The following is a 57,671-nucleotide window of genomic DNA, read 5'->3' on the forward strand; positions in this document are numbered from 1 at the left end:
CCAACTGAGCTAAGGGGGAAGCGTCTTGCCTTTCAACGGGGCGAAATATTAATGACCGCGCTGCAAAGTGTCAACATATAAAAGTCATAAATTAAAAAAAGAGGTTTATTCGTTGTTTTTATGTGCAATCTGCGTGTTTTATAGCTTTATTTGAAACCATTTATTGGCCTTTCAATAAAACCATCAGTGGTAAACTAGCGCTAAGTGATCGTTTGCTATAGCCAATTGAGTAAATAAAATACGACTTTGAAATGATTTGGTCTGTGTAAAACACAAAATTTAAAAGTACTGACTCTTCGTTTTAGCTATTTATACTCAAAAACCTGACGTTAGGGTATTTTTAATCCTAAGTAATAAAATCTAAAGCGTATGCTTTTTAAACATTTGTAATTTTAGCACCTAACCATATATGCAAGTAAAAGCAAAGGTGCTCATAAATAATACAATCAATAACTTGCAATTATAAATGCTGAAAACAGGTTAGCTTAATAATCACATTGCAAATAAAATTTACTAACCTGATGAAATAGGTTTGCAAAGGTTATAAAACACTAAAAAAGCAAATCTCATCACTTTTTAAGTTAGTAGTAAAAATGTATCTCTCTTAAACCCTTTATAAATGCGGGGTCCAATGAGTTATCCACGGTTTCTGTGGATAACTCTGTTTATGAAACTTTAAGAACATCAGCAGCACCAGTAATTTAGAGTGCTACAACGATTTCAAGCTTTTAAATCATTATTTTTATTTCTTTTAAAAACAATGGTTTAAAGTTTTTGTTTTATTGTGTGTGATACGATGAGTGGAATTTTTCGTTACGATAAATCAAAAAGGAGATTTGTGCAAAAAAGCATCAGGTAACGCGTGTGTTTTGTAATAAAAGTAACAATTATGTGTCTTAATTGTTTTTTGACGCGTTAAGCCGCTGTTTTAACAAAACCGTTTAAAAAGCAATGTTTACTTCCAAGGCGCACTTTAAGCAGTTTTATTGCATTAAATCTATTGATAAATCCGTGGCTTGAATTGCCCTGATGCTTTAAAATAATCAACTCAGTAAAAGAGGCTATTTATTTCATGCGCGTAACACAAAATACCAAGACTCGCCCAGATTTACTCAATGATCCCATCTTGCCCACGTTGAAAACCATGACTGTTCCAATGATTTTTGGCATGATCATGTTAATGATGTTTAATATTGTTGATACCTTTTTTATTAGTTTGTTAGGTACTGAGCCCCTTGCGGCAGTGAGCTTTACATTCCCTGTTACATTTACTGTAATTAGTTTGGCTATAGGGTTAGGAATAGGTACTTCAGCTGTCATTGCAAAAGCATTAGGCAGTAACAAAATAGATGAAGCCCGATTTGATGCCAGCATCTCTATAATGGTGGCTGTTGTATTGGTGCTTGCGTTATCGCTTATTGGTTATCTACTTATTGACCCTGTATTTACATTATTGGGGGCAGGACAGCAGGTGCTTCCGTTAATTCATGACTACATGAATATTTGGTTTATTGGCAGTGTATTTTTGATCACACCAATGATTGGTAACTCCGTATTACGTGCCAGTGGCGATACTAAAACGCCAAGTATTGTAATGGGAGGGGCTGGGCTAATAAATGCATTACTTGACCCAATGCTGATATTTGGTTTTGGCCCTATACCTGCTATGGGTATTCAAGGAGCTGCGATTGCAAGTGTAATAGCTTGGGCTGTAGCAGTTGTGATTATTTTATATATATTAACTGTAAAAAAGCGACTACTTAGCTTAAAAGCAGGCTCACAAACGGTTGTGGGGGCAATCCGAAAAATCTTAAAAATAGGTGTGCCGGCTGCAGGTGCTAATATGCTCACGCCTATTGCAATGGCAGTTATGACTGCACTTGTTGCTAATCATGGCCCTGAGGCTGTTGCCGCGTTTGGTGTTGGTAGCAGAATAGAGTCTATTGCAAGTATTTTAGTGCTTGCCTTATCAATGACACTCCCTCCATTTGTTAGTCAAAATTTTGGGGCTGGAAAGTTATGTAGAGTGAAAGATGCATACATAGGTACCTTGAAGTTCGTCATGGTTTGGCAGTTCATGATTTATATTTTACTGATTATTTTTTCTGGCGTTATAAGTCAGTTATTTGGTAAAGAGCAAGCGGTAATAGATGTAATTAAACTTTTTATTTATATCATTCCACTTAGTTATGGCCTGCAAGGTGTGATCATATTATCGAACTCATCGTTTAATGCTTTGCATAAACCAATGAACGCGCTGTTTTTAAGTATTATTCGGTTGTTTGTTTTCTATGTTCCGTTTGCTTATTTAGGTAGTCATTTTGCAGGGTTAACGGGATTATTTATAGGTGCTGCTGTCGGTAATTTATTTACCGCATTGGTGGCGTATAAATGGTTTATAAAAGAGCTTGAGTCTTTGAGCAGTCAGTCGTTACAGGAGTGCAATAGTTGAGTGATCATTTTCAGTTAAAATCACAGTTTAAACCAGCAGGGGATCAACCCACCGCAATAAAGCAGTTGTGCGAAGGTTTAGAGGCCGGGCTTGCTCATCAAACATTGTTAGGGGCTACAGGTACGGGTAAAACCTTCACCATGGCTAATATTATTAGCGACTTAAATCGCCCAACAATTATTATGGCCCACAATAAAACGTTGGCTGCGCAGCTTTATGGTGAAATGAAAGAGTTTTTTCCTAAAAATGCCGTTGAATATTTTGTTTCTTATTACGACTATTACCAACCAGAGGCCTATGTTGTATCGAGCGATACGTTTATCGAAAAAGATGCCTCAATAAATGAGCACATAGAACAAATGCGTTTAAGTGCTACTAAAGCACTTCTTGAACGCCGCGATACCATTATTGTTGCATCGGTTTCGGCTATCTATGGTTTGGGTGACCCCCAGTCATACATGAAAATGATGTTGCTTTTAAAAGTAGGCGAAAAAGTTGACCAGCGTGACATGCTTCGCCGCTTAGCCGAAATACAATATACCCGTAACGACATAGAGTTTAGCCGTGGTACTTACCGAGTTCGCGGCGAAGTGGTCGACATATTCCCGGCAGAGTCAGAAACATATGCAGTGCGGGTAGAAATGTTTGACGACGAAATAGAGCGCTTGAGTATTTTTGATCCGCTGACAGGTGCTGTTGAAAAACATATTGTGCGTGCCACTATTTATCCTAAAACGCACTATGTAACTCCGCGAGAAAAAATTCTTGGCGCAATCGAAAATATTAAAATAGAACTAAAAGATAGAAGAGCTCAATTACTCAGTGCCAATAAATTGGTAGAAGAGCAGCGTATTGCGCAGCGCACTCAGTACGATATAGAAATGATGACCGAGTTGGGTTATTGCTCGGGAATAGAAAACTACAGTCGATATTTATCAGGGCGAACCCCTGGCGATCCGCCACCAACATTGCTTGATTACCTGCCTGATGACGCATTAATGATTATTGATGAATCTCATGTAACGGTATCGCAAATTGGTGCCATGTACAAAGGTGACAGAAGCCGTAAAGAAAACCTTGTAGAGTATGGTTTTAGAATGCCCTCAGCCATGGATAATCGCCCACTTAGGTTTGAAGAGTTTGAAGCCATTGCTCCGCAAACCATTTATGTATCGGCAACGCCTGGTGACTTTGAAATGGAGCGCAGTGGCGGGGAAGTTGCAGAGCAAATTATTCGTCCAACAGGACTTTTAGACCCGCTTATAGAAGTAAGGCCTGTTGGCGACCAAGTAGATGATTTATTATCAGAAATATACCAATGTGTTGAAAAAGGTGAGCGCGTATTAGTGACTACGCTTACTAAACGTATGTCTGAAGATTTAACCGATTACCTAAGTGAACACGGCGTAAAAGTTCGTTATTTGCATTCAGACATAGATACTGTTGAGCGCGTAGAGATAATTCGTGATTTACGCGCAGGGGTGTTTGACGTGCTAGTAGGCATTAACTTACTAAGAGAAGGTTTAGATATGCCTGAAGTGGCACTGGTTGCCATACTGGATGCTGACAAAGAAGGCTTTTTACGTTCAACTCGCTCGCTTATTCAAACTATTGGTCGTGCCGCGCGTCACTTAGATGGCCGTGCTATTTTATATGGCGATAAAGTGACTAAATCTATGGCAAAAGCGATAGATGAAACAAGCCGCAGGCGCGAAATTCAACATCAATACAATATAGATAACGGCATAGAGCCACGTGCTTTAGCCAAAAAGATTCTTGATGTGATGGATGTAGGCGAAGAAGCTGGCCCTAAAGATAACCTACAACTTATTCGTAAAGAGTCTAAAAAGGTGCTGAGTGCGAAAGAAATTGCAACGCAAATCAAGCAGCTTGAAACTAAAATGCACGCGTATGCGAGTAATTTAGAATTTGAAAAGGCGGGCTCTGTGCGCGACGAAATACACGAACTACAACAACAGTTGATTAATTAAAAAATGACTATAAATTTTACGCCTCTTATCACGGCACTTGAGAGTGCCCCTATTTTAAATAACGAACTGTGTCGTGTTTTTCACGGGCGAGGCCATAGTATTGAGGCATTAAGCCACTTAAATTTAGATTTTTATCCGCCAAGCTTATTTTTAGTCTCTTACGATGAAATAGACGACAACACGCTTAATCAGCTAACCGAAACACTTTGGCAATGGGCGCAAGCGCATTACCCAGAGTTAATTACCTCGCTTGTTTATCAGCAGCGCGCAGGTGTACAAAGCCAAAATACCGTTATGTTTGGAGCGCTTCCTAATCCGCATACAGTAACCGAAAACGGAATTCGCTTTTTAGTTGATTTGCAAAGCCGCCAAAACACGGGGATTTTTCCAGATATGCGAAGCGGCCGTGAGTTTGTAATGGCCAATAGTAAGCATGGCAAAGTACTTAATTTATTTTCGTACACGTGCGGCTTTTCGTTAGCAGCAATGCAGGGCGGCGCTGATCACGTAATGAATATGGATATGAGCAAAGGAGTACTCAAAGTAGGTAAGCAAAACCATCAGTTAAATGGCTTTGACAAAGGCGTGAGTTACTTACCTCACGATATTTTAAAGTCGTTTGGTAAATTAAAAAAAGCGGCCCCGTTTGATCTGATTATTGTTGATCCACCAAGTTTTCAAAAAGGTAGCTTTATTTTAACTAAAGATTACCAAAAAGTGCTTCGTAGGCTCCCTGAGTTACTTAATCAAACAACTAAATTACTCTTATGCGCCAATAGCCCCGAGCTAACTGAGGATGCATTTAAAGCACTTATTGCTGAGCACACACAAGGTGCGATTGAATTTGTAGAGCGCCTTGCACCTACCGCACGCTTTATTGAAATAGACAGTGATAAAAGTTTAAAAGCGCTTGTCTATAAAATGTCACATTCGCCTGATTAAATGAAGCTCAGTAAACGACTGGCTGCGATTGAAGCGCTGATCACTCGCCAGCAAAACACTATTTGGGATTGCTGCTGCGATCATGGCTATTTGGGAATGGCTTTGTTAAAGCGCTCAGCTGCGGATAAGGTCATGTTTGTTGATATTTTATCCAATGTCATGGCCGACCTTGAGGCAACGCTTACACGTAACAAAAAATTAAGGACGCCTGGTGATAAAAAGCCTGAATGGCAGGTCTTGTGTCAGGACGTTGGAAGTATAAAGCTTGATGATGTAACAAATCAGGTAGTGGTTATAGCGGGTATAGGTGGTGAATTAGCGCTGCGTTTAGTGCAGCAAATAATAGCTAACAACTCGCCAGAGTCTGTAAAGCATGTGCGATTTATTTTATGCCCAATTCACCACACCTATTTACTGCGCAGTGGTTTACACACGCTTAATTTGGGTTTGCATAGTGAGCACATTATAAGCGATAAAAACCGTATATACGAACTCATAGAGGTTAGCTTTAAAAGCAACCAAACGGTAAGTAAAACAGGTGATGCCATGTGGGACTTAAATAATAAGCAGCATACGGCTTACATTCAACGACTGTTAAATCATTATAATAAAATGCTCAATAAAGATGAGCTTTATTATCAAAAAGTTATAAGCGACTATCAAAGTCTATACGATAGTTAAAAAAGCCCAATTTTGTCGGGCGGCTGTGATCTAATTACATAACAAAACACGTAATGTAAGCACAGTTAATATCTTGCCCAGTGCGAGTTTATTTGGTTTATTTATGTCAGATAAAAATAGTCACCTAAATACGTTACTCAGTAACGACAAAAAATGGCAACATAGCTACGAGCAGCCAATTCCCTATGCGCCGCTTGTGCAATTAGCTAATAATAATTGGGTCGTTCCACAGCATTTTTTACGTTACAAGCATACACTTGAAAGTGTAAATGAAGTGCTCGAAAGCATAGAGTTTTCGGCGCACTTTAGAGTTCTTGCTGCACAAAAAGGCGATGAAATATACCTACAAGTTGCAGTACTAAGCCCTGACAACTACAAAAAAAGTGGCCATCAAAATGCCGATAAAGCAAAAAAATTGCTATTTGGTAGGCGCTGGATAGTAGAAGAAAACTTGCCCACTTCAGAACTTATTCAAACTGCTTTTTTAGCTTTAAAAGTAGCGCGTGAGCACGAAGTAAGAGAGTTGTTTCAGTTAAAACAAAATGGTGCAATTAGCACACCATTTAATAATCACCACGACTTACCTGTCATGGCGCAAAACCCTGAACTAGTCATACAAGCTCAGCACAATAATGACATTAATGATTTAATCAGCCGTATTGTTTTTGCTGACTCGACTGTTGAGCTTACTAGCCATCAAGTTATAAACGAGCAGCAACACTTGTATACAGTAAAGCTTCATTGCGACAACGCTCAGCTTAATGAATTTAATAACAAAACAATTGCGTTTTTAACTACGGGTTCGTCTACTAACCACTTTTTACATGGTTTTATTACAGCCTTAGTTAATACTAGCAACGACTACGTAAATGAGCAGTTTAAGTATCAAGGTTTTGCCCGCTTTAGTAAAAATGTGGCGGTAGAAAGTATTGGTAAGTTAAGCATTGCAATGCGCTCACCAAATACAGTTGATTTGTGCTCAATGGGTAAGCAAGAAGCTAATCAATTAAACTTCGAAATAGACAGCGGGCGAGCACCTCAGGGGTGTGGACAAGCTATAGGTGGGTTTTTAGCAGCCCATGGAATAGAGCAACCAGAAAATGCCCATTTATACCCAAACTACCTTTAATGGCCTTAGCGAATAAGTAAGCGTTTAACAACGCTTACAGTTTGTTGATTTCTTGCTTAACGTTAAAGTTTGAGTCGGTCACAATGGCTTCGAGTGTTTGTACACGTTCTCTTAGTGCAACCACTTCTGCTTTTGTTTCAGCAAGTTGTTTATGAGCATCGCTATTGTTGTTTTGCATTTTATGTTTAAACTCTAAATGCTTTTTATACATATCGTAAACCACACCCGAACCCACAGATATAAGCACAATTAGCACAATCATCGTAGTACCAGACATAACTATATTCCTTTTATATTTTATTTTTAAAGTATACGCTTTCTTCAATTTAGATAAAGCTGACAATTGTAACTTTATTTGTAAAGAGTGACGATTTGAAATCAATCAATTAACACTGTGGCTATAAACATGTGCATCAGTGCTTTTTGTCTGGTGTTCATACTTTATACAGTAACAGGGTTGTTTAATGTAAAATCAATCGCCATATAGTTACTAACACACTATTTTATAAACTAATTTTATCAGAGAGTTATTATGCTAAATAATAAAATACCTCCCGTTATAGTTGTTCTATTTTTTGCAGGCATTATGGCGCTTATAGCGCATTACAGTGTTATTGACTTTACTGTATTTGTTGCCTACTTGGCGGCAAGTTTAGTTATTATTGGTTGTGCAAGCTGTGTTGCGGGTGTTGTGAGCTTTAAGCTAGCCAAAACCACAGTAAACCCCAATAAACCAGAACAGGCATCAAAATTAGTTACCAGCGGTATTTACCGAATTTCACGTAATCCCATGTATTTAGGATTTGCATTTATTTTAGCTGGGTGGGGTGTGTGGTTAAGCTCTGTTTGGGCAATGTTAGGTGTTATTGGGTTTATTGGCTATTTAACGTTGTTTCAAATAATGCCAGAAGAACGTGCGCTTACTAAATTATTTGGTGATGAATTTACTATCTATAAAGCTCGCGTAAGGCGCTGGCTATAGAGTGTAAAAGTGCTATTTATTTAATTTGTTGTGCAATAAAAAAGGCTATGTAACATAGCCTTTTTCTAGTACCTAAATGGGTAACTATGTGTTGCTTATTCGTATTCTAATGGGTCTGTAATATTGTTCAGTGCAAATGCTTCTAAACGTTCTTGGCACGCACCACACTTACCACAGGCCTTTTCACGGCCGTTATAACAAGTCCATGTTTGGCTGTAATCTAAACCCATTTTTATACCGTCAGTTAAAATATCAATTTTGGTGTTATTAAGATATGGGCTAAAAATTTCAACGGCATCATAATTAGCTATACGACACACATCATCCATTTTCTTCACAAACTCAGGGCGGCAGTCGGGGTAAATAGCATGATCCCCAGAATGAGCACCGTAATAAACTTGGCTTGCTTTAAGTGATACTGCGTAACCAACTGCAAGCGAGAGCAAAATCATATTACGATTTGGCACAATCGTGCTCTTCATGCTCTCTTCTTCGTAATGGCCTTCTGGTACATCAATGTTATCGGTTAATGATGAGCCACCAATAAGCTGATTAATAGCTGAAATATCAACTATTTTGTGTGGAACATTAAGCTTTTCACATACTTGCGCAGCAACTTTAAGCTCTTTTACATGACGCTGACCATAGTCAAATGAGAGGGCATATACATCATGGCCTTGTTGCAGGGCTTTATTTAATACGGTAAATGAGTCCATACCGCCGGAATAAATAACAACTACTTTTTGCGTCATATCTGTTTTGCTCTTAGTTTTAATAGAGGTTTATATCAGGGCGCGATATACTACACGGCCGCAGCTTAAATAACAATTTTTGCACAGCGCTTTTTCGTCTTTAATAGTAGCAATTTGGCTACTAGGTAGTAAGTGAGATCTCTTTTGTACAAAATTAATGAAGTGTTTGAAACCATTCAAGGTGAAGCAAGCTTTACTGGCACACCCTCAATATTTTTACGCCTGCAAGGTTGCCCTGTAGGGTGTTCGTGGTGCGACACAAAACAAACATGGGATGTAGACAACGTATACAAAGTGTCTCTTGACGAAACCGTAGAGAAAAAAGCCGACTCAGATCATTGGGCCGATGCCAGCGCCGAGCAAGTACTTGAGCTGTTTAAATCACGTGGCTACACAGCCAAGCATGTTGTAATTACCGGCGGCGAGCCATGTATGTACGATTTAAACCCAGTATGTAAGCTATTGCACGATAATGGCTTTACCACACAAATAGAGACCAGCGGCACGTTTGAAATACTCGCCCCTGAACAAACATGGGTCACGGTATCGCCTAAAATAAACATGCGCGGCGGTTATGAAGTACTTACCAGCGCCATGAAACGCGCCAACGAAATTAAACATCCCGTTGCAATGCAAAAGCACGTAGAAGAGTTAGAAGAGCTATTTGCTAAAACAGGTGTTAACCCAAAGCTTGTTTACTTACAGCCAATTAGCCAAAAAGTATCAGCAACCAAATTAGCAATCGACACCTGTATTGCCAAAAACTGGCGCCTATCAATACAAGTACACAAGTATTTAGGAATTAGTTAAAGCGCAAAGGCGGCTTTAAGTGGTTAGCTGTAAGCGATAAGCTGCTCTGCGTTAAGTTATATTCTGTAGATAAAAGGTTGGGTTGAGTGAAACGAAACCCAACACAGCAACTTCAATGCTCACTCTTTCCAAGCACTCTTTATATCAAACTCTAACAAGCTTATTTAAACACGTAGGTCGGATAAGCAAAGCGCCATCCGACAATGTTAGTTAATTTCTTCCCTGCAGTGATAGCAATTATTTGTTGGCAGGCGATAGCTAGTAGCTGATTGCATTACCTGGTTTTTCTTACACTTTGGGCAGAAGTAATTAATAACATTCACAATTAGTACGATTGCAAAAATAATACCGCCAATATAAAACGGGTTTGCATAAAACTGATTACTTGCCGGCGAAAACTGAAACCCAATAATACATGTGATTAAAGCCACTAAATACGCTTTAAACCTAACTGCCTTTTTCAAATTTAAATCCTTATATTTAGTTTTTTATGCTCAATATATCAATAGACTATACCGTGAAAGATGGTGAGTACTAGATTAAAGTGCACTTTAAGGGGAGTTTTTGACTAAGTATTTTTTATCCAGCCAATACTTAGTATATATCGGTTACCTTTTTCTACCTTTGATACTTGGTGCCTGCTGATATCAGGGCGAAATAACTTGATCCTTTCTGTTTCAAATATGAGGCTAGAGCAAATAAACTCTCCGCCTATATCCGCTTTTTTTAACACAATATTTAGTCTGTAATGCTGACCATCCTTAACAAGATCAGTGTGCGGTGGTATTTCACTTCCTTTTGGGAACTTTAATAAATACACATCAAACTTTATGGGCCAAAATGCACCACAAAGCAGCATTTTATCATAGCCCGATTTTTGCCTGCCTCGTGACCACCGAAATAGCTTTTTTACAAAAGACATACACACTCCTTGATTTAGAGACTTTAAATCGCGCTTTTAACTGTTGCTTAAAGCATTATGCACATTGAATATGAACACTTTAGGGCTTATAAATTACTCAGCATCATCTGTTTTATTTTATTAGCTTTAACGAAGTGATCTAACTGATGAGTTTGAATCCACCAAGTAGCAGCTTCCATTAAAAGTTCAGGATTGTTGTTTTTATTAGCAAAAAAAGCGTAGAAAGACAGACCTACATTATCACCTTTACTGGCAATTTTTTTATCACATACTTCAATGATTTTAGTTCTTAATTCTTGTCTCATATATGAGTAACCTAATAAAGCGTATTGGTGAAAACAAAAAGGAACAAACTGTAACTTTAAATTCAAAACGTGCAGTTGTTTATTTATTTTTCGAAGATGCTTTATTTAACCACGTTATTTAGTAAATAACATAAAAAAGCGCTGCTCTAGGGCAACGCTTTATGTATTTTTTTGGTCGTAGTTAGCTAGCTTATTCTGCTGCCAAATAATCAAGCACCACTTGGTGATGATCTTTGGTCTTAAATTTATCAAATAAGTGTTTAATTTTACCGTCTTGGCCTACTAAAAACGTTAAGCGGTGAATACCGTCGTACTCTTTACCCATAAACTTTTTGTAGCCCCATACACCAAATGCTTCTGCAATGGCGTGATCTTCATCGGCGAGTAAATCAAAGTTAAGCTCTTTTTTAGTTTCAAAGTTTTTAAGGCGCTTAATTGGATCTGGGCTGATGCCTACAACACGGGTGTTAAATTTAGCAAGCTCAGCTTGTTGGTCGCGCAGGTTTTCTGCTTGCACGGTACAACCTGGTGTAGACGCTTTAGGGTAAAAGTACACAAGTACTTGTTGTTCTTTTAACAATTCACTTAATGTGATTGTTTCGTCGTTTTGGTTTTGTAAGCTAAAAGCGGGTGCTGTATCACCAGCTTGTAATGGACTAATTGTGTTCATGCTATTTCCTTAACGAATGCGTTTAAAAATATAATCTACGTTTAGGGTATGAGAAAGGCTCTCAAAACTAATTTTAAATTTATCTATGTCTACATCTATGGGGATATTAAATTCTACTTCACAGCGCATTTTAGTGTCAGTTTCTTCATTAAACGTATCTGACTTTAAAGAACAAATGCTGATGTGGTTATCGGCAAAAAAGCGTGTCACTTTGCTTAGCGTACCAGGGGTATCTATACCCGTGTATTCTAATGTGTAACCGGCACAAAACTCGCTAGGAGTATGGCTGGTTGTGCGTTTCATCATGGTTAACAAGCCAAGTTCCATTGCTTTGGTTGGTAACACATGTTCAATTCGGCTAATGGCCGACATATCACCCTGCAATAACATTATAAAGGTAAACTCGCAGCCTAAAATGGCAATGCGGCTGTCAATAATATTGCAGTGACAGTCGCTAACTAATTGCGTAAGTTCACTGACAATACCAGGCCTGTCTTCGCCGATAGCAGTTAACACAATTTGATGATTTGAAAATGCAGTCATGGGTTAAAATACCTAAGTTACAAGGGTTATAACAACGCAATGGATAACACTACTAAATACACTCGAGGACTTGCTCGGCGGCGAAGTTTAACACAAAACAGTGTGTAAACTACAATGCGGGCTAATTAAGCGCGTTTAAAGTACGGTGTTTCTTGTTTTTACTAGCACAGGAAAGTACCATAGTTAAAATTTGCTTATTTGCCCTTAGTTTTTTCTAAGTTGAGGTGCTGAACTTTATTGCAATTAAGCAGCCAAATAAAAATGTAAAGTTAATATTGATTTTACACTGAACCAAATCGGCATAACCCACTCATATATTTGTTAAAACAATTAAAGGGTATGCTAAGGAGAATTATCTGTGCAGTATTGGATCCCAAAAGCACTTGCAGTAAGTGTATTGGTAAGTTTATCAGGGTGTAGTGTATTTGTTAACGATGCGCATAATGAACGTAATTACCGCGCGCACGAGCCAGTAAAAGCGCCAGCGTCTTTATCTCAGCCGGCTCAAGATCCAGTTTATAAAATGGAAGTAGGTCAATATAACAATAATCCAGACGCAACCAATTATCGTCCACCAGCTCAAGTACTCACTGTAGCAAAAGGCAGCTGGGTCGAAGAGGCTGATAATTTAGCACGCGTATATTTTGATAAAAACGATGGTATTGTTGATTTAGATGACTTTATTTGGGATTCAATTAAAGCTGTTTTAGCTGAAAACAACACCGCTACTACCAAAGAAGATAAGCTACTTGGCATTATTGAAACCGATTGGTACGCAATTATTAAAACCGAAGAAAGCTGGTTGTGGGGCGATGAAAAGAACGATGACCTGCAACGTTTTAGATTTTCTATTGAAAAAAAATCGCATGAACGTACAGCTTCTTTACGTGCTGAGCTAATCGATTTTAAAGGTGATACAACACTTACAGACTTGCTTAAACAGCAATTAGAAGTGCGTGCACTTAACCAAGTTATTACTGAATTTGATTACCGCTATCGCCAGCTTGAAGTAGATATGCGCAAGCGCCAAGGTATTATTTCTTTAGAAATGGGCTTTGACAATAAAGGTAATGCAGCACTGGTTACTGAGCAGTCTTACGATGCGGTATTTGATCGTTTTTCAGGCTTTTTAGAGCGTTTGTCGTTTACTATTGTTGAAATAAACCAAGATACAGGTTTAATTACAGCTGACTATAAAGCACCGGAAAGCAGTATGTGGGATTCGATTTGGGGCGACGATGTTGCGCAATTACCAATAGATGAAGGCCAATACCAAATTTTAGTGAGTAAAACCAAGCAAGGTGGCACAAGCTTAACCTGGATGGACGATAAAGGCGAAACGCTAGAGCCAGGTACCATGAATGGTTTACAGCAAGCACTAGAAGCAGCACTTATTAAGCGCGGCATTAAAATATAAATAATAATACGTTTTACCACAAAAAGAGCGCTTAGCTCTTTTTGTGGTTTTTATAGGTTAAAAATATGTCTCAATTATCAACTTCACCTCAGTACAATTGGCGTACTTGGTTTGCGTTCCTTGTGCCTTCGCTAATTGGTGTTTTTTTGTTTATGACGCCGGTGTCGAGCGGTGAAGCAATGACCATTCCTATTGCAATGATGGCCAAAGCCATGCAAGTATTTTTTGCAGATACAGCACAAGCCATTATTACTGCCATAATTTGTATAACGGGTGCGTTTTCACTCATTGTAAGTGTTTTTAAGCCTCAAGTGATTTGTAAAGTACCACTTTTAAACCACTTATTTAATGTTAGTTGGGTTTGGTTGCTTACGCGTTTATTTGGTACTGCATTTGTATTAATGACCTTTTCAGGCGTGGGGCCGCATGCGATAACGTCTGAAAATACAGGGGCACTCGTGTTAAACGACTTACTTCCTGTGTTGTTTTCGGTATTTATACTGGCAGGACTTTTACTTCCTTTGTTACTTAACTTTGGGTTGCTTGAGTTGGTAGGTACATTATTAACTAAAGTAATGCGCCCGTTATTTGGCGTTCCAGGGCGAAGTGCCGTTAACTGTGTGGCATCGTGGTTAGGTGATGGCAGTGTGGGAATATTAATGACTGCGCGCCAATACGAAGATAAATACTACACACAACGCGAAGCCGCTGTTATTGGTACTACATTTTCTGCTGTTTCAATTACGTTTTGTTTAGTGGTTATTGGCCAAGTAAAGCTTGAGTATTTATTTGCTCCGTTTTATTTAACGGTGTGCTTGGCAGGTATTACTGCCGCTATTATTGTGCCGCGCTTGCCACCGCTTAGGTTTAAAAAAGATTTACTTATTGATGGCTCAGAGCCTGACGCAAACGCAGAGCTGGTGCCTGAAGGTAAATCATTAGTGGGTCATTCTTTAGATATAGCGCTGGCCAAGGCAGATAAATCGCCGGGTGTAGTGGGGACATTAAAAGAAGGCGTACACAACGCACTTGATATGGTATTTGCTGTATTACCTGTTGTTATGGCAGTGGGTACATTTGCATTAATCATTGCAGAATATACGCCGCTATTTCAATATTTAGGTATGCCGTTTATTCCATTTTTAGAATTGTTGCAAGTGCCTGAAGCTGAGGCTGCAGCACAAACAATCATGGTTGGTTTTGCCGATATGTTTATCCCTTCAATCCTTGCAGCTGGGACTATTGAGAGTGATGTAACACGCTTTATCATTGCCGCGATGAGTGTGACTCAGCTTATTTATATGTCTGAAGTGGGGGCGCTGCTATTAGGAAGTAAAATCCCAGTAAACATTGTTGAGCTGTTCGTCATATTTATTCTCAGAACACTTATAACATTGCCAATTATTTCGTTAATGGCACATTGGCTTGTAGGTTAAGCTTATTTTTTAAATTAAAAGCCCTGATTTATCAGGGCTTTTTTGTGTCTTGTTTGTTTTTTAAGTGCGAGTCTGACTTTTTAAATTCCATATTAGCACTGTGTTTTATTAAGGCAATATTTCCTATTACAACACCAAATACCATCACCACAATGAGGATTACTTGCCATGTTTGCATTTTAATTTCTCAGTTTTTGTTTGCTGATTATTTTACGTTTTTAAATAGTAATTACCAGCAAACAAATCAGAGAGTATTAAAATCGCTTGGCAACCGATAAGGTCATAAAATCAAGGCCTGGATTGGGCTTTTGAAACCCCGCATTAGAATAATGAATAATTCGCAAAGCAATGTTTGTATCGCCTAAGTCGGCAACGAGTCCAATACGATCTTCAAATTGATAATGGCTACTTAAATTTTTACCACCAAACTGTGTATCGTCAATAAGTGAAACACCAATGCCTGCTTCAACATAAAACGGGGTGTTATTAAAACTAAATGCTGGAAACTGCAATACAGGCGATACCGCTAATACCAAGTTAGATTGTGAGTGGTGGTTATGCGCAAATTCCCACAGGTTTACACTGGTTTCGATATAAAAGCGGGTATCTCCAACTAAGTTTTGCATTTTTGGCATATGGTATTGATAAGCTAATTTTATTCCATTTATATTACCCGTGCCTTTAAGTAAGTCGACTGCGTAGCCATGGTTTGATTGCGCTAATGCGGTGTTATTAATAAAAAGTGAGGCGATTATTAAAATAAGTATTTTAAAAAAGGATTTCATAGCTGCTCGCTGATAGTTGGTTTATCGAAAAAACAAATGATGAGGGTGGGGAGGTTATAAATTCAAGGCGAGAGAAAATGGGGATGTATACGGTGTGTTAATAGGTTTTATTAACTTATTGAAAATTAATTACTTAATTCATTGGTGCTTTTTGGGCATTAATAAGTTGCTTATTTGTGCCTTTTTTATTGCGTATTAATGACGTAAATTAGCCTTAACTTAATCACACAAACAAAAAATATTATGAAACTTATTAAACTATTTTTAATTGCTACCGCATTTTTAAGCACATCGCTTTATGCACAAGCTCAGCAATCACCAGATATACTATTAGAGTCTGTTGCAGACACCCTTTTTGCTGATATAGGAAAAGTGAACAGTAAAGGTAATGCCAGTAAAAGTGAAATGTCGGGAATTGTTGAAAAACGTTTAATGCCACATATTGATATTAAGTTTGTGTCTTTTAAACTATTAGGTAAACACATTAAAGGCATTGAGCGCCAACAAGCTGTTGATTTTATTGACGCGGTTGAGCATTACTTAACTGGTACATACGCCGGTGCATTAATGAAATACACAGGCCAAAAAGTGGTTTTTGAGCATAATAATGCACAAAGCGATTCAGAATATGCCACGGTTAATACGCAAATTATAGAGCCTAACGCCCCCACAATTGATTTAAGCTTTAAGTTACGGCTAGGTAAAGATAACCAATGGAAGGTGTATGATATTGTAGCCGAGGGTATTTCGCTTTTAAGTGCTAAGCAAAAAGAGATAATTCAGCGCATTTCAGATGTAGGCATTGACCAAGTAATTAGCGAGTTAAAGAATAAATAATTAATCTTTTTGTGTGGAAGAGATTAAGCCCAACTCCAACCTAAAAAGCAGCCATGTAATTACTTACTTGGCTGCTTTTATATTTTTCATTATTCATCTACTTTGTTCTAGCGTGGCGATCTGGGTGTGCTAGAATATCGCCTCTTTGATTAAGCGTGGTGTCAGCTGAAAGCTGCTATAACCTGACCACTTACCCAAGCTACACTGGAGTTGTGTTGTTTAATGGAAAATGTACTGATTTGGCCAAAGGAATATCCGTTACTCATTAAAGGCCTTGTAGAGCAAAACGGTGCCTTTATTTTAGATGCTTTAGAAGCTTGGCCAGCTTGTCGTTCTACCAATGAAGACGATGGTGTGTGTACCACTGTTTTGCCCCCGATTTATTATTTGGCGTGGTTAACACCGCTTGAACCTTTTGAAGAATGCTATTTTCAACATATTTGTGAATACGACGAAGATGCACAGGCATACGTAGGCGCAATGAAAACCCACTTTTACGATAACGAATATACTCCAGAGAGCTTAGTGCTCTTGTTGTGTCAGCGTTTAGAAAAATACGCAAGTGTTGCCGCACAAAATGCAGTTGAAACACCGCTTTCATTATTTAATTTATTTTTTAGCAAACGCTATTTTACACTCATTGAACATGCTTTAAATAATGGCAGTAAGCTTAGTGCTGTTGATGCGTTATCGCTATGGAAAGAAGTTGATTTTAGAGATCGCTTAAGTCACTTCATACCTGAGTCAATTGCTGACTTAGAAGTGTTAAGTGGGCTTGCAAGTGACAAAGTAGCAATGGGTAAAGACTATTTTACTTTATTGAAACAAGTATCGCCTGATGTTGATTCTGTGGTTTTACTTGAGCAAGCGCTCCTAACACATTTACGTAAAAAAACGGCCAAGCAAACAATGGCTATGCGCTTTATTGAGCAAGGTGCAACCGGCACACTAGCTGATGATAACGGTAAAACAGCATTCATGTGGGCGGCAGAGCGTGGTTTTGTAAACGTTGTGCAAACCTTATTACCTCAGCAAGATAAAAAAGCCCTTGATAGCCTTGGTAATACTGCATTGCATTATGCTGTGCTCTCTAAAAATGAATCGTTAATGGTGATGCTAATAAAAGCAGGCTTTGATTTTAGAGCGCGTAATAACGAGGGCCTAAGTTGCTACCGATTGGCTGTGAGCATTAAAGCGCAAAACCTAGTTAAATGCCTAGAGCGTGATTTTGGAATTAAAGAGCTATCCCCAGAAGGGCAATTTGATCGCATTAAAAAAGTGCATGTTTTACATGCTATTGTGACTTTATTATTGCCATTACAGTTATTTTTCTTTTTTGATGAAGCGCTGACCATAAAAAGTGAACTGACGCTTGGTTTAACTATGGTTACGGTGATTTGTTTTTTCTTTGCTATGAGCTTAAAGCGCTGCGCTTTGTATCCACATATAAAACACCCTTGGGGTTTATTTGTATTGAGGGGCTTTTCGTTATTGAGCTTATTAGCTCAGCTAGGTTTAGCGGGTATAGTGACGTTGGCTGCACTAAGTGAATTGGTTTAAATAGTTAATACGTATTTAAAATGTATAAAAAGCGCGTTTATTCAATAGTAAACGCGCTTTTTTATTTTACTTGTTAAGTTCGTTAGCGGCTTTTTCGTCAGCTAAATCTTCTTTTAGTTTGCGAATTTTTAAGCCTAACTCTTGCCCGCGGTGCCTTGCATAATAAGTGCACCCAATAAACATGAAAGATGCAAATAACAACTCAAGTAAAACCCAAATCAGCTCATCAGGTGCAACCCAAAGCATAGTTAAGCCATGAATAAAATAAAGCATAACAACAAAGTTTGCCCAAGCATAGGTATAAGTACTGTCTTTTATAATACCTCTGAGTGGAAGTAATAGAGGAATTATAGGTACAAATAACGACATAACATCGAGCGGGCCTTCTTGAGGCGGCACAAAGTACATCCATAATGGCATTAAAATGAGCAGGCCAATATAGCCAATTAAAGCAATGCGTTGAAATTTTACGGTTATTGGCTTTTTAGCAGGGGGTTGCGCTGTGTTCATTGAAGTTTACTCGCAATTTTTGTCAGGCGTATACCAACGCTTTGGCATATTTTAATTTCGTCTTTACTTAACTGGGCACTATTGTTGCTACCGGCAACGTGCGTAGCGCCATAGGGGGTACCGCCAGTTTGAGTGCCTAATAATTCGGGCACATCGTAAGGTACACCAAGTAGCATCATTCCGTGGTGTAGTAAGGGCAATGATAAATTAAGCAGTGTGGCCTCATTACCACCATGCATACTGCTTGACGATGAAAACACACATGCGGGTTTATCAATTAGTTGGCCTTTGAGCCATAGCTCGCTGGTGGTTTCCCAAAATGCTTTGGCTTGAGAGGCCATCATACCAAATCGGGTAGGTGTACCAAAAGCCAAGCCATCACACTGTATAAGGTCATCTTTACTAATGACAATGTCGTGCGGGTTTTTAGCTACAAACGTTCTCAGTAGGGCTGTTGCGCCTTGTTGCTCTATTGACTCAGCTATTTCATGGGCCATTGCTTCAACGGAGCCATGGCTCGAGTGGTAAAGTACCACGATGGTTGTACTCATTATAAAACGCTTAAAACGTTTTCTGGTGGGCGACCAATTGCGGCTTTACCATTGTGTTCAACAATAGGGCGTTCAATTAATTTTGGATGCTGAACCATGGCGTTTATAAGCGTGGTTTCGTTTGTTTCGTCTTTTAAATTTAGCGTTTTGTACTCGGTTTCTTTTGTACGCATTAAATCACGAGCAGAGCTAAAACCAAGTTGTTCTATAAGTGTAGTAATTTGATCAGATGTTAAAGGCGTTTTTAAATACTCAACAACGGTGGGCTCAATTGATTTACTTTGTAAAAGGGCAAGTGTTTCACGCGATTTAGAACAACGCGGATTATGATAAATAGTAACAGACATAAAAGTTTCCATAGTGTTAATTGCCTCTATTTTAGGGCAACAGCTTGCAGACTTAAAGCCTTGCAAGCTCTTTTTGTAAACGGCGGTACTGAGTAAGTAATGCTTTTAATCGCTGCTGTTTTATTAACTCTGTTGATTCTACGAAGTTAAGCGCTTTTTGGATTTCATCAGCGGCTTTCATGTAAGCACCGTATTGAGATAGCACGTCAGCGTTTGCCTCGTGATAGGCCGCCAATTTGTCTTGTTTTTTGTACGCGTCAGCCAGTAGCTCTTTACCTAAACTATGCTCTGGTTTTTCTAATAAAAAACCTTTAAGCACGTTTTCAGCAAGTTCGTATTGCTTAGCTTCTAATGCTGCATTTGCATAATTGAGCGTAATTACTTGATTGTTAGGGCGGTAATTATGTAGTTCAGCTAAAAATGAAACGGCTTCGTCGGCTTTTTTTTGCGCTATGAGTAGATCAGTTTGCGTATCAATATAAAATAAATTCTTAGGGTCACTTTTTAATAGCTTGCTTAAAATAGTGTCTGCTTCATCCAGTTTTTCTTGATCAAGTAAACTTAACGCTAAACCGTAATTAAGTGCTGTATTGCTGTAGCTGTTTTCACGAAGGAGTTTTCTAAATAAGGCTTCAGCATTTTCTGGTTTGTTGTCGTAACGTGCAAGTACTCGGCTTTTAGCAAGGTTAAATTCGAGGCTTGCAGGTAAGCGACGCTTTGGGTACTGCTCAGCACGAAGACGTACATCAGACACTCGGCTTTCAGGCAGTGGGTGAGTAAGCAAAAATGCAGGTGGTTTATACTTATAACGAATTTGTGCAGCCAGTTTAGTTAAAAAGTCGCTAGATGCACGCGCATCAAACCCTGCATTATTAAGTGTTTGCATGCCTATTCGATCAGCTTCTTGTTCAGCAGAGCGACTGTGTGTTAATTGGCTAAAAGCAGATTGTGTTTGGCTTGCTGATATAATGGCAATACCAGCGTCTGGGGCAACAATAGTTGCTAAAATACCGGCAATCATCCCCGCTATAGTCATTGCGCTGTTATCTTGTTGTTGCTGGATTCTGCGTGCTAAATGGCGCTGAGTGACATGAGCGATTTCGTGACCGAGTACAGATGCAAACTGACTTTCGCTATCGGCTTGCGCAATAAGGCCTGTATGAACACCGACATGTCCGCCGTAAAAAGCAAAAGCGTTAATGTCAGAGTTATTGATCCAAAAAAATGAAAACGGAAAACGTACATCGTTTGCGTTTGCAACAAGCTTTCTACCAATGGTAGTTAGGTATTCATCTAATACGGGGTCGTTAATAATCGGTGAACCACCACGTATTTGCATCATCATTACTTCCCCAATCGCTTGTTCTTTTTCGAGGGGGAGTACTTGTAATGCAGAAGTTCCCAAATCAGGAAGATTAAAGTTAGTTTGCGCCTTTAATGGCTCACTTACTAGAAGGCTAAATGTAAGTACGGCACTGCATAAAGATATAAAGGCTGATTTTAGCTGCATTTTATTCCTTGTTTATTGGCTCGCCAATAGCAATTTTGGCTATGTCTATTTCGTCACTGCTTGCACGGATGTCTTTTTCGCACAATTGGTAGAGTTCTTTTATTGAGACTCCATCTATCTTTATTACGTTCAACTCTCGCTGCAAAAAAGTAATAATTTTATGAACCACTTTGTGTGAGTGCAAAATGAGGGCTTTATCGGCTTTATCACCGCGCTCAAAGTAAGAACCAATAAATTTATGTAGTTGATTTAGCCTTAAAAGCACTTTCATTGAATGCGGATCCCATACTCTAAACTCCATAAAGCGGTTATCTTTTATGTATTGGTCAACAATAATATCTTTTGCATAAGGCAGTGCCCACAATTCGAAGCCCCTGTCTGTAAATACCTGGTGTAATGCAATACGAGGTTTATGTTTAGTATGGATCTCACCTAAATCGTCCTCAAAGCCGTCGAGTATGTCTAGATTCCAGTTACGTCTGTCTATAAGTTGTTTTACGGCGTTATCAAATCCATGCTCTAAAACACCTTCAGACTCGCTAACTGAAGAGGCAACTAAATGATAAAAAGGAGGAAGCTCCCCCCAATTTATTTGCTTTTTATACCAATTAATCTCTTTGAGTGTTGGATTACTTGGTAAATGCGCTTTATTATGCGTGCGAGACATTAACCTGTCCTTACTACTAACTATGTATTACAGAATAAACCATTGCAGGCATTGTTTTAAGAAAAAGTTACATTTGTTGATATTTTACTGGCTACTGATGCACAGCAATGCGACTTATTATTCATTTTAATAAATCGGTAAAGCGAGTATGTTACACCAAGATTTACGAAGTTATAGATGTCCTCAACAGTTTATTCAGTTTAAATTAGGGCTACGTGAAGCATTATCTACACGGCAAGCCATCACTTTTAGTGTAAATAGTGATGAGAGCATGGATGATATTGAGCGATATTTAAAAAAATATGCTTACAGTTACAACTTAGATAAACAAAAAGGTTTATTATTAGTGGAGCCATTACGTGTTTGAATATATAAAAACATGGTACGAAAGAAAATTTTCTGATCCTCATTCGGTCACCTTATTATTTTTACTAGTCGTTTCTGTTGCCTTACTGTACTTTTTTGGCTCGTTAATTGTGCCGGTTTTAGTGGCATTAGTTATTGCTTATTTACTTGATTGGCCTGTTGTACATTTAGAGCGCCTTGGTTTACGCCGTTTTACAGCAACCGTGATCGTAATGCTTATATTCACAGGCGTTATGCTTACTTTAATTTTAGTGATTGGTCCTGTTCTTTGGAAACAAACCAGTAACTTAGTGCAAGAAACCCCTCATATGTTAGAGCAAGGTAAGTCGTATTTAGTTGCCTTACCCGAGCAATACCCAAGTTTAATAAATGCCGACCAAGTACAAGGCATTGTTGCTACTGTCGAGGCTAAAGTTATTGAGTTTGGCCAAGTGGTTTTATCGTTTTCATTAACGTCGTTAAAAGATTTAGTGGCGTGGTTAATTTACTTAGTGCTTGTACCGTTGCTCGTGTTTTTTATGCTTAAGGATAAGCTAGAGTTAACGGGTAGTGTGGCTAAATTAATTCCGCAACAGCGTCGTTTAATTTTGCAAGTATGGAATGAAATGAACCAACAAATTATGAATTACATTCGCGGGAAAGTGTTTGAAATTTTAATTGTAGGTGGCGTTTCGTTTATCGCGTTTACATTTTTAGATTTACGCTACGCAGCCTTATTAGGTGTGTTAGTTGGTTTTTCTGTGTTAATTCCGTTTGTGGGTGCTGCGCTGGTGACTATTCCGGTCGCTGCTGTGGCGTTATTTCAATTTGGATTAGAAACTCAATTTTGGACTATTTTGATTATTTACGGGATTATACAGGCCCTTGATGGCAACGTACTCGTGCCATTGTTATTTTCAGAAGCGGTTGACTTAAATCCTGTATTTATAATTGTCGCAGTTTTGTTTTTTGGTGGTCTTTGGGGCTTTTGGGGGGTATTTTTTGCCATTCCTTTGGCTTCGCTTGTTAAGGCATTGATTACCGCTTGGTCTTCAACGCAAGAAGAGCTAAATAATAAACTGACAGAGGGTTAGTTCAAAAAGGCATAGAAAACGCACCGTCAGTACTAATTGATTATTACTCAATACGTTTAAAGTTATGTAATATTGGTAATAAGATATATCTTTTAGTAATAAGGTGCGTTTTTAGATGTCTGACTCTTTATTAAGCCCTGAGCAAGTATACCTCGATGCAAATGCAACAACGCCGGTGTTGCCATGCATTGCTCAGGTGGTTTCTCATACAATGCAAATTTGCTTTGGTAATCCATCAAGCCCACACATTACAGGTATTCAAGCTAAGCATTTGTTAGAACAAACCCGTGAAAACGCACGAACAGTGATAGGCGCAAAAGAGGGAAATATTTTGTTTACCTCTGGCGCGACTGAAGGCATTCAAACCGCTGTCGTATCTACACTCATTAATGCTAAAACTCATAAAATAGATAATCCAGTATTATTGTATGGTGCAACTGAGCACAAAGCGGTACCTAATACCTTAAAACATTGGAATGATGTATTGGGTATTAATGCCAAAATTTTAGCAATTCCGGTAAATAGTAAGGGTATTCTAGACCTTACTTTTATTGCAGAACACATTCCTAATGCGCTTATGATATGCACAATGGCAGTAAACAATGAAACCGGCGTGTATCAAGATTTAGATGCTATTGAACAAACGATCCGTTTTTTAAACCCTGACGTGTCGTGGATGGTCGATTGTGTTCAAGCATTGGGCAAAAAGCAACTCAATCTAAGCGCGACTACAATAGATTATGCTCCCTTTTCGGGCCATAAACTTTATGCACCCAAAGGCATCGGTTTTTTATATATACGAGCTGGCAGTGCCTATACACCGTTTATAGCAGGGGGCGGGCAAGAGAGCGGTATGCGTTCGGGTACCGAGAACTTACCCGGTATTGCCGGGTTAAATAAACTATTTAGCTTACTGCTAGACAGGTCAGATACAACGTTTAAACCAATCGATGTGCTCAATAGCTACCGCGCGCAAATAAAATGCGCGATTGAAGATACTTTTGGTGATGTTACGTTTAATCATAGTTTTGAGCATTCGGTACCAACAACGCTCAACTTTGCGGTAAATGAACTAACAAGTAAAGAAGTGATTGATTTATTTGATGCTGCTGGTATTCGTGTCAGTGGAGGGTCTGCATGTAGCACGGGTTCTTCAACGAGCTTTGTGCTTGATGCTATGGGCGTTAAGCAATGGCAGAGTGAAAATGCAATTAGGCTATCGTTTGGTCCCGCAGCTACAGCCGAAGAAATAGCAAATGCGTGTGAATCTATACGTGCATTAAAAGCCATTTTGCAGGCTAACTGTTTAATAGTATCTGATAGCGCAACCCCTCACCAAGATGTGTGCGCGCTTGGTTTAACGCAGTTTAGGCACCAAGGAGCATGTTGCTGGTTATATGTAAGTGAGAATAAACAGGCAATTATTATAGATCCTATTGTAGAGCTCATACCGCGTTTAGAAAAAATAGCTAATACACAAAACCTCACTATTAAGGCAGTGCTTAATACACACACTCACCAAGAGCGCCATTGCGGCGTTACTTTATTACGCAGTGTATTAGGGAGTCGATGCGATGACATTGAAATAGATAAACTGGGGTGGCCAATACATGCAGCGTATATTGACCTTAATAACCAACGATTAGAAAAAATAGCCACACCAGGGCACAGTGAAGATAGCGTAAGTTATGTTCTAAAAAATGAAGATAATCATATCAATTATTGCTTTTGTGGTGACCTAATATTACCCGCAGGCTTGGGGAACACGTCTCTAGCTGGTGGCAATGCAAAGGCCATGGCTCATTCTATTCTAGCGCTTGCTGAGCAGCTAGATGAAACAAGTGTGATTTGTTCAGGACATGATTATTTACAATGTTTTGCGATGAACTGGGAGGCAGAGCAACAACAAACACCTTTATTAAACGGATTAATAAACGGCCAAATGAGTATTGATGAATTTGTTACTGAAAAACAGCTGGATGATCAGGCTAAAGAAAAATCAAGGTCACAATTGTGTGGTTATGTCACCGCGTTGCCCGAATCATATATTCAGCAATTAAATTTTGATAGTGCAAAGGCAATGCTTACTAAAAACGATGCGTATTTGATTGATACCAGAGAGCCATACGAGCATGGTGCCAATAATGTATCGCAATTGTTTCGCACCAAAGAAATAAAAACACTTAATATACCGCTTAGTAGAATGGCTAATGCGTTGATGGAAGGTCAGCTTAGTAAGAGCGGTAAATATATATTGTTGTGTCGTAGCGGTAACCGATCAAAGCTTGCGGCTGCTAACCTAACGCAACTAGGGTATCAAACAGTGTATAACTTAGAGGGTGGTTTGGCATTGAGCCTCTAATTATACGACACTAATAGGATTCAAATTAAATCGGCTCTGGTAGCCGATTTTTTATTTATTCACATAAATGTCATAACTATTAAAAATGTACTGAACGTTTAGTAAAATTCACGAACATAGCAACTTAATCGATTAAGCTTTGTGGGTGCCTTTGAAATTGCGGGTAAAATAATTTGCAAAATATTTATGATACCGGTGTCAAAAGACAAAAATTGCGTTATCATCTGCGTATAAAATAGTAAAAGCAGCGCTTTTTTTACGTTTTTAACTATACTATCAGCGTTTTATTTTAGTGTGTTTAGTGTGTATTAAAGACTTTTACATCATAAAAAGAAACTATAAATCAACCGGTTAAAATTTTTAGAGGATATTTAAATGTCGAACCGAACGCAATTAGCAAGTTGGCAAGCCCTTGAACAAAGTGCTGCTAAGATGAAACAAACACATCTTAAAACGTTATTTGCACAAGACGGTACCCGCTTTTCTAAGTTTTCAACTCAGATCCCAGGTGTATTATTCGACTACTCTAAACAATTAATTGATAACGATGTTTTTGCTAATTTAGTGTCGCTTGCTAAAGAGTGCGATATTGCCTCTTGGCGAGATAAAATGTTTAGTGGTGAAAAAATCAACATCACCGAAGAACGCTCTGTACTGCATACTGCATTACGTAATCGTGCACATACTCCATTAATTGTTGATGGAGAAAATGTAACACAAGCGGTTGATAATGAACTTGCCAAAATTAAAGTATTTGTTGAAAAAGTGCGAAGCGGCCAATGGCTTGGTTATACGGGCAAAGCGGTGAAAGACGTTGTCAGCATTGGAGTAGGCGGGTCGAACCTAGGTCCTCAAATGGCAACTGAGGCGTTAAAAGCACTCGCAGACAACACGTTAAATGTGCATTACGTGTCAAATGCTGATGGTGTACAAATTGCTTCTGTACTTAAAAATATTGATCCCGAAACAACACTATTTGTTATCTCGTCAAAAACATTTACTACATCAGAAACCATGACGAACGCTAAAACAGCGGTAGATTGGTTTTTAGAAACAACAAAAGATGAAAGCACAATTGCTAAACATTTTGTTGCAGTAAGTACAAATTTAGAAAAAACAGCTGCCTTTGGTATTGCTGATGAAAACGTATTCACTATGTGGGATTGGGTAGGTGGTCGCTTTTCATTATGGAGTGCGATAGGCTTACCGATTGCGCTGTATTTAGGTTATGACGCATTTGAAGAAATACTAACAGGTGCTTTTGAAGTTGATGAACACTTTAAAAATGCGCCGCTTGAGCAGAATATTCCTTTAATAATGGCTTTGTTAAGTGTTTGGAATACCAGCTTTTTAGGGTATACGTCGCAAGCAATTTTACCTTACGACCAATCTCTTCACATGTTACCTGCGTATTTACAACAAGGTGAGATGGAAAGTAACGGTAAGCATGTTAACTTTGCAGGTAAAGTAGTAGCGTACACCACGGTACCAATCATTTGGGGTATGACTGGTATTAACGGTCAGCACGCGTTTTATCAATGCCTGCACCAAGGCAACGTGATTGTGCCAGCAGATTTTATTGCATCTGTTAAACCACAAATAAATGTTGATAAGCATCATGACATTTTATTATCAAACTTTTTTGCTCAAACAGAAGCAATGATGAGTGGCGTTGATGCAGAACAAGTTACAGCCGACTTAACAGCTAAAGGTAAATCGCAGGCGCAGATTGATGAACTACTAAATCACAAAATTCATCAAGGGAACCGCCCAACAACATCAATGCTGCTAGACACTGTTGATGCTAAAACGGTAGGGCGTTTAATTGCGTTATACGAACACAAAATCTTTTGCCAAGGCATAATTTTAGACATTTGTTCATTTGATCAATGGGGTGTTGAACTGGGCAAAGGCTTGGCATCTAAAATTGAAAGTGAGCTTACAGATGATAGTGTAAATCACGATCACGATAGCTCTACAAGTGGACTGATGGCGTACTATAAGCAACACCGTACGCAGTAACAATTTAACCTGCTTAAAAGTAGGTAAACCGAGTACCTTTGAACGGGTAGCGCTGGAGTGCTTAGGGTCTGTATTTTTGTGAGAGGAGATACAGAATCCTAAGGCTCATTTAATAAAGCGTAGATGATAAAAAAATAATAATACATCATCAATTAAGAACAATTCAGCAGGCTTTTTAACACATTATAAAAGCTATCATAATCCAAGTTATAAACAGGCATACCCGCGAACTTATTTAGGACGGGGTATCACAACGTAGAGAGTAACTATGCTTAATCCTTTTGATATCATAATTTTTGGGGGCGGTGGTGATCTTGCGTTACGCAAATTACTACCTGCAATGTACAGAGCATATCAAGAAGGGAACCTACCTGAAGGCTCACGCATCCTGCCAACAGTTCGTGAAGAAAGCAAACGTGCCGAATACATTGAAACAGCGCACAAAGCACTACAAGAGTTTTTAAGTAAAGGTGAATTTAACGCCAAAGATTGGAAAGCATTTTCTACTTATTTAGTGCCAGTGGTGAGTAATGTTACTGAAGCTGACGATAACTGGGATGTGCTTAAAGAGATCTTAGATGAGCACGATAGTACTAAATCTCGCGTGTTTTACTTATCTTTACCACCAGCCGTTTATGGCAAGTGTTGTGAAATTCTTTCTACAAAAGATTTGATTACGCCAACATCGCGTGTAGTCGTAGAAAAACCAATCGGTTACTGTGGTGAATCTGCAGAAGCAATAAACGCTAAAATTGCTGAATTTTTTGAAGAAGACCAAATTTTCCGTATAGACCATTACTTAGGTAAAGAAACAGTACAAAACCTAATGGCACTGCGTTTTTCAAATTCATTATTTGAAAACATGTGGGATGCTAAATCGATTGATAATATTCAAATTAGTCTTTCTGAAACCGTAGGCCTTGAGAGCAGAGCTGGGTTTTACGACAAAGCCGGTGCACTTCGTGATATGGTTCAAAATCACTTATTACAGCTTTTGTGCCTTGTTGCAATGGAAGCTCCTAATAAGCTTAATGCTAATAGTATTCGTAACGAAAAACTAAAAGTACTCGAAGCGCTTCGTCCACTTTTTGATTCAGATGTTGATAGCAACATAGTACGCGGCCAATATGTACCGGGCGATTTAAACGGAAAAATAGTTCCTGGCTACCTTGAAGAGCTAAACGAAGGCGCTAGTAAAACAGAAACCTTTGTTGCTATTCGTGCACACATTGATAATTGGCGCTGGGCTGGCGTACCATTTTACCTTCGTACTGGTAAACGCATGGCAAAACGTTGTGCTGAAATAGTGGTTGAGTACAAAAAAGTATCGCACAATATTTATGAAGAAAATGTTGGCAACATTGAACCAAACCGCTTAGTTATTCGCCTTCAGCCTGAAGAAACGATTCAGCTAACGCTTATGTCAAAACGTTTGGACAACCTTGAAATGCAATTAGAGCCGGTAACGATGAACATTGAGTTATCACAAGCTTACAGTAACGGTTTCCATTCTGATGCGTATAAACGTTTAATGCTTGATGCGGCTGCAAATAACCCATCGTTGTTTATTCACCGTGATGAGGTTCGTCAAGCATGGAAATGGATTGACCCGATTGTTGAGCGTTGGCAAGAAAAAGGTAAGCCTGCACTTTACCGCGCCGGTACGTGGGGGCCTGATGATGCCGATGAACTATTAGCAGAAAACAACCATGTGTGGTTTAACACAGGTGATAAGGCATAATTATGGCGACTTTAGTTGAAAAATTTTTTGATGATAAAGATGCACTAACAAAAGAGTTATCGGCAACCTTAGAGCAATCATTAATAGATGGTATTAAAGATGATGGCCGCGCGGTACTAATGGTATCAGGCGGGTCATCACCCGCTGCAGCATATAAGCATTTATCAACCCTTGATTTAGATTGGCAGAACGTTGACGTAGCCATGGTTGATGAGCGCTGGGTTGAGCCAAATCACGAGAAAAGTAATGAAGCTTTTATTAAAAGTACGTTGTTGCAAAATTTTGGCAATGCAGCCAACTTTATAACAATGAAAAACGATGCTTCTACTGCACAACAAGGTGCTGAAAAATGTGAAACCGCGTATAGTGCACTCAAAGCGCCTTATGATGTAACTATTTTAGGTATGGGGCCTGATGGGCACACTGCATCTTTGTTTCCACACGCAGATGGATTAGAAAATGGTTTAACCACCACTCAAACGGTTTGTGCGATTAACGCAATACAAAGCGACGTGACGGGGAGTATTACCGAGCGTATGACGCTTACCTTGCATGCAATAGCAAATTCTAAAGTGGTAAAACTACTTATTAGCGGTGAAGAAAAGCTCGCTGTTTATAAGCAAGCTAAGGCAGGGGGCGATGTTAACGATATGCCTCTGCGTGCTGTGCTAAACCATCCTGATATAAATATTGAAGTGTATTGGGCTCCATAATTTAATCAAATTTGCAGTACTCACTCAATTTTATAAAGGCGGCTAAATTAGCTGCCTTTTTGTTTGTTTAAATATTCTCCAATATGAGTAAGTTTATAGGTGAATACCTGTTAACTATTGTAAATGGGTTGCTTAGTTTTGTATGCTAAATAGCCGCGTAACGCTTTATTTTTAAGCGCATTTTAAAATTATTACGTGTATGTTTTTTGGCAACGTGCAGATTTATTTAAATTTTATTTTTAGATGGCTTATGTCATAAAACTTTCCCTTCCTTTTTCGCTTCAAAAGCATTAGCCTTAGTGCATTAACAATGAAACTTATAAAATTAAAAACGGAGCAGTAACATGGCGGAGCAACAAGTACAGCCTTTACACAATGAAAAACATGCCAACATTAAAATTCAAAACGGCATCAATGTAGAATTTATGAAAACTCAACATTTAGTGCCTGTAGTAGCACATGAGTTTGCGCGTGTAGCAAATGAGTTTCCTATGTCGTTTGTTAAAAATAACGAAGCAGGTACTTTCCAAGCAGTTGCAATGTTTGGCTTAGAGCCAGGCGAAAACTTATTTGTTGAAGGCGACAAATGGACAGCTTCTTTTGCACCAATGGCGTCTACACGTTACCCACTAGGTTTAGTTAAACACCCAGAGCAAGACCAATTTGGTATTGTTATTGATGAAGCAAGCCCACTTGTAAGCGAAACAGACGGTAATGCGTTATTTGAAAACGGTGAAGAAACAGATTACCTAAAACGTCGCAAAGAGTCGCTAGTGTCTTTCATTGAATTTTCTCAAGTAACAGATGCGTTCACTAAATTCCTTGCTGACAAAGAGCTACTGATAGCACAAACGTTAACAGTAGACATCAAAGGCGAGAAAAAAGACATCAACGGTATTTACCTTATCGACGAGAAAAAACTAAATGAGCTAAGCGATGCAGACTTCTTAGAGCTTCGTAAGCGCGGCTATTTAGCACCAATTTACTCTTTCTTAACGTCTACTCACCAAGTAGCACGTTTAGCGCGTTTAAAAGCCAAACAAGCTTAATTTAAACACGTTAACTATAAAAAGCGCCTCAAGGCGCTTTTTTTATGCCTTTAAACTTACTTTAGTTGAAATTTACGTTTTAACCGTTCACATTGGTTTCAATACTTTTTTGATAAGGGCCAGTCATGAAAAAAATAATCTTATTATCTATTTTAGCCAGTGCGTGCATAGGGTTTAGTCACAGTGCACTAAGTGAAGAATCTCCGCTTGCCATTGCCATTCATGGTGGCGCAGGAACAATAGATAAAGCAAAATTTTCCCCTGAGCAAGAAAAAGCCTACCGTGCTAAATTATCCGAAGCTGTTGAAGCAGGTTACAGCGTTCTTGAAAAAGGCGGGGAAAGCTTAGATGCGGTGACGGCTGCAATTACAGTATTAGAAAAGTCTGAGTTTTTTAATGCAGGGCGCGGTGCAGTATATACATATGACGGTGGGCATGAACTCGACGCATCAATTATGGACGGGCGTAACCGCCAAGCTGGGGCTGTTGCAGGTGTAAAACATGTAGAGAGCCCAATTAAACTTGCTCGTTTAGTTATGGATAACTCAGTGCACGTTATGCTCAGTGGGCAAGGTGCTGAGGAATTTGCAAAAGAGCAAGGTATTGAACTTATCGAAAATAACATATTTGATACTAAACATCGTTACGATGCGCTGCTTAAAGCAAAAGATAAGCTCGATAAAGCCAAAGCAACAACTAAGTCATATCAGGCTGCACACAATGCACTACCAGATAACTTTAAAATGGGCACTGTTGGCGCTGTTGCCCTTGATAAAAATGGTAATTTAGCTGCAGGCACATCAACCGGTGGAATGACGGCAAAGCGCTACGGCCGTGTTGGAGATGCTCCTGTTATAGGTGCTGGTACGTTTGCTGAGAATGAGTCATGTGCGGTATCAGCAACCGGCCATGGTGAATATTTTATTCGCTACAACGTGGCAAGTGATATTTGCGCTCGTGTTAAATACCAAGGCAGTACAATCTCTCAAGCTGGTGATGAAGTAATAAACAAGGTATTAGAGCCAATAGGTGGTACAGGCGGTGTTATTATAATCGACACGCAGGGCAATATTAGTTTACCGTTTAACACGTCGGGTATGTATCGCGCGAGTAAATCGAATACGCAAGCAACTTATGTAGGCATTTTTAAAGGCGAATAGGAATACAGACTGATACATGTGATTAAATGTCAAACAACTGAGTGTTTAATGATTTGTAGGATTAACCCGAGCCGTTAACTTTGATACAATTATGGCTCTTTTACATATTTTATAAGGTATGCGGGTGGTTAACCTAGGTCAGTTGTTTGGCGAGCTAAAAACGTGCTTAAAAAAAGATCAATTCATATTCAAAAAACGCCTTCATGGTGTTAAAAAAATAGCCGACGAAACTAAGCAAGCCAATGCGCTTGAAAAAATAGCCGCAGATATAACCCGCAGCCAACAATCAAAAGAAAAACGATTAGCTAACTTGCCACAGGTAACATACCCTGAGCAGCTGCCTGTAAGTCAAAAAAAACAAGCCATTAAAGACGCAATAGCAAATAATCAAGTTGTTATTATTGCCGGTGAAACGGGCTCGGGAAAAACGACGCAAATACCTAAAATGTGTCTAGAGCTTGGCCGTGGAGTTGATGGGTTTATTGGCCATACACAACCACGTAGGTTAGCCGCACGCACCGTTGCAAACCGTATTGCTGATGAGATGAAGTGTGAACTTGGCCAACAAGTGGGTTTTAAAATCCGCTTTAGTGATCAGGTTTCTAACAATACATACATTAAACTGATGACAGACGGTATTTTACTGGCTGAAATTCAGCAAGATCGCTTTTTAAATCAATACGACACCATAATTATTGATGAAGCCCACGAGCGTAGCCTAAACATTGACTTTATTTTAGGGTACTTAAAAAACTTACTGCCTAAGCGTCCAGATTTAAAAGTTATAATTACCTCAGCAACGATTGACCCTGAGCGTTTTTCTAAGCATTTTAACGATGCGCCAATTATTGAGGTATCAGGTCGTACTTTCCCTGTTGATGTTCGTTACAACCCAATTAGCGATATTAAAAAAGAGGGTATGGAAGCAGAAGGTGACCAGTTACAAGGTATTTTTGATGCCGTTGACGAGCTGTGCGCAGAAGGCCCTGGCGACATACTTATATTTTTAAATGGTGAGCGTGAAATTCGTGACACTGCCGACGCGTTGAGTAAGCGAAATTTAAAACACACTGATGTACTCCCACTGTATTCGCGTTTATCAAATGCAGAGCAAAACCGAATATTTGCACCGCATTCGCGCCGCCATATTATTTTATCGACCAACGTGGCTGAAACGTCATTGACCGTACCGGGTATTCGCTATGTTATAGACCCAGGTACTGCGCGCATAAGTCGCTACAGCTACCGTACAAAAGTACAGCGTTTACCAATTGAGCCTATTTCACAAGCAAGCGCTAATCAGCGTATGGGCCGTTGTGGGCGTGTTGAAGCGGGTATTTGTATTCGCCTGTATTCTGAGGATGACTTTTTATCTCGCCCCGAGTTTACTGACCCGGAAATTCTACGTACAAACTTAGCCTCTGTTATTTTACAAATGCTAGCTTTGGGCTTGGGTGACATGGCGCAATTTCCATTTGTGCAAGCGCCAGATAGCAGAAATATCAATGATGGTTTGACTCTGCTTGAGGAGTTACAAGCAGTAAAGTCGTCTAAACGAGATAATAGAACTGCGTTAACGCAATCTGGTAGGGAGCTGAGCCGATTACCCGTTGATCCGCGTTTGGCTAAAATGGTGTTAACAGCGCATAAGTTAGGTGCACTTCGTGAAGTTATTATCATTGTGGCTGCTTTATCTATTCAAGACCCACGTGAACGACCTCAGGAAAAACGCGCAGCAGCGAATGAAAAACACGGCCGCTTTGATGATCCTGATTCAGACTTTATTGCCTTTTTAAATTTGTGGAATTACTTAGAAGAGCAACAAAGCGAGCTGACAAACAGTCAGTTTAGAAAATTATGCCAAAAAGACTTCCTAGCCTATATGCGCCTGCGTGAATGGCAAGATATTGTATATCAAATAAGTACTGTGTGTAACGAAATGGGCATGAAGGCAACAAGTAATGTTGCTGATAGTGAAGCCGTACACAAAGCCTTACTAAGCGGTATGCTTAGCCATATTGGTTTTAAGGACGAAAAACAAGCTTACAAAGGTGCGCGTAATAGTCAGTTTCATATTTTTCCGGGGTCAGGTTTATTTAAAAAAGCGCCTAAATGGATTATGTCAGCAGAGCTTGTTGAAACGAGTAAATTGTATGCGCGCACTAATGCAAAAATCGATATCAGTTGGGTTGAACCTTTAGCCCAACATTTGGTAAAACGCAGCTACTCTGAGCCCCACTGGGAGAAAAAACCTGGGGCTGTTATTGCCTTTGAGCAACAAACTTTATATGGGTTGTTAGTTGTTAATAAGCGCCGCTGTGTTTATAGCAATATAGACCCTAAAGTTAGTCGTGAGCTGTTTGTACGCACCGCACTGGTTGAACAAGAGCTAGGTTTAAACGAGCGTTTTTTACAGTTTAACCGTGAGCTAATCGAAGATATACAAGTTCTTGAAAATAAGTCGCGCCGACGTGATATTTTAGTTGATGAACAAACCTTATTTGAGTTTTACGATAAAAAAATACCAAAAGAAATTAATAATCGAGCCGCTTTTTTAAAGTGGTATAAAACTCAAAAACAACAAAATAAACACTATCTACATATGACTCGCGATGAGTTAATGCGCCATGGTGCAAACAGTATTACAGAGTTTGATTACCCAGATACATGGCAGCAAGATAATTTAATATTACCGCTTACGTATCACTTTGATCCAGGTCAAGCGGTTGATGGTGTTGCGGTGCAAATACCCGTTGCCTTATTAAATCAAGTGCAAGAAACCGGCTTTGATTGGCATATCCCTGCGTTTAGGCACGAACTTATTAGTGGCTTGATTAAATCGCTACCAAAATCACTTCGACGTAACTTTGTGCCCGCTCCTAATTATGCCGATGCTGTTATTGCGGCGGTAGAGCCGATGCAAGGCACGTTGCTTGACGCACTTACCACACGTTTGTTGAGAATGACCGGTGTACGCGTTGACCCTGAAGCGTGGGATTTAACATCACTTGCTTCCCATTTACGCTTACATTTTGAAGTACGCGATGAGCACAATAAACTACTTGCTCGCGGTTTAGACCTTGCGAAGCTCAAAGCAGAGCTTCAAGGAGAGGTAACCGAAACACTTTCTAAAGTTGCGGATGACGGTATTGAAAAAGCAGACTTAACACAATGGAACTTTGGTGAACTGCCTAAGTCTTACGTTAAAAAGCAAGGCCAGTACGAAATAAAAGCGTATCCAGCGCTGGTTGATAAAAAATCAAGTGCTGCGGTTGAGCTATTTGATAACGAAATAAAGGCACAGATTGCACACCAGCAAGGCCTTCGCCGATTGGTATTATTAAATGTGCCTTCACCTATTAAATATTTACAGCAAAATCTGCCTAATAAGGCTAAGTTGGGATTGTACTTTAATCCTTTTGGAAAAATAGCCGATTTAATTAATGATTGTATTGCCGCGGGTGTTGATAGCTTATTACTCAAATATGGCGATATTAGAACGAGCAGTGAGTTTGAAAGTGTAAAAGAAGAAATACGTGGCGAGCTAGATGACGCTGTAGTCGATATAGCTATTCACGTTGAACAAGTTCTTAGCATTGCACATGCGCTACATAAAAAAATGAAAGGGCGGGTTGATTTGACCATGATCACTGCGCATGGCGATATTAAGTCTCAGCTTGAGTCGTTAATTTTTAAAGGGTTTGTTAGTCAACATGGTGCGACTAAGCTGACTGATTTAATTCGTTATTTGAAAGCGATTCAAAAGCGATTAGAAAAGCTCCCTGTTGACCCAAACAGAGACAGAGTGTGTGTACTTGAGCTTGATAAAGTGGCAGCTGAGTATAAAAAGCTGTCTAATAAAATACCCAAAGGTATGCCAATACCCAGCGAGATAGAAGCTATATTTTGGATGCAACAAGAGCTAAGAGTTTCATTATTTGCACAAACGCTAGGAACGCCTTACCCTATTTCGTCTAAACGAATTTTAAATGCTATAAAAGAAGTTGAATAATGCTTGCATTTATCAAGAAGGTTAGTACCTTAAAGGTAGGATTTATTTTTGTTTTGAGAAGGAAACGACATAAGCATGTCCTCGGTGATTGAACCTAAAACAAAACGACTATTAGTTGTAGATGATGAGTATTTTAATTACGAAATGCTTAAACCTGCACTAGAGTCTAAATTTGACGTTAGTTATGCTGACTCTGGTCAGAATTGTCTTGCGTCTGCAATTGCCAATCCTCCTGACATTATTTTACTCGATGTATGTATGCCAGGCCTTGATGGCTACGATACGTGCAGAATGCTAAAACATACGCCAGAAACTAAAAACATTCCTGTGGTTATGGTGTCAGGCCTTGAGTCTGAGCTTGAGAAGAAAACAGGGTTTGACGCCGGTTGTGATGCTTATGTAGTCAAACCGTTTGCCATAAGTGCACTGTTAGAGCAAATAAACACAATAGTTTAGAGGGAATTATGTTCACAGAAGATAAACGAAACTATAGACGCATGCAGGTAAACGCTACTGCAATGCTTACAACTATTGAGCCGGTTGCAGGCTTAACTTACACTGCTGAATGCGTAGACTTAAGTGCAACGGGATTGTCATTGCATTTAGATGATTTATTAGAACCAAATACACTTTTGTCTGTTGATATTGCATCAACCCATCCAAGTATTGCCCCTTTAAAAGCGACCGCTAAGGTAATACGTGCCAGCAAAGAAGATGATGGCACGATTACGGCAGGGCTTGAGATAATAGAGTTTAATTAACCAATTAAATGTTAATTAATAAACTTTACAGATAAGCCCTTTTAAGTAAAAGCCTTCAGGGTAGCTGCCCGCAATTGGGTGGTCAGCTGCTTGGTTTAAACGTTCCATTATTAACAAGTCTTTACCCGCGTCTAGTGCTGCGTCTGCAACTACTTTCTGAAATAAGTTTTGTTCCATTAAGCCCGAGCAAGAGAATGTTAATAGTGTGCCGCCTGGCTTTAATATTTGCATAGCTATCATATTGATATCTTTATAGCCCCTGCATGCACCTGTTAGCTGTGCCTTGTTGTCGGCAAATTTAGGCGGGTCCATAACAATGGTGTCGAACTGTTTACCTTCGTCTCTGTACTGGCGTAAAAGTTTAAAAACATCTTGCTTAACAAAATCGACTTTATTTAAATCTAAATTATTATGCTCAACATTACGTTTTGCGGTATCGAGTGCCGGTTGTGATACGTCAACGTTGGTTACATGTGTACAGCCACCACGAAGCGCATAAAGTGAGAATGTCCCTGTGTAGCTAAAGCAGTTAAGAACAGTTTTATCTTTTGAAAAACGCTCAAGTGCTGCACGGCTATCGCGTTGATCTAGGTAAAATCCGGTTTTATGACCTTCTAAAATATCTACCTCAAGCTTTAAACCATTTTCTTCAATAAGCACTGGCTGCTTTGGCTCAGAGCCCCAAAGTACCCCTTTAATTGGCTCTAACCCTTCTTTTGTTCGTACGTCCACGTCTGAACGCTCGTAAATACTGCTGCCTGGAAATATAGCCATCAGTGCGCCTACAATTTCACCTTTGTGGCGCTCTGCACCTGCGCTTAGTAGTTGGCATACAAGTACATTATCAAACTTATCGATTGTAACACCCGGTAAGTAATCAGACTCAGCGGCACATAATCGGTAACCAGTTAATCCGCCTTCTTCAATTACTTGGCTACGAGCTTCAAGTGCTCGGCGTAAGCGTCTCTCAAAAAAGTGTTGATCTATAATTTCTTTTTCGTCAAAGCTCCAAACACGCGCTCGAATCTGAGAATGCGGGCTATAGGCTGCTGTTGCTAAATATTTACCTTCACTGTCGTGAATAGTTACCGTATCGCCCAGTCCCGGTTTACCTTTGATCTTTTTAATGGCTTTAGAAAATAACCATGGGTGTTTTCTTTTTAATGATTTATCGCGACCAGCTTGGAGATAAACGGCAGATGACATAAGGCTTCTCGGTTGTATTAAATAAGCGATGTATTTTAGTCAAGGCAGGGGCAACATACAATGAATGTTTTGCATGAAGCCTATAAAGCGCGGTAAAGTATGACTAATTCAATATGTTAATAAATTTTTGGAAACTACCTTGGCAGAAACCACGTTATCTCCCGCATTACAAATACTCTCTGGGCAATGTCGTGACTTTATTACATCGCTTAAACATGCTGATGTTGCTCATGATATTACCCATATAGAACGTGTGGTTAGAGTGGCAATACAACTTTGTGAAGCTGAAAATGCCAATATGGCGATTGTTTTGCCTGCAGCATGGTTACACGACTGTGTCGCAGTGGCTAAAAATCACCCTGACAGAGCCAAAGCATCGACTATGGCAGCCGATAAAGCGATTGGGTTTTTAAAAGGCTTAGGTTATGACGCAAACTTGTTTGAAGAAATTCATCATGCAATAGCGGCACATAGCTTTAGTGCTAACATTAAAATTAAAACGCTTGAGGCGCAAATAGTACAAGATGCAGATAGAATGGATGCTCTTGGTGCCATTGGTGTTAGCCGTTGCATGAAAGTAGGGGGCTCTATAGGGCGTTTACTTTACAGCCCTGACGATCCTTTTTGTACAACTAGAGAGCCTGACGATAAAAAATTTACTTTAGATCATTTTTTTATAAAACTTTTAAATATTGCTAAGAGTATGAACACGCCATCAGCTAAAGCTGAAGCGCAAAGACGCACTCACTATATGGATGCGTTTTTAGAGCAGTTAAAGTCAGAGATTGGTGAGTAATATGAGCAACAAAACAATGCCTTTACTATCGGGGATTGATCACTGCCACATAAACGTAAATAACCTTTCGAATGCAGTGACTTGGTATGAAAAAGTACTTGGCTTTAAAGTAGTTGAGGAGCTTGCGTTTTGGGACGAGACAGGCAAAGGGCCTTTAACACTCCAAGACCGAAATACCACAACACGCTTAGCATTGTTTGAAGGTCAAGTTCGCAGCAAAGGAATTGCGTTTGGTGCTACTGGAGAACAATTTATAGCGTGGCTTGCGCACTTCAAATCAATGGACATAAAAACAGTATTAGCCGACCACGGTGTTACGTTCTCAATATATTTTAAAGATGAAAGCGATAATAGTCATGAAATAACATCTCATGATTATGAACATATTAAGATGTTTTACCCATCTGTTGAGCAGGGATCACACAGTGCTAAAAAGAGTTAACGTTCTTGATTGCTTTGCTTGATATTGAGTATTTCGTCTAGTTTATTAACTAATAAATCAATAATAGCTGGGTCAAAGTGGCTACCTGCTTGGTCTTTCATATGAGCAACTGCTTTTTCTACACTCCACGCGTCTTTATATGGGCGTTTAGATGTGAGTGCATCAAATACATCTGCAACAGCAACAATTCTACCTTCGATTGAAATTTCATCGCCTTTTAAACCGTAAGGGTAACCTGTTCCATCCCATTTTTCGTGATGCTCTATTGCCAATGTGTGCGCGAGTTGAAGCAATGGAGAAGATGAATTAGCTAAAATTTTTGCGCCAATTAAGGCATGCTCTTTCATGTGTTCAAATTCTTGCTCTGATAACTTTCCGGGCTTTAATAAAATTGCATCGGGAATACCTATTTTTCCAACATCATGCATAGGCGCTGCCTGATGCAGAAGCTCTGCTTGATTTTCTGACATGCCAATACCTAGCGCAAGAACTTTACTGTACTGGCTCATACGAACTATGTGCTCACCCGTATCGGTATCTTTATACTCTGCGGCACGCCCCAAGCGCTGAACTAAATCTATATGTGCTTGCTTTAATTGCTCTGCTTGTACCAAAGAAAGGTGTGTTTTAACACGCGCTCTTACAATAGCAGGGCTTATTGGCTTGGTTATGTAGTCGACCGCACCTAATTCAAACCCTTTATACTCATCGCTCTCGTCACCAAGGGCTGTGACAAAAATAATGGGGATGTGTGCGGTTTTTGGATTACGTTTAACGTGTTCACATACTTCAAACCCATTCATATGTGGCATCATTATGTCGAGTAAAATGAGTTTGGGTAATTCTTTTTCAAGCAATGTTAAGGCTGCTTCTCCCGATTTTGCAAAGGACAGTCGGTACTGATTGCCCAGTATTTCTCGCATAACCTTAAGGTTCGCAGGCTCATCATCAACAATTAAAACCCGAGGTCTGTGTGTAGCAAAAATCATTTATATACTCATATATCGTTTAGTTTGTTTATCAATGTGTCTAATTTGAGAATCGCATTTTCAAAATCAAATTCATCAAATGCATCAGCTATTGCGGCAATGTCATCTGAAAAGGGTTCACCTGAAAACGTTTGCAGGTTCGTCAATGCATTATCGTTTAATTCAGCGTTTTGTGCTGAGTCATAAAGTGCTTCACACAGCTGTGTTAATTCATCAATTGACACTACATTGTTTTTACTTTCAGGTTTATCAGTTTGATCACATTCTTTTGTCGTTAACAATTGAGAAATAACAGACAGTTCAGCTTTTATTGATTGTAAAATATTATCAACGTCCTCACCTTGTTTAATAGCTTGCTCTAGATTGGATAAAAGTCTCATTAGTGCAATAAGACCAAGGTTTCCAGCAATCCCTTTTAAAGTGTGTATTAAACTATAGCTATTTTGAGTGTTTAGCTGAGGCTCGTTTATAAGTGTGTCGAAGCGTTTGTCATTGTCTTTAATAAATTTAGTGATTTCAGTCAGCTGTTTACACTTCGATCCCCATAACGCTAATCCTTTTTTAAAATCGATGTGTTTTGCATTTGGATCTGTTTGTGCTATTTCGATTTCTTTCGAAACACCTAAACCAAGTACTTGTGCAATTTCTTGATTTAATTGATTAATGTCAATTGGCTTGTTTGCAAACCCATTCATGCCTGCTTTTTTAGCTAATAGTTTATCTTGCTGTAAAACGCTGGCGGTTAAAGCAATAATAGGAATATTTTTTAACTGTTGTTGTTTTTCTATCTCGCGTATTTTTATCGAAGCTTCAATACCGTCACATTCTGGCATGTGAATATCCATTAAAATGACATCAAAATCGTGTTGTTTGAAGGTGTCAATTGCCTCAAGACCATTACTCGCTTTTGTAACCGCATGGTGATCCCTGGAAAGTAATAACGAGAGAAGCTCAGTATTTTGTTCTATGTCGTCAACGACCAAAATTCTTAGGGCAGGTAACTGTGTATGAAGGCCATCAAAATAGTCAATTTTTTCTTCATCACCCACTTTAAGAGGAAGCGAAAAATAAAAGCAGGTGCCTTTATTTATTTCACTGACTAAATTTATAGTTCCCCCCATCAGCTCAACAAGTTGTTTGCTGATAGTTGTTCCAAGCCCTGTACCACCAAAGCGGCGGGTAGTCGTTCCGTCAGCTTGGACAAAAGGTTGAAAAATAGCGCTCACTCTATCCTTTTCAATCCCAATGCCGGTGTCTTGTACTTCAAAAAATAAATGCCCATTTTGTGTGGTGCTTACGGTAATGGTCACAGAGCCATGCTCTGTAAACTTAATCGCATTGCCAATAAGGTTAGTTAAAATCTGTCTTAACCTGTCTGGATCACCGTAATAGGTATTTTGCACTGATTCTTTAATAATAAGATGAAGTAAAAGATCTTTCTTTTTTGCTTCTAACCAAAACGTTGAAATGATGCTGTCTATAACGGGTTTAAGGCTAAAGTGAACTGCCTCAATGGTCAACTTACCACGTTCTAATTTAGCTGAATCGAGTACCTCGTTAAGCAAGCGAAGAAGCGAACGGGCTGCGTTATTAACGGTAACAAGGTGCTTTTGCTGCTCATTATTGAGTGGTGTATCCATGAGCAGGTCGCTAAAGCCGATAATAGAGTTCATAGGGGTGCGTATTTCGTGGCTCATATTAGCCATAAACGACTGTTTTGCTTGTGCGGCTTCTTCAGCGATGAGTTTCGCTTTTTCGAGCTTCTCTTCGTACTCTTTACGCTCGGTGATATCAACAAACACGCCATCTATCCACTGAGCTTCGTCTTTATTATTAAAGTAAAAACTACCTTGGTCTAATAACCATAAAACTTTACCATTTCTATGACGAATTCTATATTCGATAGAATATTGGCGCTTTTCTTTAACTGCTGAAGTTACTGCATCTATTACTGCCTGTTGGTCAGTTTTTAAAATAAGGTCGTTAAATTCTAAGCAATGCTCAGTAAATTCATCTGATTGATAACCTGTTAACTCTAAAATACTTGGGCTTATGAATAACATACTCCAATTATCATCTAGCCTACATCTAAATACAGCACCCGGCATATTGTTTATTAAAGAACGGTATTTTTGCTCTTTTTCAACAAGGCTGCGTTGTAATTCACGTTGTTCGGTTAAATCAGTGATATAACCAACATAAAGTGGGGTTTGTCCTGGCTGGTTAACTTCACCAATGCCTATTCTAATAGGAAAAAGATGGCCTTCTTTGTGTTTTGCAAAAATTTCACGGTTTACACCGAGCACCTTGTTTGAGTTAACATCTTTTGCATTAGAGAGGTATTCATCGTGATGCTTAGCGAGCTTTTCATCCATTAACATTTTTATATTTTTGTTTTTTACTTCATGTTCTTGCCAGCCAAAAATATGTGTGGCTGAGGCATTAAAACTTAAAATATGCCCTCTGTGATCAATCGTTACTATGGCATCGATGGCTGTTTCGAGTATGGCATTCAGGCGAGACTCATCGGCAGACTTTTCTTCTAGCAACATTTTATAACGAACCATTCCGTTAATAACCGCCACGACGCTTGTAATAGCAACCGTTGCTGTAGCAACAGCAATTGCGACAAATGTAAGACCGGCGGATGCGTTAATATCATCGAATAGCAGTGGCGAAGTTGCAACAAAACGGGTTGCTGCCATGCCCATATAGTGCATTCCTGCAACAGCAAGGCCCAAAATAATTTCGCTTATGGTGCGGCTTTGTAGAGGCGTTAATGTAGGGAAAAATTTATCTAAGTTAAATCGACTATAAAGAGCAATAAAAGAAAGTGCTATTGCAACAAATATTGATAAAACAAACATAAGTGGGTCGTAGCGTAATAAAGGAGCCAACTCCATAGCGGCCATGCCGCTATAATGCATTGTGCCAATGCCTGCGCCTAATAATACAGAACATAAACCAAGTATTTTGAAGCTCGCTTTATTGTTAATTAAAATAGAAATTGCAAATAGGCAAGCAAAAAAAGCAGGAAGAAAAGACAATATAGTTATTGTTGGGTCGTATTTAATATTTGTGCAGAGCGAGAAGGCCAGCATACCGATAAAGTGCATACTCCAAATACCGGCTGAAAATATAGCAGCGGCAGTAAATTTTGCTAGGCGTTCATAATTATGAAATTTTGTTTCTTTGGCTAAATCAATCAATCGGGTTGTAAAAAAAGAAGCGAATATTGCTATTAAAACAGATATAGATACTAAAAGAGGGTCGTAAACGCCGTTAACTACTAGGCTAGGGTCGTGGTCTGTAATAAAAAATGCAGATAGCATATTGGCTCAAAAATTAGTCTTTAGGTAGCCAGTTTAATATATTCATCATATAAATAAATACTTAATTAACTAGAGCGGTATAAAAAATGAGTTTGTTTCAATTTTTTAACGTATAGTTTTCAAGTTATTATTTTTTATATTTATTTTATGCAAACTGATAGAAAAATATTTTGCTATTATATGAATGACACAGATGATAACCAACATGGGGTTACATCAAATTAGCATATAAATATTTGTAGTGAATACTTAAAATTAGGTTAATGAGAAAAAGTAGTGTTTGATTACCAGCTAAAAAAAAGTAAACGAAGAAAAACAGTCGCTATAAAGGTACATGATCAAGCTGTTACTGTATATGCTCCCCATTATGTTGCCCAAAAACAAATCGATAGTTGGTTACTTGAAAAGCAGCCCTGGATTGAAGCACAATTAAAAAAGCAGCTTAATGCAGTCGATATTAAGCAGTATCCCCTTATCCATAATAAAATTAAGATATTTTCTGACTGGGTTAAATTAAGTTTTTTAGAAAGCTCATTATCTGATATTCAAGAACACAATAATGTTTTGTTAGTAACACACTCTACTAGAGTAAAAAATTACAATGGTAAATACGAAAGTTTGATTAAACAGTATTTAGAAGAGAAGTTGGCGGCGTATATTGAAATGCGTATTAACTATTATTGCAAAATAATGAAAGAAGAATTGCCTCAAAAATTAAGTATTGCCATATATAAGCGCCGTTGGGGGAGTTGCAACAGCAGGCGAGAACTAACTTTTAATTTACACCTAATAGGGGCTCCTCATGCCGTGATTGATTATGTAATTGTGCATGAACTTGCTCATTTGCAGTATTTAAACCACAGTAAGGACTTTTGGGCTAGAGTAGAGGCATTTTTTCCTGATCATAAAATTGCATCAGATTGGCTAAAAGCAAACGGAACAAGTTTACAGTGGGTGTTTTAAGCTAATTTGAATATAGGAATATAGGAATATAGGAATATAGGAATATAGGAATATAGGAATATAGGAATATAGAAATATAGAAATATAGAAGAAGTGGTGGAGGGAGCTGGATTCGAACCAGCGAAGGCTGAGCCGTCAGATTTACAGTCTGATCCCTTTGGCCGCTCGGGAACCCCTCCACACTATTTTTGTTACATTTGGCCCCACTTAACTTAGCGGTAAGAAAAGTGGTGGAGGGAGCTGGATTCGAACCAGCGAAGGCTGAGCCGTCAGATTTACAGTCTGATCCCTTTGGCCGCTCGGGAACCCCTCCAATGCAACGGCGCTGATAATAGCAAAATGTGCCTTTAAGTAAAGAAAAAAGCTAAAGAAAATTTAAATAAAGCCGATAAATATTCATTACTCATTCCAATCGGCTAAAGTCTATGCAAATCGATGATTTGTTAATCACAGAGCAGCAATTAAGTACTCGGTTAAACCAAAGTGTACATGCAGACCGCCGTGGTGAATTTTCATTGCTGTTAGCAATGCTTTCACAAGATGCTTTAGATTTTAGTCAATTTCATTTACCTAAAAGTGAAATTGAAGATAACACAACTCAAGAAGCGCAGTTAAGAGAGCAATTAGGAGCAGGACCAAAGCAGCCATTAGCACCCAGTGAATTTAATATGCTAATTGGGCAGTTTAATGCACAGCGTTTGTCTTTGGTTGGTGAAAATAAAGGCATGGCCGATATAAAGTTAAATCAGTGTTTAAACCCTGAGCCCTTTTCGATTAGAGATGATGTAAACCACATACCCCTACCCATTATAGATAATTGTGAACTTGCTGTGCGAAGACGTTTACAAAAAGACGAAATAGATAATCCAAAAATGGATGTCGCAGGCTTTTATGACGTTCTAACAGACGTAAATCAGCGTGAACCATTACATTTGACGATGGCATAATTTATGATTTCATCAAATAGTGTCTAGTTACACTACCCATCACTGATTAAATTTTACGACTGCACCAAATCCGAATTGACTAAAAATTGATTTAATGTAAAAAAAGCATCCAAAAATTAAATGCAATTGCTATAATGGCTACAAATGGTATGACATGAATGCCGTTATCATTAAACCAAGGTAATTAGGAACGTAATGAAGAAAACATTCACGCTAAATCACGAGAAAATCAAATACCCTCGTATGGTTGATGCTGCAAAGCATGAAGTGAAAAAATATTTGAAAAGAGAGCGCAACAAAACTCTACCAGAAGATGCAGATTATTGGGCATTTGACTGTAAGTTTGGTAAAACGGTTGAAGATGCGCAAGTGGTTCATGTAGCTGAAATCAGCAACTGTATTAGCGATATTGAAAAGCAAGAATTGATGTCTTTTTACTTAGAAATATTGGCAAAACCTGCACAGCGTCAACAGCTAGACCTTGATAACGACGAGTAATAATTAGCGTTTGTGCATATCAAATTATTTAAATGGGCCATTGGCCCATTTTTTATGCCTATAGATTACCTTCAAGCTTTTTTCTTTTGAGCTAGCTCAAAGTATTTTACATCGTTTTAGGGCTTCAACTGTTGAATTGTTATTAACACTACTTTTTCCTTCAATATTAACCACTTAATTAATAGTGGTAGTACTAAACCTAAAAGGTTATAAAGGGAGTTGTGTTTAATAAATTTACGAAGCTATGCATTAAATGTGAGTATTTAATTAGCAACGGAGTGAAATAAATAATGTACTTCACTTAAAAAGAGGGGATTACGCGCTATGGCATTTTTTGTATTTTTTTGCGCTGCCACAAGGGCAATCATCATTCCTGCCAACTTTTATATCAGCGACCGGAAATATAATACCATCGAGATATCGCCACTGGTGTTGCTCTTTTATAAATTGAGAGCGCTCATGTAACACACAATATAGGTTTTGATAAAAATAGGTAGCTTTAAACTCAACGACCCCTTTATTTTCATCGCTGTTTGTTTCAATAACAGATAAGCTTACAAATCGACAACTGGTCGCAAATTCTTTAATTTCATTTACAGGGTTTTCAGCTTGCTTTTCACTTGCATATGTTTGGTATACGTATTTAGCATTTTTTTGTACGTAAGCTGTATACCTAGAGCGCATTAACTGCTCGGGTGTTTCTGCTTGTTTATCACCTAATAGCAGTGGTTCACAGCAATCTTCGTAATTTTTTTGGTTTCCACAAAAGCAAGTGTTGTTATTTAAATAATTCATAATTGTTACATAAGATTTAAAACATCATTTTAGCAAGCTTGCTGTATGTAAGGTATATCAAGTACGTCAGAATTTTTAATAAAACAGTATAACTTTGTTTTTGTGTTACTTAAGTTAAGCGATAAGTTGCTCAATAACTGATTGTTTAACATATCAGTCCATGTAATGACCGCTGCAAAGTTACCATTATGCAGTGCGCTACGCAGTACATATTCTAAATTTACTAAATGTTTTTGCCTAATGACTAATAGTTTACTTGTGTCTATTGAACATGAATCAAGCAAAGCTTTACTAGGAACATGATCTGGTGCGATTAATAAAGTCCAAGCATTTAAACTATTATACTGGTGTAGCACCTTTAACAGCTCAAACGTTGCCGATATATCATCTTCAATTTGAATCACGTTAACACAATCAGATAGTTCGTCTTGTTGATAGCTTTTTACTGTTCTTACGGTTATTGGCTGTAACATATCATCTCGCTCACTGGGTTTATATACAGTACATGTATACAGTAGTTTATACAGTGTTATGGCGCAAGTGTTTTTTTGCTATTTTTTTATACAAATTTATATTCTATTTTTAAGGATGTGTATTTTAATGTTTATACTGTTGATATTTATCGCTTTTATTTAAATTGGAATGTTAGTGGGTGAGTGTTTTTTATATAGGTTGAAAAGGTTTGCTTACGTTTTTTATAAATTTAAATTATAGCTCTGTACTGTATACAGTACTTTTACGAGCTAAGTTTCGGGCTTTTACTAAGGGGCAGGGGGGATTAAATGGGCATATTGTAATTGATGAATTTGTTCATATAAACTGGCTGCATAACATTGGGCATCCTTAAAACGCTTTGTTTCTATATATTTTCTTAAATCAGCAAGCGCAACTGTAGCTGGCTCATGACCCTGGCTACTCGATAAGCTAAGCCAAGCAACTCCATGAAATACACTTTGTGGAACACCTTGGCCTTTTACAAAAAACAAGCCTAAATAAAATTGCCCTCGGTGATCACCAGACATTGCCGATAAACGCATCCACTTTGCAGCTAAAGCAGGCTGGTTATTTTTTAAATAATATAGCGCCTTATTCAGCGTACTTTGTTGAGAGCTATCATTTTCAGGTGACGAATTAGTATCGCCTGGTTGTGTCACAAAAGACAAAATATTGTCTAATTGTTGTTCTAAATCATAACCTGTTGGTGTGGTTTTTATCATATGCTGTCATTCGGTATAGTTAACTACTTCAATAGTTTAGTATATCGCAAGGTAAAATGTCCTGAAAAATATACTTTTTATGATAAAATCTCGCTACTTTTTATTGTTGTAAGTTCATTATGTTAGAAGCTTTATTTAAAATTAACGAAAATGGGTCCACGGTTCGACGAGAATGCATCGCCGGAATGACTACTTTTATCACAATGGTTTACATTGTATTCGTGAACCCTGCGATGTTAGCAGAAGCGGGAATGGATCAAGGTGCTGCTTTTGTTGCTACTTGTATTGCTGCTGCAATAGGTTGTTTTATTATGGGGTTATGGGCCAATTACCCATTAGCTTTAGCACCTGGCATGGGGTTAAACGCCTTTTTTACGTATGGCGTTGTATTAGGTATGGGATACACCTGGGAAGCTGCGTTGGGCGCAGTATTTATGTCGGGTTGTATATTTTTATTATTAAGTTTATTTAAGGTTAGAGAATGGATAATAAATGCCATTCCATTAGTGTTAAAACGGGCCATTGCGACAGGCATAGGTGCATTTTTAGCCCTAATAGCCCTTAAAAACTCAGGCATTATTGTGGCTAGCCCCGCTACATTTGTGCAGCTGGGTGACATAACATCTGCGGGACCGTTACTGGCTATATTTAGCTTTTTTATTATTGCGGCATTGTTATATCGTGATTTTAAAAGTGGAGTGTTGATCAGTATTTTATTGGTTACTGCTATCTCACTTGGTTTAGGTTTAGTTGAATACCAGGGAATTATTGCTGCACCGCCTTCAATTTTACCTACTTTTATGCAGTTGGATTTTGCTGCTGCTTTAGAACTTTCAATGCTTAGTGTTATTTTTGCATTTTTGTTTGTCGATTTGTTTGACACGTCAGGTACTCTTGTAGCTGTAACGCAAAAGGCTGGTCTTGCAGATGAAAAAGGAAACATGCCACGCTTAGGACGTGCACTCAGTGCCGATAGCTCAGCCACCATTGCAGGTGCAATGTTAGGTACCTCAACAACCACATCTTATATAGAGTCAGTTGCGGGTGTATCTGTTGGTGGGCGTACAGGTTTAACTGCAGTGGTAGTTGGTTGCTGCTTTTTGCTAATGATGTTCTTTGCACCGTTAGCTAATATGGTACCAGCTTATGCAACAGCGGGCGCAATCTTATATGTTGCTGTACTTATGCTACAAAACCTAAAGTTTGTGGACTGGGACGATATGACTGACGCTATTCCAGTAGCCGTTGTGCTGTTAATGACGCCGCTTACGTTTTCAATTGCGCATGGTATTGCGCTTGGTTTTATTTCATATACGGCGGTTAAGTTGCTTTGTGGTAAACGCAGTGAAATAACAATTAGTGTATGGATATTAACCGTGTTATTTATTGTTAAATTCGCGTTTTTATCATAAATAACAAAGTTTTGTTTTGATATATAACTACCAGCGACGTTATGTGATTTATCCCTGTTGGGGAAGCTAAACTCTCGGTTATAAAATTTAATGCTAAAAAAGCCCATACATAGTATGGGCTTTTTTTATTATTCAGTGGAAAGCTGCTGTTACCATTTCTTTTTTGGAGCAAACAGTACATCTAAATCGTCTTGTTCTTGCTCGTTTTTCTTTTTTAGGGCGCTTGCGTTAGATGCTTTTAGCTCGACGCTAATTTCCTCTAAGTAACGTTCCACTTCTTGGCGTTTAGCATTTACATATTCGTCTGAATAAGGCACTGCACTAAGCGTTGCGTAGGCTTTTTCAAAATATTGTCTAGCAGAGCCAACCATACTCGCAGAACGTGCCGAAATACCGCGTTTAATTTGGCTTTCTATATTTATTTTAAGCTGCAATTTCTCAAGTAGTTTGTCTTCGCCTGTAAATACTTGGCTATTAACACGGCCCTTAGTGTGTTCAGAACGAAGGATCACACGTAATTTTTTAATCCCTTGAATTAGCGCAACAAGCTGTTTGTCGTTACTTGGTAATGCTAATGACTCACTACTGGTTCCTTGCACCGGGTTAGAGAGATGCTGTTTCATTTCTTCTAAACGGCTCTTTAGCGCTTTTGAGGTTGGCGAATGCGTAACCATTGTTTTGAGTGCTTCGGCAATTCTGCTTTGTAGAACCCTAATAACGTTTTCAGATAGCGGAATATTAGCCTGGTTCATTAATGCTTCTTCAGTTTCTTCAATGATCGCCTTTTGTTTTGTGAGTTCTTTTCGGCGCTCATTTTCTTGTTTTTCTTTGTGTTGCTGAACAGCACTTACCCAAAGTGCAATCACAACCAAAGCAACTATAAGGACAATTATAATAGACACGATCATGGTGTAATTCTCGGATTCATAACCTAATTTTTTAATATTACATTAAATATAAGCCATCGGGGTAGTTTTGCGCGAATTAACTTCAAATTAGGTAAATTAACTGTCGTTAAATATAAGGACTATGAGATTAATTCGTCTAATCTTGGCTACCTCAAGTATATTTATTATGCTAGCCTTGAGCACCACTTCGATAAATGCACGCTATAAGCTTAATCAACGCTACCGGTAAAACTGATCTAGCTTTATAGAATTGCCTTTATTTATAATAAATTACAACGTAAAAATGCAACCATGAAATTACAACAACTCAGATACATAGTAGAAGTACAAAATCATAAATTAAATGTTTCAGCAACGGCTGAGAGTTTATTTACCTCACAGCCTGGTATTTCTAAACAAGTACGTATGTTAGAAGATGAGTTAGGTGTTCAAATTTTTGGGCGAAGTGGCAAGCATTTAACGCATGTAACTAGTGCCGGTGAAGATATTATAAATATCTCGCGTGAGATACTTTCAAAGGTAGAAGGTATAAAAGCAGTAGCTAACGAGCACACATTACCAGACCAAGGTAAGCTCAATATAGCAACAACGCACACTCAAGCACGTTATGCTTTACCTAGTGTGATTCAGGGGTTTATGAAAAAATACCCTGCAGTATCATTGCATATGCACCAAGGTACACCGCAACAAATATCTGATGCCGCAGCAAGGGGCGATGCCGATTTTGCCATTGCAACTGAAGCGCTTCATTTATACTCTGATTTAGTTATGTTGCCTTGTTATCATTGGAATCGCAGTATTGTTGTTGCAAAGGATCATCCCCTTGCTAAAAAAGCCAATAGTTTAACGGTAGCAGATATTGCCGAATACCCGCTAATTACTTATGTATTTGGTTTTACGGGTCGCTCTGAATTAGACAAAGCATTTAGCGCCCATGGGTTAGAGCCGCATATTGTATTTACGGCGACTGATGCCGATGTAATTAAAACCTATGTTCGTTTAGGGCTTGGCGTAGGGGTAGTGGCTTCAATGGCGATTGATGAAATCACTGATACTGATTTAGTCTGCATTGATGCAAGTCACTTATTTGAAGCTAGCACTACAAAAATTGGCTTTAGAAAAGGCAGCTTTTTACGTACTTATATGTATGACTTTATAGAACGATTTGCGCCGCATTTAACTAAAGAGCGTGTGGAGCGCGCGAGTTTATTACGTAATCAAGATGATGTAGATAAGTTATTTGAAGATATAGAGTTACCTGTAAAGTAGCACTGGGTCTGATAACAAAAACCGACTATTTATTAATAGTCGGTTTTTTTGTTTAAGGTTAGCCTAACACTCAATAATGTTAACGGCTAAACCACCGCGCGCGGTTTCTTTGTATTTTGTTTTCATATCATTACCTGTTTCAAGCATGGTTTTTATTACTTTATCAAGTGATACTTTTTGCTCGCCACTACCACGAATTGCCAATCGAGAAGCATTGATGGCTTTTATAGCCCCCATCGCATTACGTTCAATACAAGGAACTTGCACTAAGCCGCCAACAGGGTCGCACGTTAAACCTAAATTATGCTCCATGCCTATTTCAGCTGCGTTTTCAACTTGTACAACATTGCCACCCACAATTTCAGTTAATGCTCCGGCGGCCATTGAGCACGCTACACCCACTTCGCCTTGGCAGCCCACTTCGGCACCAGAAATAGACGCATTTTTTTTATATAAAATACCAATAGCAGCGGCTGTTAGTAAATAACGCGTGGCAATGTCGCGGTCTACTTCTTTTACAAATGTATGATAGTACATGAGCACAGCGGGTAGAATGCCAGCAGCACCATTAGTAGGAGCTGTTACCACTCGTCCACCGGCGGCATTTTCTTCATTAACGGCAAGTGCAAATAGGTCGACCCAATCCATTGCTCTGAGTGGATCGTTGCTCACTTCGATATTCAGTTTTAAGTATAGGCTGGGTGCACGTCGTTTTACTTTTAAACCGCCAGGTAAAATTCCTTCAGTACGCATTCCGCGCTCAATACAGGCTTTCATTACTTGCCAAATATGAAATAACTCATCTTTTATAGCGTCTTCGGTTCGAAGTGTGCGTTCGTTTTTCATCATCAAGCTAGATACACTCAGGCCTGAGTCTTTACACATTTCAAGTAGCTCTTTTGCGCTACTAAAAGGGTATGGCGCTGGGTTTTCTTCTCTAATATCGAGCGCTGCTTGCTTTTCGTTTTCAAATTCTTCGTCGGTAACAATAAAGCCGCCGCCGATAGAGTAGTACACTTTGCTATAAAGCTTTTCACCATTATTTGAAGCAATAATCTCCATTGCATTAGAGTGCTTTGGGAGCGTTTTACGACGATGAAAAACAATAGCACCTTGCTTAGGAAAGTTGGCTTTGTGTGTTTGGTTTAAATAAATAACTTGTTCTTGCTCGATAGTTAATAAAATATCATCGACTAAATCGGCATCGATTGTTTCTGGGTCATAGCCTGCTAAGCCAAGTACAACAGCTTTGCCAGAACCATGACCTATACCTGTTTGACCTAACGATCCATATAGCTCTACTTTTATATCGGTAACACTTTTTAATAGCTGTTTTTCATGGAGTTCATTAACAAATAAGCGTGATGCGCGCATTGGGCCAACGGTGTGTGATGACGAAGGGCCAATACCAATGCTAAACATATCAAATGCACTGATCATAGTGTGTGTCTCTTATTAATTTACTCAGCCCGAGGCTGCTCTTTGAACGGTCGAGCATAATAACGCGGAATTGTTAGCATGTAACTATTATTAACGAAGATTTAAACTGGTAAGGCTAGTTGTTTTGTAAAGTTTTTTATAATGCTAGCAGTTGCTCCCCAAAGTAACCCATGGGGGGTAACAAACCCCTGCAGTGTGATTTCTTTACCAAAACGTTGAAATGGCAAAGGTTGCCAGTTAGCTTCAGTACTTAATTCATCTAAGGAGAGTAAAAAGCTAGCCTGTACTTCATTGTGATCGTTTACCCACTGCGTATTTTTATTCAAAACACATACGTAGGGACGAATACTAAACCCAGTTAAGGTGGAGTACTCTGGTAAATTGCCAAGGATATTTACATCTTTGTGCGCAATGTTTAATTCTTCTTTCAATTCACGTAGTGCCGTTGTGCGAAGCGTTTTGTCACTTGCCTCAAATTTACCACCGGGTAAGCAAATTTCACCTGGGTGATGATGCAAATAAGTAGGGCGCTTACAAAGTAAAATATGTGCATGCCCAGCTACATCTATAATGGGCAGCATAACGGCACTGGCGCGTTTAATTCGAGAGTCTTTTATTTGATTTGGCGCAGCGGTTGGGCTTAATTGAAAGCGGGTTTTAATAAAGTCACTATTCAAGATCACCTACTCTTTAATAAAGGTAAAATTTTATTTACCTTATCGTAAGTCTCTTGGTATTCCAATTCGACTTTAGAATCAGCGACAATTCCGCCTCCGGCCCAACAGTAAATATGCTGCTCATAACAAACTAAAGTTCGAATAGTAATACTGGTATCCATATTACCGCAGGCACTTAAATAACCTATAGAGCCACAGTAAACACTGCGCTGATGAGGTTCTAGTTCCTCTATAATTTCCATCGCGCGTATTTTGGGTGCTCCAGTAATAGACCCCCCAGGAAAAGCGGCCTCGAGTTGATCAACGGCTGTTTTATTAATATCAAGTTCGGCGGTCACTGTACTTACTAAATGGTGTACGGCCGGAAAACTTTCAATTGCAAATAAAGAAGGCACTTTAACGCTGCCGGGTTTGGCTACTTTACCTAAGTCGTTACGAAGTAAATCTACAATCATCACGTTTTCTGCGCGATCTTTGGATGAGTTTGCAAGTTTTAACGCTTGTGCACTATCTTCGTAGGCGTCAGCTTTACGTGCAAGTGTCCCTTTTATTGGTTTAGTTTCTACAATATTGTTTAGGATCGATATAAAGCGCTCAGGCGAAATTGACAAAATAGCGCCTGCAGGATGATTAATAAAACTTGAAAAAGGCGCTTTATTAGCTTCGCGTAATTTAACATACGCTGACCAAGGATCACCGCTATATTGTGCTTTAAAGCGCTGCGCTAGATTAATTTGATAACAATCACCGCTTTTTAAATAGTCTTCAATTACAGCAAACTTTTTGGCGTATTGGGTTTGGCTCATATTAGAAAACCACTCAGACGTTAACTCAAACTTTGCGTCAATCGGAGTTGATGCTAGATATTTCTCGTAAAGCGAGCGTCTTTCAACATGTGGCTGTGAAACATAAAACCACGCATTTTGCTGTCTATCAAAAATGAGTGCATCTAAATAAAGGCCTACAGCCATTTGCGGTAAGTGTATATCTTGCTCTGCTATGGTTGGCATTTTTTCAATTATACGACCCAAGTCATAGCCGAAATAACCTAACCAACCTCCATTAAAGGGCAAGTCAAAAGGTGCTTTTGTGTTACTGAGTTTGCGCAAATGGGTATTCATTATCTCAAAACAGGTTAGCTCACTTGGCTCGCCATTGAATAATGTTTTGTTATCGCTCACTTCAAGCAAGTGTTCAGGTTCTATGGAAATTATGTCGTAGCGACTATTTACATGGTCGCTATTAGCAGAGTCGAGCAGTATGGCATGAGGCAGATGAGAAAAATGCGAAAATACATCAATACAATTTTGTGTTATTGATAATTTTATACAATTATTTTTATTGTTTAGCATTTACTACCCCTATAAGAACTGGCTCCAAACGGGCTGGGAGGGTATCATAAGTCAAATTTTTTTGGCAGCGTTTAGTATAAAATCAACGTTGTAATTAAAACAGTACAAACCACCGTCACCGGTTTGGTATAGATTACGCTTAAGCGTAAAGCTAACTTAAGGAACCATTATGAGTACAATCCGTCAGCAAGACTTTATTGATAGCATTGAAGATGCATTGCAATATATTTCGTTCTACCATCCACTTGATTTTGTTCAAGCATTAGAGAAAGCTTACAATAAAGAACAAAGTAAAGCTGCTAAAGATGCTATTGCGCAAATTTTAATTAACTCGCGTATGTCGGCTGAAGGCAAGCGTCCGCTTTGTCAAGATACAGGTATTATTACGTGTTTTGTAAAAGTGGGTATGGATGTTAAGTGGGATAAAACAGACTTAACAGTTCAACAAATGGTTGATGAAGGTACTCGCCGTGCGTATTTGAATCCAGACAACCCGCTTCGTGCTTCTATTGTTGCAGACCCTGCTGGTACTCGTAAAAACACAAAAGATAATACCCCTTCGGTTGTTCACATCGACTTGGTAGCTGGTGGCGAAGTAGAAGTCATGGTTGCAGCAAAAGGTGGCGGCTCTGAAAACAAAAGTAAAATGGTTATGTTAAACCCTTCAGACGATGTTGCTGCCTGGGTAGAAAAAACACTGCCTACAATGGGTGCTGGTTGGTGTCCACCAGGCATGCTGGGTATAGGTATTGGTGGCACAGCAGAAAAAGCTGCAGTAATGGCTAAAGAGTCATTGATGGATCCGGTTGATATCCATGAGCTTATGGAGCGTGGGGCGGAAACTACAGAAGAAAAGCTTCGTCTAGAAATATTCGAACGTGCAAACAAACTAGGTATTGGTGCACAAGGCCTGGGCGGGTTAACAACGGTTGTTGATATTAAAATTAAAACCGCTCCTACCCATGCAGCATCAAAACCAGTGGTGATGATCCCTAATTGTGCAGCAACTCGTCACGTGCACTTTACTTTGGATGGTTCAGGTCCTGCTGATTTAAAAGCGCCTAAGCTTGAGGATTGGCCTGAAGTGACTTTTGAAGTAGGTGAGGGGACACGTCGTGTAAATTTAGACACGCTGACGAAAGATGATGTTCAAGAATGGAAAATGGGTGAAACCGTTTTACTTTCAGGCACCATTTTAACTGGCCGTGATGCTGCGCATAAACGTTTGCAAGACATGATCAACTCTGGTGAAGGCTTACCTGAAGGCGTTGATTTTGATAATAAATTTATATACTACGTTGGCCCTGTAGACGCTGTTGGTGATGAAGCGGTGGGCCCAGCAGGCCCAACTACAGCAACACGTATGGATAAATTTACCGATATGATGCTAGAAAAAACTGGCATTGTAGGCATGATTGGTAAAGCAGAGCGCGGCCCTGCAACGGTTGAATCAATCAAAGAGCATAAATCTGTTTACTTGATGGCTGTAGGTGGTGCTGCGTATTTAGTATCTAAAGCGATTAAAAAAGCGCGTGTAGTTGCGTTTGAAGATTTAGGTATGGAAGCGATTTACGAGTTTGAAGTTGAAGACATGCCTGTAACGGTTGCAGTAGATAGCGAAGGTGCCAATGCACATACGCAGGGTCCTGCGATTTGGAAGGCAAAAATTGCTGAGCTTGATAGCAAATTAAAGTAATTGTTATCTTTGTTTATGAAGCGAGCCATGTGCTCGCTTTTTTATTTTAAAATCATCAATATTGAATGAAAACTGATCTTACCAGTTGTGTGGTAATTGTTTATATAAATATAAATCACTAAATAACAATTGCTTGCGTGTTAATGGTGGATGTATTAAAAACTTTACGGAAAAATCAATGGTTACGCTAACGTAAACGTAAAGAGGTGTACCCTTGTGTTATTTTAGTTTTAATGTCTATTTTTGTAATTTATTTTAAATTTTTTATTTGTTAATAAGTTATAAGTTGATTATTTAATTTAATCACTTGGTGTTTGTTAGCTTTATCATCTTGATGTGTGGCGAACACTATCTTGAAGTGGTAAAGTCTCGACAATTTCCAGCGCGTACACCCTCTCACGGGTCAATTTTTCGGAGTATTTTAAGTGGCTGTGTTTAATCAAGTTGAATTTGATAACCATGAACAAGTAGTCTTTTGTTCTGACAAAGAGTCAGGTTTAAAAGCAATTATTGCTGTGCATAGTACCAAGTTGGGGCCTGCTGTTGGTGGGTGTAGAATGTGGGATTACGCTAAAGATGAAGACGCAGTGTATGATGTTTTGCGTTTATCAAAAGGGATGACTTACAAAAATGCGGTTGCGCGCCTTCCTTTTGGTGGTGGAAAGTCTGTCATT

The 57,671-nt window shown here is 38.9% G+C and carries 54 protein-coding genes and 2 tRNA genes (1 of these 56 running past the window's edge); 31 read left to right on the forward strand and 25 right to left on the reverse strand.

Going from position 1 to position 57,671, the window contains the following annotated elements:
• The first annotated feature begins 1,072 nt into the window (after positions 1–1,072).
• The 5 genes from CWB65_RS07460 to CWB65_RS07480 all read left to right on the forward strand — a co-directional run bounded on the left by CWB65_RS07460 (position 1,073) and on the right by CWB65_RS07480 (position 7,195).
• Entirely contained in the window at positions 1,073–2,452 is a 1,380-nt protein-coding gene (locus CWB65_RS07460; RefSeq protein WP_138740310.1) for an MATE family efflux transporter, read from the forward strand.
• Positions 2,449–4,443, forward strand: a complete 1,995-nt coding sequence (uvrB, locus tag CWB65_RS07465; RefSeq protein WP_138740311.1) for an excinuclease ABC subunit UvrB — start codon at positions 2,449–2,451, stop codon at positions 4,441–4,443. The genes CWB65_RS07460 and uvrB overlap by 4 nt, the downstream gene beginning before the upstream one ends.
• 3 nt (positions 4,444–4,446) lie before the next feature.
• On the forward strand, positions 4,447–5,385 hold the full coding sequence (locus tag CWB65_RS07470) for a class I SAM-dependent methyltransferase (RefSeq protein ID WP_138740312.1): 939 nt from the start codon (positions 4,447–4,449) through the stop codon (positions 5,383–5,385).
• A complete protein-coding gene (locus tag CWB65_RS07475) occupies positions 5,386–6,066 on the forward strand; it encodes a tRNA (adenine(22)-N(1))-methyltransferase TrmK (protein WP_138740313.1) in 681 nt (226 codons plus the stop codon). It begins immediately after the preceding gene.
• A 103-nt stretch (positions 6,067–6,169) separates the two neighbouring features.
• The gene (locus CWB65_RS07480) at positions 6,170–7,195 is read left to right on the forward strand and encodes a hypothetical protein (RefSeq protein WP_138740314.1); all 1,026 of its coding nucleotides are present in this window, start codon (positions 6,170–6,172) and stop codon (positions 7,193–7,195) included.
• Positions 7,196–7,229: 34 nt separating this feature from the next.
• On the opposite strand, the gene CWB65_RS07485 is transcribed toward CWB65_RS07480, so the two are convergent.
• A complete protein-coding gene (locus CWB65_RS07485; RefSeq protein ID WP_138740315.1) occupies positions 7,230–7,472 on the reverse strand; it encodes a hypothetical protein in 243 nt (80 codons plus the stop codon).
• A gap of 255 nt (positions 7,473–7,727) precedes the next feature.
• Here CWB65_RS07485 and CWB65_RS07490 point away from each other — a divergent pair, with 255 nt between their 5' ends.
• Entirely contained in the window at positions 7,728–8,177 is a 450-nt protein-coding gene (locus CWB65_RS07490; RefSeq protein WP_006792319.1) for a methyltransferase family protein, read from the forward strand.
• Between the two features lie 95 nt (positions 8,178–8,272).
• On the opposite strand, the gene queC is transcribed toward CWB65_RS07490, so the two are convergent.
• On the reverse strand, positions 8,273–8,929 hold the full coding sequence (gene queC, locus CWB65_RS07495) for a 7-cyano-7-deazaguanine synthase QueC (RefSeq protein WP_010557540.1): 657 nt from the start codon (positions 8,927–8,929) through the stop codon (positions 8,273–8,275).
• A 144-nt stretch (positions 8,930–9,073) separates the two neighbouring features.
• Here queC and queE point away from each other — a divergent pair, with 144 nt between their 5' ends.
• Entirely contained in the window at positions 9,074–9,739 is a 666-nt protein-coding gene (queE, locus tag CWB65_RS07500) for a 7-carboxy-7-deazaguanine synthase QueE (protein ID WP_010557541.1), read from the forward strand.
• A 568-nt stretch (positions 9,740–10,307) separates the two neighbouring features.
• On the opposite strand, the gene CWB65_RS07510 is transcribed toward queE, so the two are convergent.
• The 4 genes from CWB65_RS07510 to CWB65_RS07525 all read right to left on the reverse strand — a co-directional run bounded on the left by CWB65_RS07510 (position 10,308) and on the right by CWB65_RS07525 (position 12,179).
• Entirely contained in the window at positions 10,308–10,661 is a 354-nt protein-coding gene (locus CWB65_RS07510) for a 2OG-Fe(II) oxygenase family protein (RefSeq protein WP_010557543.1), read from the reverse strand.
• An 86-nt stretch (positions 10,662–10,747) separates the two neighbouring features.
• The gene (locus CWB65_RS07515; protein WP_138740316.1) at positions 10,748–10,966 is read right to left on the reverse strand and encodes a DUF6500 family protein; all 219 of its coding nucleotides are present in this window, start codon (positions 10,964–10,966) and stop codon (positions 10,748–10,750) included.
• A 190-nt stretch (positions 10,967–11,156) separates the two neighbouring features.
• Entirely contained in the window at positions 11,157–11,636 is a 480-nt protein-coding gene (gene bcp / locus CWB65_RS07520) for a thioredoxin-dependent thiol peroxidase (protein ID WP_008129802.1), read from the reverse strand.
• Positions 11,637–11,645: 9 nt separating this feature from the next.
• Entirely contained in the window at positions 11,646–12,179 is a 534-nt protein-coding gene (locus CWB65_RS07525; protein WP_008129801.1) for a glycine cleavage system transcriptional repressor, read from the reverse strand.
• 358 nt (positions 12,180–12,537) lie between these two features.
• Here CWB65_RS07525 and bamC point away from each other — a divergent pair, with 358 nt between their 5' ends.
• Both bamC and CWB65_RS07540 read left to right on the forward strand, forming a co-directional pair.
• A complete protein-coding gene (gene bamC / locus CWB65_RS07535) occupies positions 12,538–13,596 on the forward strand; it encodes an NlpB/DapX family lipoprotein (RefSeq protein WP_138740317.1) in 1,059 nt (352 codons plus the stop codon).
• Between the two features lie 65 nt (positions 13,597–13,661).
• Complete coding sequence (locus CWB65_RS07540) at positions 13,662–15,032, forward strand: YjiH family protein (RefSeq protein ID WP_138740318.1); 1,371 nt, start codon at positions 13,662–13,664, stop codon at positions 15,030–15,032.
• 31 nt (positions 15,033–15,063) lie between these two features.
• On the opposite strand, the gene CWB65_RS07545 is transcribed toward CWB65_RS07540, so the two are convergent.
• Together CWB65_RS07545 and CWB65_RS07550 are read right to left on the reverse strand one after the other, a co-directional pair.
• Entirely contained in the window at positions 15,064–15,210 is a 147-nt protein-coding gene (locus CWB65_RS07545) for a DUF2897 family protein (protein WP_006792328.1), read from the reverse strand.
• A 76-nt stretch (positions 15,211–15,286) separates the two neighbouring features.
• Positions 15,287–15,817: an acyloxyacyl hydrolase gene (locus CWB65_RS07550; protein WP_138740319.1), complete on the reverse strand. Its 531-nt coding sequence runs from the start codon at positions 15,815–15,817 to the stop codon at positions 15,287–15,289.
• A 243-nt stretch (positions 15,818–16,060) separates the two neighbouring features.
• Here CWB65_RS07550 and CWB65_RS07555 point away from each other — a divergent pair, with 243 nt between their 5' ends.
• Together CWB65_RS07555 and CWB65_RS07560 are read left to right on the forward strand one after the other, a co-directional pair.
• Positions 16,061–16,654, forward strand: coding sequence for an MlaC/ttg2D family ABC transporter substrate-binding protein (locus CWB65_RS07555; RefSeq protein WP_138740320.1), 594 nt, complete (start codon positions 16,061–16,063; stop codon positions 16,652–16,654).
• Between the two features lie 222 nt (positions 16,655–16,876).
• Entirely contained in the window at positions 16,877–18,214 is a 1,338-nt protein-coding gene (locus CWB65_RS07560; protein WP_010557549.1) for an ankyrin repeat domain-containing protein, read from the forward strand.
• Between the two features lie 66 nt (positions 18,215–18,280).
• Here the strand turns inward: CWB65_RS07560 and CWB65_RS07565 are convergent, their stop codons facing one another.
• The 5 genes from CWB65_RS07565 to CWB65_RS07585 are packed head-to-tail and all read right to left on the reverse strand — an operon-like array spanning position 18,281 to position 21,799.
• Positions 18,281–18,724 carry a DUF2069 domain-containing protein gene (locus tag CWB65_RS07565; protein ID WP_138740321.1) on the reverse strand — a complete coding sequence of 148 codons (444 nt, stop codon included), beginning with the start codon at positions 18,722–18,724 and terminating at the stop codon, positions 18,281–18,283.
• The gene (gene wrbA, locus CWB65_RS07570) at positions 18,721–19,275 is read right to left on the reverse strand and encodes an NAD(P)H:quinone oxidoreductase (protein WP_006792333.1); all 555 of its coding nucleotides are present in this window, start codon (positions 19,273–19,275) and stop codon (positions 18,721–18,723) included. The genes CWB65_RS07565 and wrbA overlap by 4 nt, the downstream gene beginning before the upstream one ends.
• Positions 19,275–19,622, reverse strand: a complete 348-nt coding sequence (gene arsC / locus CWB65_RS07575) for an arsenate reductase (glutaredoxin) (protein ID WP_033019120.1) — start codon at positions 19,620–19,622, stop codon at positions 19,275–19,277. The genes wrbA and arsC overlap by 1 nt, the downstream gene beginning before the upstream one ends.
• Positions 19,623–19,674: 52 nt before the next feature.
• The gene (bepA, locus tag CWB65_RS07580) at positions 19,675–21,132 is read right to left on the reverse strand and encodes a beta-barrel assembly-enhancing protease (RefSeq protein WP_006792335.1); all 1,458 of its coding nucleotides are present in this window, start codon (positions 21,130–21,132) and stop codon (positions 19,675–19,677) included.
• Between the two features lies 1 nt (position 21,133).
• The gene (locus CWB65_RS07585; RefSeq protein WP_138740322.1) at positions 21,134–21,799 is read right to left on the reverse strand and encodes a hypothetical protein; all 666 of its coding nucleotides are present in this window, start codon (positions 21,797–21,799) and stop codon (positions 21,134–21,136) included.
• A 148-nt stretch (positions 21,800–21,947) separates the two neighbouring features.
• On the opposite strand from CWB65_RS07585, the gene CWB65_RS07590 reads away from it, so the two are divergent.
• From CWB65_RS07590 to CWB65_RS07640, 11 genes are all read left to right on the forward strand, one after another.
• A complete protein-coding gene (locus tag CWB65_RS07590) occupies positions 21,948–22,166 on the forward strand; it encodes a sulfurtransferase TusA family protein (protein WP_138740323.1) in 219 nt (72 codons plus the stop codon).
• Positions 22,159–23,238 carry an AI-2E family transporter gene (locus tag CWB65_RS07595; RefSeq protein WP_138740324.1) on the forward strand — a complete coding sequence of 360 codons (1,080 nt, stop codon included), beginning with the start codon at positions 22,159–22,161 and terminating at the stop codon, positions 23,236–23,238. The genes CWB65_RS07590 and CWB65_RS07595 overlap by 8 nt, the downstream gene beginning before the upstream one ends.
• A gap of 115 nt (positions 23,239–23,353) precedes the next feature.
• Positions 23,354–25,600: an aminotransferase class V-fold PLP-dependent enzyme gene (locus CWB65_RS07600; RefSeq protein WP_138740325.1), complete on the forward strand. Its 2,247-nt coding sequence runs from the start codon at positions 23,354–23,356 to the stop codon at positions 25,598–25,600.
• A 375-nt stretch (positions 25,601–25,975) separates the two neighbouring features.
• Complete coding sequence (pgi, locus tag CWB65_RS07605; protein WP_138740326.1) at positions 25,976–27,622, forward strand: glucose-6-phosphate isomerase; 1,647 nt, start codon at positions 25,976–25,978, stop codon at positions 27,620–27,622.
• 268 nt (positions 27,623–27,890) lie between these two features.
• A complete protein-coding gene (gene zwf / locus CWB65_RS07610; RefSeq protein ID WP_138740327.1) occupies positions 27,891–29,363 on the forward strand; it encodes a glucose-6-phosphate dehydrogenase in 1,473 nt (490 codons plus the stop codon).
• A 2-nt stretch (positions 29,364–29,365) separates the two neighbouring features.
• Positions 29,366–30,076, forward strand: a complete 711-nt coding sequence (gene pgl / locus CWB65_RS07615) for a 6-phosphogluconolactonase (protein ID WP_138740328.1) — start codon at positions 29,366–29,368, stop codon at positions 30,074–30,076.
• Positions 30,077–30,420: 344 nt separating this feature from the next.
• On the forward strand, positions 30,421–31,125 hold the full coding sequence (locus CWB65_RS07620) for a SapC family protein (RefSeq protein ID WP_006792343.1): 705 nt from the start codon (positions 30,421–30,423) through the stop codon (positions 31,123–31,125).
• A 125-nt stretch (positions 31,126–31,250) separates the two neighbouring features.
• Entirely contained in the window at positions 31,251–32,285 is a 1,035-nt protein-coding gene (locus tag CWB65_RS07625; RefSeq protein ID WP_138740329.1) for an isoaspartyl peptidase/L-asparaginase family protein, read from the forward strand.
• A gap of 124 nt (positions 32,286–32,409) precedes the next feature.
• Positions 32,410–36,297 carry an ATP-dependent RNA helicase HrpA gene (gene hrpA, locus CWB65_RS07630; RefSeq protein WP_171047578.1) on the forward strand — a complete coding sequence of 1,296 codons (3,888 nt, stop codon included), beginning with the start codon at positions 32,410–32,412 and terminating at the stop codon, positions 36,295–36,297.
• Positions 36,298–36,372: 75 nt separating this feature from the next.
• A complete protein-coding gene (locus CWB65_RS07635; protein ID WP_008129771.1) occupies positions 36,373–36,753 on the forward strand; it encodes a response regulator transcription factor in 381 nt (126 codons plus the stop codon).
• Between the two features lie 8 nt (positions 36,754–36,761).
• Positions 36,762–37,058 (forward strand): PilZ domain-containing protein, encoded by a 297-nt coding sequence (locus tag CWB65_RS07640; protein ID WP_006792347.1) that lies wholly within the window; start codon positions 36,762–36,764, stop codon positions 37,056–37,058.
• A gap of 15 nt (positions 37,059–37,073) precedes the next feature.
• On the opposite strand, the gene CWB65_RS07645 is transcribed toward CWB65_RS07640, so the two are convergent.
• Entirely contained in the window at positions 37,074–38,264 is a 1,191-nt protein-coding gene (locus CWB65_RS07645) for a class I SAM-dependent methyltransferase (RefSeq protein ID WP_138740331.1), read from the reverse strand.
• A 106-nt stretch (positions 38,265–38,370) separates the two neighbouring features.
• Here CWB65_RS07645 and CWB65_RS07650 point away from each other — a divergent pair, with 106 nt between their 5' ends.
• Both CWB65_RS07650 and CWB65_RS07655 read left to right on the forward strand, forming a co-directional pair.
• Positions 38,371–39,060 carry an HD domain-containing protein gene (locus CWB65_RS07650; protein ID WP_371816613.1) on the forward strand — a complete coding sequence of 230 codons (690 nt, stop codon included), beginning with the start codon at positions 38,371–38,373 and terminating at the stop codon, positions 39,058–39,060.
• A gap of 1 nt (position 39,061) precedes the next feature.
• Positions 39,062–39,502, forward strand: a complete 441-nt coding sequence (locus tag CWB65_RS07655; protein ID WP_008129764.1) for a VOC family protein — start codon at positions 39,062–39,064, stop codon at positions 39,500–39,502.
• Here the strand turns inward: CWB65_RS07655 and CWB65_RS07660 are convergent.
• Positions 39,499–40,491: a response regulator gene (locus tag CWB65_RS07660; protein WP_008129762.1), complete on the reverse strand. Its 993-nt coding sequence runs from the start codon at positions 40,489–40,491 to the stop codon at positions 39,499–39,501. The two genes, CWB65_RS07655 and CWB65_RS07660, sit on opposite strands and share 4 nt — an antisense overlap.
• Before the next feature lie 8 nt (positions 40,492–40,499).
• Positions 40,500–43,823: an MHYT domain-containing protein gene (locus CWB65_RS07665; RefSeq protein ID WP_138740332.1), complete on the reverse strand. Its 3,324-nt coding sequence runs from the start codon at positions 43,821–43,823 to the stop codon at positions 40,500–40,502.
• Between the two features lie 276 nt (positions 43,824–44,099).
• Here CWB65_RS07665 and CWB65_RS07670 point away from each other — a divergent pair, with 276 nt between their 5' ends.
• Entirely contained in the window at positions 44,100–44,786 is a 687-nt protein-coding gene (locus CWB65_RS07670) for a M48 family metallopeptidase (protein ID WP_138740333.1), read from the forward strand.
• Between the two features lie 94 nt (positions 44,787–44,880).
• Here CWB65_RS07670 and CWB65_RS07675 read toward each other — a convergent pair.
• A tRNA-Tyr gene (locus CWB65_RS07675) sits at positions 44,881–44,965 on the reverse strand.
• 49 nt (positions 44,966–45,014) lie between these two features.
• Positions 45,015–45,099 (reverse strand) — tRNA-Tyr (locus CWB65_RS07680).
• A gap of 112 nt (positions 45,100–45,211) precedes the next feature.
• Between CWB65_RS07680 and CWB65_RS07685 the strand changes: the two genes are divergently transcribed.
• Both CWB65_RS07685 and CWB65_RS07690 read left to right on the forward strand, forming a co-directional pair.
• Complete coding sequence (locus tag CWB65_RS07685; protein WP_138740334.1) at positions 45,212–45,733, forward strand: VC2046/SO_2500 family protein; 522 nt, start codon at positions 45,212–45,214, stop codon at positions 45,731–45,733.
• 195 nt (positions 45,734–45,928) lie between these two features.
• A complete protein-coding gene (locus CWB65_RS07690) occupies positions 45,929–46,231 on the forward strand; it encodes a DUF6172 family protein (RefSeq protein WP_006792356.1) in 303 nt (100 codons plus the stop codon).
• Positions 46,232–46,546: 315 nt separating this feature from the next.
• On the opposite strand, the gene CWB65_RS07695 is transcribed toward CWB65_RS07690, so the two are convergent.
• The 3 genes from CWB65_RS07695 to CWB65_RS07705 form a co-directional block, all read right to left on the reverse strand.
• A complete protein-coding gene (locus CWB65_RS07695) occupies positions 46,547–47,026 on the reverse strand; it encodes a YchJ family protein (RefSeq protein ID WP_138740335.1) in 480 nt (159 codons plus the stop codon).
• A 29-nt stretch (positions 47,027–47,055) separates the two neighbouring features.
• Positions 47,056–47,499, reverse strand: a complete 444-nt coding sequence (locus CWB65_RS07700; protein ID WP_138740336.1) for a SulA-like leucine-rich domain-containing protein — start codon at positions 47,497–47,499, stop codon at positions 47,056–47,058.
• Positions 47,500–47,787: 288 nt separating this feature from the next.
• Positions 47,788–48,243: a tetratricopeptide repeat protein gene (locus tag CWB65_RS07705; protein ID WP_008128067.1), complete on the reverse strand. Its 456-nt coding sequence runs from the start codon at positions 48,241–48,243 to the stop codon at positions 47,788–47,790.
• Positions 48,244–48,362: 119 nt separating this feature from the next.
• Between CWB65_RS07705 and CWB65_RS07710 the strand changes: the two genes are divergently transcribed.
• A complete protein-coding gene (locus CWB65_RS07710; RefSeq protein WP_171047579.1) occupies positions 48,363–49,655 on the forward strand; it encodes an NCS2 family permease in 1,293 nt (430 codons plus the stop codon).
• Between the two features lie 149 nt (positions 49,656–49,804).
• Here the strand turns inward: CWB65_RS07710 and CWB65_RS07715 are convergent, their stop codons facing one another.
• Positions 49,805–50,563, reverse strand: a complete 759-nt coding sequence (locus tag CWB65_RS07715) for a hypothetical protein (RefSeq protein ID WP_006792361.1) — start codon at positions 50,561–50,563, stop codon at positions 49,805–49,807.
• Positions 50,564–50,854: 291 nt separating this feature from the next.
• Between CWB65_RS07715 and cysB the strand changes: the two genes are divergently transcribed.
• Positions 50,855–51,832, forward strand: coding sequence for an HTH-type transcriptional regulator CysB (gene cysB, locus CWB65_RS07720; protein ID WP_006792362.1), 978 nt, complete (start codon positions 50,855–50,857; stop codon positions 51,830–51,832).
• 63 nt (positions 51,833–51,895) lie between these two features.
• On the opposite strand, the gene CWB65_RS07725 is transcribed toward cysB, so the two are convergent.
• The 3 genes from CWB65_RS07725 to pabB all read right to left on the reverse strand — a co-directional run bounded on the left by CWB65_RS07725 (position 51,896) and on the right by pabB (position 55,301).
• On the reverse strand, positions 51,896–53,272 hold the full coding sequence (locus CWB65_RS07725; RefSeq protein WP_008127692.1) for an L-serine ammonia-lyase: 1,377 nt from the start codon (positions 53,270–53,272) through the stop codon (positions 51,896–51,898).
• Between the two features lie 101 nt (positions 53,273–53,373).
• Positions 53,374–53,949: an NUDIX hydrolase gene (locus tag CWB65_RS07730; RefSeq protein ID WP_138740338.1), complete on the reverse strand. Its 576-nt coding sequence runs from the start codon at positions 53,947–53,949 to the stop codon at positions 53,374–53,376.
• A 2-nt stretch (positions 53,950–53,951) separates the two neighbouring features.
• Positions 53,952–55,301: an aminodeoxychorismate synthase component I gene (gene pabB, locus CWB65_RS07735; RefSeq protein ID WP_138740339.1), complete on the reverse strand. Its 1,350-nt coding sequence runs from the start codon at positions 55,299–55,301 to the stop codon at positions 53,952–53,954.
• A 169-nt stretch (positions 55,302–55,470) separates the two neighbouring features.
• Between pabB and CWB65_RS07740 the strand changes: the two genes are divergently transcribed.
• Both CWB65_RS07740 and CWB65_RS07745 read left to right on the forward strand, forming a co-directional pair.
• Complete coding sequence (locus tag CWB65_RS07740) at positions 55,471–56,997, forward strand: fumarate hydratase (RefSeq protein ID WP_006792366.1); 1,527 nt, start codon at positions 55,471–55,473, stop codon at positions 56,995–56,997.
• Positions 56,998–57,422: 425 nt separating this feature from the next.
• Positions 57,423–57,671, forward strand: the 5' portion of a protein-coding gene (locus tag CWB65_RS07745; RefSeq protein ID WP_006792367.1) for a Leu/Phe/Val dehydrogenase. It continues 792 nt past the right edge of the window; 249 of the gene's 1,041 nt are visible here — the first part of the coding sequence; it begins with the start codon at positions 57,423–57,425; its stop codon lies beyond the right edge, outside the window.

The sequence above is a fragment of the Pseudoalteromonas sp. S554 genome (genome assembly GCF_005930865.1).
Lineage (GTDB): Bacteria > Pseudomonadota > Gammaproteobacteria > Enterobacterales > Alteromonadaceae > Pseudoalteromonas > Pseudoalteromonas marina.

Bases quoted from the DNA above. Each gene is read 5' to 3' on its own strand.
- CWB65_RS07460 (WP_138740310.1), top strand. From the start codon at position 1,073: ATGCGCGTAACACAAAATACCAAGACTCGCCCAGATTTACTCAATGAT.
- CWB65_RS07470 (WP_138740312.1), top strand. From the start codon at position 4,447: ATGACTATAAATTTTACGCCTCTTATCACGGCACTTGAGAGTGCCCCT.
- CWB65_RS07475 (WP_138740313.1), top strand. From the start codon at position 5,386: ATGAAGCTCAGTAAACGACTGGCTGCGATTGAAGCGCTGATCACTCGC.
- CWB65_RS07480 (WP_138740314.1), top strand. From the start codon at position 6,170: ATGTCAGATAAAAATAGTCACCTAAATACGTTACTCAGTAACGACAAA.
- CWB65_RS07485 (WP_138740315.1), bottom strand. From the start codon at position 7,472: ATGTCTGGTACTACGATGATTGTGCTAATTGTGCTTATATCTGTGGGT.
- CWB65_RS07490 (WP_006792319.1), top strand. From the start codon at position 7,728: ATGCTAAATAATAAAATACCTCCCGTTATAGTTGTTCTATTTTTTGCA.
- queC (WP_010557540.1), bottom strand. From the start codon at position 8,929: ATGACGCAAAAAGTAGTTGTTATTTATTCCGGCGGTATGGACTCATTT.
- CWB65_RS07510 (WP_010557543.1), bottom strand. From the start codon at position 10,661: ATGTCTTTTGTAAAAAAGCTATTTCGGTGGTCACGAGGCAGGCAAAAA.
- CWB65_RS07515 (WP_138740316.1), bottom strand. From the start codon at position 10,966: ATGAGACAAGAATTAAGAACTAAAATCATTGAAGTATGTGATAAAAAA.
- bcp (WP_008129802.1), bottom strand. From the start codon at position 11,636: ATGAACACAATTAGTCCATTACAAGCTGGTGATACAGCACCCGCTTTT.
- CWB65_RS07525 (WP_008129801.1), bottom strand. From the start codon at position 12,179: ATGACTGCATTTTCAAATCATCAAATTGTGTTAACTGCTATCGGCGAA.
- CWB65_RS07540 (WP_138740318.1), top strand. From the start codon at position 13,662: ATGTCTCAATTATCAACTTCACCTCAGTACAATTGGCGTACTTGGTTT.
- CWB65_RS07545 (WP_006792328.1), bottom strand. From the start codon at position 15,210: ATGCAAACATGGCAAGTAATCCTCATTGTGGTGATGGTATTTGGTGTT.
- CWB65_RS07550 (WP_138740319.1), bottom strand. From the start codon at position 15,817: ATGAAATCCTTTTTTAAAATACTTATTTTAATAATCGCCTCACTTTTT.
- CWB65_RS07555 (WP_138740320.1), top strand. From the start codon at position 16,061: ATGAAACTTATTAAACTATTTTTAATTGCTACCGCATTTTTAAGCACA.
- CWB65_RS07560 (WP_010557549.1), top strand. From the start codon at position 16,877: ATGGAAAATGTACTGATTTGGCCAAAGGAATATCCGTTACTCATTAAA.
- CWB65_RS07565 (WP_138740321.1), bottom strand. From the start codon at position 18,724: ATGAACACAGCGCAACCCCCTGCTAAAAAGCCAATAACCGTAAAATTT.
- wrbA (WP_006792333.1), bottom strand. From the start codon at position 19,275: ATGAGTACAACCATCGTGGTACTTTACCACTCGAGCCATGGCTCCGTT.
- arsC (WP_033019120.1), bottom strand. From the start codon at position 19,622: ATGTCTGTTACTATTTATCATAATCCGCGTTGTTCTAAATCGCGTGAA.
- bepA (WP_006792335.1), bottom strand. From the start codon at position 21,132: ATGCAGCTAAAATCAGCCTTTATATCTTTATGCAGTGCCGTACTTACA.
- CWB65_RS07585 (WP_138740322.1), bottom strand. From the start codon at position 21,799: ATGTCTCGCACGCATAATAAAGCGCATTTACCAAGTAATCCAACACTC.
- CWB65_RS07590 (WP_138740323.1), top strand. From the start codon at position 21,948: ATGTTACACCAAGATTTACGAAGTTATAGATGTCCTCAACAGTTTATT.
- CWB65_RS07600 (WP_138740325.1), top strand. From the start codon at position 23,354: ATGTCTGACTCTTTATTAAGCCCTGAGCAAGTATACCTCGATGCAAAT.
- pgi (WP_138740326.1), top strand. From the start codon at position 25,976: ATGTCGAACCGAACGCAATTAGCAAGTTGGCAAGCCCTTGAACAAAGT.
- zwf (WP_138740327.1), top strand. From the start codon at position 27,891: ATGCTTAATCCTTTTGATATCATAATTTTTGGGGGCGGTGGTGATCTT.
- pgl (WP_138740328.1), top strand. From the start codon at position 29,366: ATGGCGACTTTAGTTGAAAAATTTTTTGATGATAAAGATGCACTAACA.
- CWB65_RS07620 (WP_006792343.1), top strand. From the start codon at position 30,421: ATGGCGGAGCAACAAGTACAGCCTTTACACAATGAAAAACATGCCAAC.
- CWB65_RS07625 (WP_138740329.1), top strand. From the start codon at position 31,251: ATGAAAAAAATAATCTTATTATCTATTTTAGCCAGTGCGTGCATAGGG.
- CWB65_RS07635 (WP_008129771.1), top strand. From the start codon at position 36,373: ATGTCCTCGGTGATTGAACCTAAAACAAAACGACTATTAGTTGTAGAT.
- CWB65_RS07640 (WP_006792347.1), top strand. From the start codon at position 36,762: ATGTTCACAGAAGATAAACGAAACTATAGACGCATGCAGGTAAACGCT.
- CWB65_RS07645 (WP_138740331.1), bottom strand. From the start codon at position 38,264: ATGTCATCTGCCGTTTATCTCCAAGCTGGTCGCGATAAATCATTAAAA.
- CWB65_RS07655 (WP_008129764.1), top strand. From the start codon at position 39,062: ATGAGCAACAAAACAATGCCTTTACTATCGGGGATTGATCACTGCCAC.
- CWB65_RS07660 (WP_008129762.1), bottom strand. From the start codon at position 40,491: ATGATTTTTGCTACACACAGACCTCGGGTTTTAATTGTTGATGATGAG.
- CWB65_RS07665 (WP_138740332.1), bottom strand. From the start codon at position 43,823: ATGCTATCTGCATTTTTTATTACAGACCACGACCCTAGCCTAGTAGTT.
- CWB65_RS07685 (WP_138740334.1), top strand. From the start codon at position 45,212: ATGCAAATCGATGATTTGTTAATCACAGAGCAGCAATTAAGTACTCGG.
- CWB65_RS07690 (WP_006792356.1), top strand. From the start codon at position 45,929: ATGAAGAAAACATTCACGCTAAATCACGAGAAAATCAAATACCCTCGT.
- CWB65_RS07695 (WP_138740335.1), bottom strand. From the start codon at position 47,026: ATGAATTATTTAAATAACAACACTTGCTTTTGTGGAAACCAAAAAAAT.
- CWB65_RS07700 (WP_138740336.1), bottom strand. From the start codon at position 47,499: ATGTTACAGCCAATAACCGTAAGAACAGTAAAAAGCTATCAACAAGAC.
- CWB65_RS07705 (WP_008128067.1), bottom strand. From the start codon at position 48,243: ATGATAAAAACCACACCAACAGGTTATGATTTAGAACAACAATTAGAC.
- CWB65_RS07710 (WP_171047579.1), top strand. From the start codon at position 48,363: ATGTTAGAAGCTTTATTTAAAATTAACGAAAATGGGTCCACGGTTCGA.
- CWB65_RS07715 (WP_006792361.1), bottom strand. From the start codon at position 50,563: ATGATCGTGTCTATTATAATTGTCCTTATAGTTGCTTTGGTTGTGATT.
- cysB (WP_006792362.1), top strand. From the start codon at position 50,855: ATGAAATTACAACAACTCAGATACATAGTAGAAGTACAAAATCATAAA.
- CWB65_RS07725 (WP_008127692.1), bottom strand. From the start codon at position 53,272: ATGATCAGTGCATTTGATATGTTTAGCATTGGTATTGGCCCTTCGTCA.
- pabB (WP_138740339.1), bottom strand. From the start codon at position 55,301: ATGCTAAACAATAAAAATAATTGTATAAAATTATCAATAACACAAAAT.
- CWB65_RS07740 (WP_006792366.1), top strand. From the start codon at position 55,471: ATGAGTACAATCCGTCAGCAAGACTTTATTGATAGCATTGAAGATGCA.